Source organism: Psychrobacter sp. ASPA161_6 (genome assembly GCF_051970285.1).
Lineage (GTDB): Bacteria > Pseudomonadota > Gammaproteobacteria > Pseudomonadales > Moraxellaceae > Psychrobacter > Psychrobacter glaciei.
This window is the reverse complement of record NZ_JBEFNJ010000003.1, coordinates 1-57,671: the sequence shown is the minus strand read 5'-3', so window position 1 is coordinate 57,671 and position 57,671 is coordinate 1. Positions and strand designations below refer to the sequence as shown.

Genomic DNA, 57,671 nt, shown 5'->3' with positions numbered 1-57,671 from the left:
CGCTCATCATAAAAACCGGCAAATCAACGTAGATAGATAATGATTTGCCGAAACAGTAGGTTTGGGTATTTGGTATGAGCAATGTTGGTTACAGAGTGTTTGATTTAACAGAAGCTAAATCCGAAATCTTGAACTTTTGAGTGTCAATTAAGGGTCAGTGAGTAAAAGGTCTTACGTCTTTATAGCAGCCAGTCGATTGGTAACCATGACATGATGGTGAGCCAAATGTGATCACTCATATCAACGCGTGGCTCTGAATTATAAATCACTTTTTTACCATCTTCCATGGTATGCCATTGCAAAGCGCCGCTCTCCAGCAACTTGACTTCATAAGCTTGATTTAACAAATCATCGCTGAGTGCACCGTGCAGCTGGCTTGCCAGTTCCTCATCGTTAATAATGACACCCATTTCGGTATTGATATTGGCAGAGCGCGGATCGACATTGTATGAGCCAATAAAGACTTGATAGTCATCCACGGCAAAAGTTTTTGCATGTAAGCTGGTCGATGATTGACTACGTGCTCGCCACAGCTTATTTTCACGTTCTTCTTCAGCAGCCGTTGATTTTAGCTCGTATATTTTGACGCCTGAGCGAAGTAAGTTGGGTCGCCATTGACTATAGCCAGAGTGAACGGCAGTGACGTCCGTTGCATCAAATGAGTTGGTCAAAATCTTAATATCAACACCAGATTTGGCCAGCTTGACCAAGGTATCGACACCATCTTTAGTCGGCACGAAATAAGAAGAGATGATAGTCAGCTTTTTGGTTGGGCTACCGAGCAAAGTGCGTAGCTGATGTACCAAATTGGTGTCAGTAGGAACCGTTTTGCTCAGTTTACCGACATCATCACTCAAAAACTGCATATCTGTCCAACGAAAGGGTACCCGTTTATTGATCAGATCGCTGTCTATCGTAGAGTCTTTGATCGCCGCTTTATAGACCGTCAAACTGCTGCCTTCGTTATTGTCTTCGTCGAGACCGAGCTTATCCAATGCGGACAGAAAATCAGGTGTCACATCATCATCAAATTTTGCCAACGTTTCGATATCAAATGATAAAGGTGATGACCAGTAACTGGCAAAACTGTTGTCGATATCTGCGACGACTTTGCCAATAAGTAACACATCCAAATCCGCAAATTGACTGCTCTGATCATTACTCAGGTATTCGTTACCAATGTTACGACCACCAATGATGGTGATTTGCTTGTCAAAGGTCATGCTTTTATTATGCATACGCCGATTGATACGCGGCAATCCTGTGACAAAGTTCAAGGTTTGAAATTTACGATGCATCAACGGATTAATAATGCGCACCGCAATATTTGGGTGGCTGGCAAAACGTAATAAATGCTGATCGAACTTCGCGCTATTATTAAAGTCATCGAGCAACAAGCGCACGATAACGCCGCGTTCAGCTGCATCCCAGAGGTCTTTCAACAGTAGTTGACCGGCTTGGTCATTATGCCAAATATAATACTGTGCATCGATGTTACGTGTGGCCATATCTGTCAAGATACTGCGCGCGGCAAAGGCATTTGCCCCAGTCACTATCGGGTGATAGCCTGACAAATCAGGGTGAATATCGTTCTGTGCACTGATAGCGGACACCAAATCGATATTACTGGTTTCAGTCGCTGCAATTTGTTTAGGCTGTTGGTTGCTTTCTTGCTGATATAAAGCATTCACTCGCGCTGACAAGGCTTGGCTTTCAGGCAAATGTGGCTGTTCGGGCAAAATCTGACATCCACTCAGTCCTAAGGTCAACCCGAGTGTTAGGCTCAGCGATAAATTGCTTGGTTCTATATTTAGCATCGACATAACTGATTAACCCTAATAAGCCTTGATTTATTGAAAGTTTGCTGAGTATTTTCGTTTATTTTCAAATAATAGCGCTGATTATAATGCTTATAAAAATAACACTCGAGACAAAGCGTAGGACAAAGCCTAAATGGTCGCTAAGCTTAGCAGCTGTCGTCCTATCTGCCTATTATAAATACGTTATTTTTTAGTTTATGCACTTGACTAAGCTCGCGTTTTATTCTGATTATAGACTTGGTGGTTCTATCAAGACGTATTCAAAAATAATGTTCAGTAAGGCTCTGAAACCAGATGTTTGGAATAAGTTGACATGCTATGATAACGCTGACAAATGGCATCTATAATTAAAAACAAGCAGCCATTCTATTACTAATCGTTTTATTACCAACACATTTTACTACTAACACATTTTACTACTAACACATTTTACTACTAACACATTTTACTACTAACAAAAGTAACGGAAGATTTATGAGTCAGTCGCAAACGCAGAATGAGAGCAATGTAAGTAAGTTAGATCCAAACTGGCGTAACGACGCCCTAGATTTAGGGCTTGATTATGGCATGCAGACCATCGCTGTACGAGCAGGGCAACATCGCACGGATGAAGGTGAGCACTCAGAGGCTATCTTTACTACCAGCTCGTATGTTTATACCTCAGCGGCAGATGCCGCCGCTCATTTTAACGGAGATAAGACAGGCAATGTCTACTCGCGGCATACCAATCCAAGCGTTCGTACCTTTGAGCGTCGTTTGGCAGCGCTTGAAAATGGTGAGCGTGCAGTCGCAACAGCCTCTGGCATGGGTGCGATTTTGACCATGTGTTTGGCCTATCTAAAAGCTGGCGACCATTTGCTGGCTGCTAATCAGCTGTTTGGTTCATCCATCGGTCTATTCAATAATTATATGGCCAAGTTTGATGTTGAAGTCAGCTACGTTGATTGCTTTGATAATGACGCTTGGGCAAAAGCGGTTCAGCCGAATACCAAGGTTATTTATTGCGAAAGCCCTAGCAATCCATTGGCGCAGATTTGTGATATTGAGTATTTAAGTAAGCTGTGCAAAGCCAATGACATCTTATTGGTGGTAGATAATTGCTTTGCCACGCCAGCCTTGCAGCGTCCACTCGACTTGGGTGCTGATGTGGTCATTCACTCTGCGACCAAATATTTGGATGGTCAGGGTCGTGTATTGGGCGGTGCGCTGGTTGGTAGCGATGCGCTCATGCAAGAAGCGTTTACCGTGGTACGCTCAGGCGGTATTAGCATGAGTCCGTTTAATGCATGGGTGTTTACCAAAGGGCTTGAGACACTGAAATTGCGCATGCAAGCGCATTGTCAAAATGCCAATCAAGTGGCGGATTTCTTGGTCAATCATCCCAATGTTAGCACGGTGCATTTCTCAGGGTTGAGCGATCATCCGGCTCATGAACTGGCGACGCGTCAACATCATATGAAAGGTGGTTATGGTGCTATCATGGGTTTTGAAGTCAAGCCATCTGCTAGCCTTGATTCAAAAGCCGCTGCATGGCATGTGATAGACTCAACGCAAATGGTTTCTATTACTAATAATTTGGGCGATGCCAAAACCACGATTACCCATCCAGCGACGACTACCCACTTTCGCTTGACCGCTGAGGCGAGGGCAGAAGCAGGCGTCAAAGATGGTCTGATTCGTCTGTCTGTTGGTTTAGAAGATGTAGAAGATATCATTAAAGATTTGGCGCGTGGTTTAGACAGTTTGTAAAGATAACGGTATAATCACTGTTAACGCATAAAATTTACGTTATTAATAATTACTCATTACGATACGCATTATCATAAATAATAAAGAGGCAACTATGAACATCCAAGCATTAATGCAACAAGCACAAACGATGCAAAAGAAAGTCGAAGCAAACGTTGAAAATGCTAAAAAAGAGCTAGGCAATAAAGAAGTTCACGCAGAAGCGGGTAGTGGTCTGGTAAAAGTTACCATGACGGGTCGCCATGTGGTTAAGCGTTTGACCATTGATCCAAGTTTGCTTGAAGATGAGCCAGATATGATCGAAGACTTAATCGCTGCTGCTATCAATGACGCGGTGCGTCAAGCGGATGAGCTATACGAAGAAACCATGGCTGGCGCGACCTCAGGTATGGGTTTACCACCTGGTATGCAAGGTATGTTCTAATATCTATCCCAAAAATAAGCTAACTTTGTCAGGCTCGCTAAGCCTACTAAGGGTAGCGCTTGCACTCGTCTTCCTCGTTATCTCAAGTTTTTGGTATCGATATACGACTGGCTTTATATTTAGCTAATTATATGTTATCTGACTATGATCATATAGAAAATGGGGTTGTTATCGACACGATACGACCCCATTTTTATAACTACGGTTTATAAATTAAGTTAAATAAAGGAAGACGCTTTGCTGACAGCCAAATTTGATCAGCTGGTCAAACAGCTGCGTATTTTGCCGGGTGTGGGTCAAAAAAGTGCCCAACGTATGGCGCTGCATTTGCTTACCAAAAAGCGCCCACAAGGCATGGCACTCGCCCAAGCACTTGATGAGGCGATGCGTGATATCGTCGAATGCCAGCGTTGTCACAGCTTTAGTGATGAGGTCGTTTGTCCGCTGTGTCAAGATCCAAGGCGTGATGATGGCCTATTATGCGTGGTCGAAACGGCGGCAGATGTGATGGCTATCGAGCAAACGGCAGGTTATCGTGGACGCTACTTTGTTTTAGGTGGTCACTTATCACCGATTGATGGGATTAGTGCCGACGACTTAAACATCGATCAGCTAGTATGGCGGGTTAAGCAAGAGCCTGTTGAAGAGCTGATATTGGCAACGGGTACAACTGTCGAAGGGCAGACCACCGCACACTTTATCAGCGAAGCGGTCAGTCGTCATGTCAATAAAGTCACACGTTTGGCGCAAGGCGTACCTATGGGTGGCGAGCTGGAATACCTTGATAGTATGACCCTTGGACAAGCGATGCAAAATCGCTCTTTCTTATAGTATAGTTGATACTAAATAAAATGGGTACACGACATTATGATGCGTGACTGGCACAAACTTTTCTTGCTTGCTGTGCCTACGCAGACAGAGGCTACGAAAAATTTATACCAGTCACGCTGTCTCTTTTTTATATTGACCTGACTATATTATCTCTAGCAATTTTATAAGTTCTCTACAAAACCCAAATCTTGCCCATTTTATTTTATGAACTTGTTATAATTGCTTAATTGCCACTATTTTTCTCGTTTTTCTTTTATTAAAACGCAGTTTGGCGTTTTCTTTCCCCCTATTTATGCAGGTATCTGCCCGTGTCTAACCATGTTCCAACCGCTTCAAGCGCTGCCACCCAATCAAACCTTGCAGACAACGCTGCTGCTATTGACGACTCATCAAAGCAATCAGTTAATACTGAAATAGCGTCAGCAGCTGTGCCGCCTGAACCAAATATCGATGCATTATTGGATATTGCGGATGAAGTTGCCATCACGTGGGTGCGTGAGCAAGATGGTTTGGCTGAAGTCATCGATGCATTGGCGATTTGCGGACGAGTGGCATTAGATACCGAGTTTATCAAGCGCGATACTTATTACCCGCGATTGGCACTGGTACAGCTAAATACGGGCGATCACATCTATTTGCTAGATGCACCGCAGTTGCAACTGGGTGATTTTTGGCAAGCGCTCAGTGAAGTTGATGTGGCGATTTGGCATGCTTGTGGTGAAGATTTAGGGATTTTTTATCTATTGTCTGGTTGCCCGCCGTTGACCAATATTTTTGATACGCAAATTGCGTTGTCTTATTTGACGGGACAGTTGCAAATGGGCTATCAGCAGGCGCTTGATGATCAGTTAGATATGCATATCGATAAAGAACAAAGCCAATCAGATTGGCTACAGCGTCCGCTCTCAGATGAGCAAGAGCAATATGCGATTGATGATGTACGCTTCTTGCCAGCGCTTTACTTGAGCCTCGAATACGAGCTAAAAAAGCAAGGACTGTTTGAATATGTATGGGCGGATTGCCAGCTTTATGCCAGTGATTTGTACGATGCCCAGCACGTTGAAGATGAAGAGATGTACTTAACGATGGCTGATTATCGCTATAACTCGCAGCAAATGGCGATACTCAAAGGAGTGGCGACGTGGCGAGAAGAGCTAGCGCGTTCGACCAATCAGCCGCGTACTTTTGTGATTAAAAAACAAGCCGTACGTGAGATTATCACTGAAAAGCCAAGTAATATGCGAGAGCTTGCGCACAAAACCACGATGCACCGTAGCATGTTGCGACTGTATGGCGAAGAGTTGCTTAAGGTAATAAAAGAGGCAAAAAACCTGCATCCTGCTGAATATCCAGACTGTCTATTGCCGCCGTATCGCTCAAAAAATAAAGTGCTGTCAAAAGCCGTGCAACAAGCGATTGATGAGCAAGCAGAAGCTATTGGTGTACCTGCTAATGTATTGATGCGCAAAAAATGGCTAGGGCAGCTGTATGAAGTGATTGCGTTTGATAAAAACCTAAGCGAGTTACCAGAAGGCTTAAAAGGCTGGCGCAATGAGTGGGTGACGCAGACATTGATACCGGTGATTAACAAGCATAAAACCGAGTTGCAGCAGGGTATGGGTATCAATGTTTAAGTTTTTTATGCTCAAACTGTCCATGTTGTAAAAAACATATCACTTGTGTGGTGACACCTTTATCGACCAGCATCCCAGTATGCGAAACTGGTAAAACAATATGATCAGTGGCTGCCTCTATTTTAGTTTCTTCTATATATACTGTGCCATCGTGTAGCAGATGTTCTGCTGATGGCATATTGTCTGCTTTACGCAGTTTACGGTTATGATACTGTAAAAACAGCTGCCCCAATCCATACGGACGATTTCCCGCAATCACGCCCAAGGTAATATGTGCTGGTAATGGTGGGACTGTTCCATCTAAAGCATCGACATATGAGCGTCCTACTACAGCTGGGCTTAAGCGCCAGATATAATCTGCACAAACACTTCCTACATGCGGTGTCCCAAGCGTCACGCAGCGTCCAATCTGCCACTTGGGATATTCAGTAACGAAATCACGAATAATCAAACCACCCAAACTATGACCGACCAAATCTATCGGCTGATCAGGCTGATGATGCTTTTCTAGCCAAGTATTAAGGCCTGCGCTATTGGTCTTGATGCCATCACGCATACTGCGGTAGCTATATTGATGAGTGTCAAATCCTGCTGCTTGCAGGCGCTTTGCCAATGGTCGCATGATCCAAGCGGTTTGATGCAGACCATGAATCAGAATAACGCGGTTTTTTTGTTGCATAGTAAGATCCAAGTTATTGCTTCAAAAATTTACGGCTTCAAAGATTTAAGATAAATATTTTGTTATCGGTATAAGCCTTTATTTATCGCTTATCCATTAATAATGTTACCTGTTAATTTGATAGATAAAAAGTAAGCAAAATAAAAACCTCCAAATCAGCTACTGACTTGGAGGTTTGTTTTTCTATAAAAAGCTACTTATGATTTATCGAAGACTTCGATTACAGATAGTTTTCGATACTTGGGCACGAACACATCAGATTCTTATCACCATAAGCATCATCAATACGAGCAACGCTTGGCCAGAATTTATGAGCGCGTACATAAGGCAATGGGAATGCGGCAACATCACGGCTGTATGGATGCGTCCACTCGCTGCTGGTGATCATAGAAGCGGTGTGCGGTGCATTGACCAGTGGATTGTCTTCTAACGTCCAATTGTCTTCGCCTGCTTTGGCTTTCATCGCTTCAGCTTTGATAGATTTTAGTGCACTGATAAAACGATCTAACTCTTCTTTAGATTCAGACTCAGTTGGCTCAATCATCAACGTACCTGAAACTGGGAAGCTCATGGTTGGTGAATGGAAACCATAATCCATTAAGCGCTTGGCAATATCGCTTTCGCTGATACCAGTTTCATCCTTTAATGGACGAATATCGATGATACATTCGTGCGCGACGCGGCCGTTTTTACCAGCGTACAGAACAGGGTAGTGATCTTTTAGCTGAGCGGCGACGTAGTTGGCATTTAACAGCGCCAGTTCAGTGGCTTTAAGCAAACCATCACGGCCCATCATGGCAATATACATCCACGAGATTGGCAAGATGCTGGCTGAGCCATAAGGCGCTGCCGATACAGCTGAACAGTCTTTTTGCGCATTATGCACAGGGCTTAAGGTATGGTTGGCCATAAATGGTGCTAAATGTGCCTTCATACCGATAGGACCCATTCCAGGACCGCCGCCACCGTGTGGGATACAGAAGGTTTTGTGCAAGTTCATGTGTAATACATCTGCACCAACATCCGCAGGCTGCATCATGCCGACCTGCGCATTCATATTCGCGCCATCCATATAGACTTGGCCGCCATGCTTATGAATCAAATCACAAATATGACGGATGCCTTCTTCGAACACACCATGCGTCGACGGGTAGGTGATCATCAAGGCACCTAGGTGCTCGCTATGCTCTTCACATTTAGCGGTCAAATCTTCGATGTCGACGTTACCGTTTTCATCGGTTTTAACCACGACGACTTTCATACCCATCATCATGGCAGTCGCAGGATTGGTACCATGCGCTGACATTGGAATGAGACAAACATCACGATTGGTCTCGCCCAATGATTCATGATAGCGGCGAATCGCTAGCAGACCAGCATATTCACCTGACGCGCCAGAGTTTGGCTGCATCGATACATCGTCAAAACCAGTGATGGCTTTAAGTTGATCTTGCAGACTGTCAATCATCGCAATGTAGCCGGTGACTTGATCGCGCGGTGCAAAAGGATGCACATTAGCAAATTCAGGCCACGTAATCGGTAGCATTTCACTGGTTGCATTGAGTTTCATGGTACAGCTACCCAATGAAATCATACTGCGGTTCATCGCTAAATCTTTGTCTTCAAGCGACTTTAAATAGCGCAGCATCTCATGCTCGGTATGATGCGAGTTAAATACTGGATGGGTTAAGATGTCGTCGGTACGCAAATGCGCGCTATCAAGTGACAGGCTGGCAGTCTCAGGCAAGTCATGTGATTTACTAACGAAGAGCTGGGTCAACACCGTAAAGTCATGCTGGTCGCTGATTTCACTAAAAGCGACACCCAGTTTGTTATCATCTAGACGCCATAAGTTATAACCAACATTATCGGCATTTGCAAAAATTTGCGTCGCCAATTTTTCTGAACCGCAATCGACAACGACGGTATCAAAGAACTGATCATGTACTACGCTTAGACTGCTATCGTTGGCTTCTGTAATGACATTAGCAAACGCTGTGGCAAAAGCATGGATACGAGTGGCAATACGTTTTACGCCACCTGGACCATGATAAACCGCATACATACCAGCGAGGTTAGCCAGCAATACTTGTGAGGTACAGATGTTTGAGTTGGCTTTTTCGCGGCGGATATGCTGCTCGCGGGTTTGTAATGCCATACGTAGGGCGGTATTACCTTGCGAATCTTTTGAGACACCAATGATACGACCAGGTGCTGAGCGTTTGGCTTTATCAGAGAAAGCAAAGTAGGCGGCATGAGGACCACCAAAGCCCATTGGAATACCAAAGCGCTGGGTGCTACCCAAAGCGACGTCTGCGCCCATATCTGCTGGTGATTTTAATAGCACCAAGCTCATGATGTCGCTGACGACGCTCACGTACGTTTTATTTTTCTTAACCGCAGCGATAACGTCAGTTAAGTCTTTAACATCGCCTTCGACACCGACGTATTGGAATAGCGCACCAAAATAATCACCAGATTTGGCGGTTTCAAAATCACCAACGACGACTTCCCAACCAAAGTATTTTGCGCGAGTATTGATAACGTCTAACGTTTGTGGATAGACACGATCATCAACAAAAAACTGCGTTGATTTACTTTTGCTCACACGCTTAGACATCGCCATGGCTTCAGCGGCTGCCGTTGCTTCGTCAAGTAACGACGCGCCAGCCATTTCTAGACCCGTTAAATCGATACAAACTTGTTGGAAGTTAAGCAAAGCTTCTAGACGACCTTGGGCGATTTCAGCTTGGTAAGGCGTATAAGCCGTATACCAACCTGGATTTTCAAGGACATTACGCTGAATGACCGCAGGCATACGCACAGGCGAATAGCCTTGGCCGATGTAGCTTTTATTAACGGTGATATTATCTGCCATGGCGCGCAATTTAGCCAACGCTGCATGCTCACTCATTGCCAATGGCAAGTCTAAGTCTTTGTGCAAGCGTACGGGCTCAGGCACCGTATCATTGATAAAACTCGCCATGTCTTTATAACCAATTTTGCTGAGTAAATCAGCTTGTTTGGTCTCATTTGAGCCTAAATGACGATAGACAAATTCAGCTTCGTTGAATAAACCTTGAAAGGTATCAAACGTCGGGTTTTGAGAAATAGTCATGACAATCCTTGGTTAAGGGAGTAATAAAAGGGTTTATTTAAATAGAGTAATATGGCGATGCATTAAACGTAATGTACAAATTGCTTTTGATCAAAGCGGAACTGGCTGTTGTAAATGCCATTGTCGGCGCGTTCGCCAGCACCAATCATCATGATAATGTGCTGATCATTGCTTAAGCCTAACAAGCGCTTCATGGCAGGCTCGTCGAAGCCGCCCATCGGACAGCTATCAAAGCCGTGCGCGCGTAGTGCTAGCATAAGATTTTCGGCAGCAAGTGCGGTATTGTTGGTCGCCCAGTTTTTGGTGTCTTCAAAGGTATAGTAAGGCGATTTAATAGGCCCTTTTACCCGTCTGACGACTTGAGTTGCGCTCCATTTAGCCGCTGATACGACGTTTGCAGGTCCACGTAAAAAGTCCATGGCAACGACTTTGGTATAATAGTCTTTAACTTTCTTTGGTACTGGCGTCTCAGGATACTCACGTAAGATCTGCTGAGCGTGGTCGTGCCAAATGTCAGTACGGGCGACGACTGCGATCAAGCGCGCTGCTGTTTTTGCTGCGTTTTGATTCATGCAGTTTTTGACGGTACGTTTGCGTTTATCAGCATTGTCAATCACATAAAATTCCCACGGCTGTAGATTGCTTGAGTTCGGCGCTAGCATGGCCAAACGCAGACAATCCGCTAACACATCGTCAGGTATCGGCGTGTCAGTAAAACGACGGACTGAACGACGTGACTCGACCACCTCACGAAACGCTTGCAACTGCGGTGTGTGTTCGGGTGTGGCAATGTTGTCGTTGTTATCAGAGTTGGAAGTCATATTAGGATCCATGCTGGGGATTAAGTGATTAATTTGCTTATTACCGATGGCAGATTTTTTGTAGACCAAGTCAAATAGATAAGGCAAATACATTAACAAGCGTATGGGGTAATAACATTGAGTAACAATCTTTCATGGCAGTATGCGTATTTAGCACAGTTGCTGAATATTTTGAAATGATAAGTGCGTCTAAAATAAAGCGTACAGATACCAGTTAGTACCAGTATCTGTCATGTTTTTACGTCATATGACTATCGAATATAAATGACTATCGAATATAAGCTAAATATTGATTACAAAAGAAAGCTTGGACTATAGATCGTTTTCGTACTCATCAGCCGTCATTAGTGCTTCGTAGTCAGCGATGTTGTCAGGCTTCATTCTAAAGAACCAACCTTCGCCATATGGGTCAGAGTTGATGATTTCTGGATCTTCTTCTAGCGCTTCGTTAATCTCAACCACTTCACCTGAGATCGGGGCATAAACGTCAGAGGCGGCTTTTACCGACTCAACGACTGAGATTTCGTCATCAACGGCGATGATGTCACCCACGTCAGGAAGTTCAACAAACACCACGTCACCAAGCAAGTCTTGAGCATGGTCTGTGATACCGACAGTGATTGTACCGTCGTCTTCTAGACGTAGCCATTCGTGGCTGGCAATGTATTTTAGTTCTGCTGGGATATTACTCATGGTCTCTCTCCTAAGTGATAGAGGATGGTTAACAAAAAAAGTGAAAGCTAATAATAGAGTTTATAATGCCTATGAGTCAAACTGCTGCTTGCCATTACGGACAAACGGTAACTTGAGAACGCGTACATCAACGAACTTGCCTTTGCCGCGTAGATCGACCTGTACGTTATCATCGTCTGATACGCTGGCAGGAACACGGGCAATCGCAATCGAGTTTTTTAGACTAGGGGAGAATGTACCACTGGTGATAATGCCAGTCTGCTCATTGTCTGAGCCTTGATTGATGGTGACCGTCATGCCTTCACGTAACACACCGCGCGTCGTCAATAGGAGACCCACTTGCTTCATGGCTGTATTGTCGTCTTTTGACTGCTGGCGTTTGCTAACCAACGCTGCACGACCAACGAAGTCGCGCTCATCTTTTAGCGCGAGCGTCCAGCCCATATTACATTCGTAAGGGCTAATGGTTTCGTCCATATCGTGACCATAGAGGTTCATGCCCGCTTCCATACGCAAGGTATCACGAGCGCCAAGACCTGCTGGTTTTACACCATTGGCTTTTAATAGCTCAAAGAACGCTGGTGCATCATCGCCATTCATGATCACTTCGACACCGTCTTCACCAGTATAGCCAGTACGAGCGACGAACCAATCAGCGCCTTCGATATCAGTCAAGTCAGCACCGACGAAAGGTTTGAGTTCGGCTAAAGTATCTGCCCAGCTTGGTTTGGCTTGTGCCAGTTTTTCAATCGCATTAGGTCCTTGAACTGCCAACATAGCAAGCTCTGGACGCTCAGTGATGGTGATGTCAAAACCTTCTGCGACTTTATTGAACTGCGCCATATCTTTATCGCGAGTGGCGGCGTTTGAGACGATACGATATTCGGTTTCATCCGCATTCATTAGATAGACGATCAAATCATCGATAACGCTGCCTTGCTCGTTTAGCATGCCAGAATACAGTGCTTTACCAGCAGTCTTGAGTTTATTGACATCATTAGCGAGCAGTTTTTGTAGCCATGCCTTAGTGTCAGCGCCTTTGATATCTGCGACGACCATATGTGAGACATCAAACATACCAGCGTCAGTACGTACCGCTTCGTGCTCTTCGATTTGTGAACCATAGTGAATCGGCAATTCCCAACCAGAAAAATCCACTAACTTGCCTTCGCTATCAACGTGAGACTGGTAAAGGGGCGTGCGTTTAGGGGCTGAGGTATTGGTGTTTTGAGAGTCGGTCATAACAAATCCTTATGTGTACATTAGTCATACTCGGTAGAGTAATGAGCGATGCGCAGTATCATAGTAGCGAGAAGCAACGTTGCAGGGTGCAAGCATTGCAGCCAAGGGTAGCACAGAAAAAAAAGATAAAGCCGCCAGCCAAACAGACGCTGAACGTCAGTTTAAGCAAAAGCCCTATCTGTCCTGTAACCTGAGATTTTCAACACGAACCATCACTGTTAGTTTCTAAAGCATAAGCTTCAAAAAATCAAATGATGTCGCATTTTCTCCCCTTCGGTGGGTAAGACGTCGTCCGTCCTTACCGCTCTCCAGATTTGTTATGCCCTATGTTTGGATGTGCTACGCGATTGACGGCAGACAGCGAAACAGTCGTGACATGCGTTTTTCAGTCCTTTTACCTGAGCGATTGGCAGGGTGGATGCGCCTTCGGTGGTCGTGTAGCAATTATATACGTCGTATGACCAATGCGGTTTGATACGATATTTTTTATGTTATAACCATATATTATAGTATAACTATGCTCACAAACTCTCTCCTGAAAAACGCTTTTATTATGAAAGGTTCAGGGCGCTTTTACAAGTCATCAACGCCATTAAAATAGATAATTTCGGCAAAAGTGCCTGTTTGTGAGGATAATCAGGCATATCCGCGATAAACCGAGTACCTTTATTGCTGTTTTACCGTCTCAGTTTTAGAGCGGTTGCTTATATCAAAACGTAAAGCAACTACTGAAATTTGGCTAAATTATGCTAACCTACGCCTATAGTTTCTGACAGGTGGTTTTTATGCATTGTGATATTTATAAATTTTCTAAACATGACGGCATGTATGTCTATATTGCCCGCCCTGATTATCCTGATGACACTGACGAGATTAAGGACTGGCTGGGTGTGCTACCAAAAGACTTCCGCGCAAGCTTAGGTCGCAGTAAATTTGTGATGCATCTGGATTTGGCAACCACGCCAACGCTTGCACGTGTCGATAAAGAAGAGGTACTCGCAAAATTACAGTCGCAAGGGTATTTTGTACAAATGCCACCGCAAGACGTTATGCGCCGCCAAGCGGAATTACGTGCGCGCGAGGCACAAGACAACATTTACGATTGATACGTTTCTTTGAAAGGTTTTCTTGATAGCTATCTTTTTGATATGTTGAATAAAAGCCACTAAGAAAAAGTTTACGACACATTTGTGCTCATGCATTTTGATAGAAAGTCATGATAAACTAGCAGGCTATCAATGAGTGATGAATGGCAAGGTGAGTAGTTTTGTCTCCAAGGCTTCTTTCGATAATATATTCGATATTATGGTTCGTTGAAATAGCACACTGTCTATCATTAAGCGCAACAACGCGACGCACAATTATAAACGCAGGTAACTACACACGCATGGACTGGTTAAAAGGTATTATAAACAGCTTACCGCTGGAAGCCATTAGCGATATTCTCGGTGAGATTGCTATTTGGTGGGGACAGCTGGTAAAAGACGTGCCACCCGCAGACTTACCAATGTATGCGTATCTTGGTGGTGTCGTTATTGTGTTGGTATTGTGGTTGTTGGTCGCTCGTATGCTGCCGCGACCGTTGGGTGGTATGAGTTGGATGATGTTGTTTGCCGTGTTATTGGCACCTGGCACTGCCCTTAGCGACCCAAGTGTGATTGCACCGGCCAGTATTTCTGTGGTCTATGCGATTATGATGAAAGACACAGCTGGCGCGATTACCAACATGTTACCGATATTGGTTGTCTTGGTATCAGGCTTGTTTATTGGCTTTGTTTGGCAGCTTATTCGCGGTGCGTTTGAGTCAAGTCTAGACAAAGCGCGCAGTCGTACCGCAGAAGATACGCAAGCAACCATGCAGCTGACGACGGGCAGTTATTTGACAGAAAACGCGACTTTGATGGATCCGCCTACTGTCGCTGAGCAGTCTAATAAAACGCCTTTAGCGGCTAATCCTAAAGCAGATATTAGCTTAAAAAAAGACAGCAGCTTAGCTAAGCAACCCGATGCTGAAAAGCTTGATAAGCGGTAAAGTTATACCAGAAAAGTGACATCAGAAAACTGATATCAAAATTTTGCTAGAGGCGACCGGGTCTTTGCTTTAGGCTTATGATAAGTACAATCAAAGCCGCTATGAATAAAAGACACTGTTAATAGATAAAAGATATTATGAAAAGATGAAAAGATGAAAAGATATTATGAATAAAAAAAAGACACCATGCGTGTCTTTTTTTATGAAAAAACGTTTTATGACTGCGATGATAAATAGTCAAAAGGCGCTTCCTATATATATTGTTTATTAGCAATTGCGAACGCATGAGTATTTTGGCAATCAATCATGCTGTGCTAATCTAAATGATTATTTATTTGCCATCGATTGCTTTTAGGCTCTTGATAGCCTTAATCTATAACAATAACTGAGACTTGATTATGACCACGACTGATAAAACGAAGAAAAGCTTTACCGGTACGCAAAACTATATAGCCACTGACGATTTGCAGCTGGCGGTTAACGCAGCGATGACGTTACAAAAGCCGCTCCTGATTAAAGGTGAGCCGGGTACTGGTAAGACTCTACTGGCAGAAGAAGTGGCTGAGAGTTTGGGTATGCCGCTGATTACGTGGCATATCAAATCAACCACCAAGGCTGAGCAAGGTCTGTACGAGTACGATGCAGTCTCGCGCTTACGTGATTCGCAGTTGGGTGACGACAAGGTGTATGAGATTGGCAACTACATCAAGCCCGGTAAGCTATGGGAGGCCTTTACCAGTAAAGAGCGTAGTGTGCTATTGATTGATGAAATTGATAAAGCCGATATCGAGTTCCCAAATGACTTGCTACATGAGCTGGACAAAATGTCTTTTTATGTCTATGAGACAGGCGAGACCATTACCGCGGCACAGCGTCCAGTGGTTATCATCACCTCGAACAATGAAAAAGAGCTGCCCGATGCCTTTTTGCGTCGTTGTTTCTTCCATTATATTGACTTCCCAGAAGAAGAGACCATGCGTCAAATCATTGACGTGCATTTCCCTGATATCCAAGAAAAGCTGGTCAATGATGCGCTCGATATTTTTTATAAGCTGCGTAATGTTCAAGGGCTTAAAAAGCCGCCATCAACGTCTGAGTTGGTTGATTGGTTAACTTTGCTACTGGCTGATGATATGGCACAAGCAGAGTTGGAAGAAAACTTACGCGGTGAAAAATCTATTCCGCCGTTATATGGTGCGCTGCTCAAAAATGAAGCCGATGTGAGCTTGTTGCAACGCTTTGCTAACATGATGCGTCGTTAAGCAACAGACCACTTGTCATGATTAAAGCTCATGATTGAAGTTAATAAAACGGCTTCATTCGTCACCATATCAGCCAATAAGCGATGCGACTCTTATGTTTATCAAATTGTTCTATACCTTACGTACTTACGGTGTGCCAGTCAGTACGCGCGAGCTGCTTGATCTAAATGCTGCGCTAGATAAAGGGCTGATGATGCACCCGCATCCTGAAGATTCGGCATTGACTACCTTTGCCAGTCGCGAAGATATGTATCGGTTGATTCGATTGTGCATGGTCAAAGACGAGCGCCATTTTGATAAGTTTGATCGAGCAATGGCAGATTATTTCGAGGGTGTCGACAGTCTGGATATGGATGGGCTATTGTCTAAGCTCACAGACGTGCCCAAAGAGTGGCTCGATTTAAAGCTCGATCCAAAAAATCTGACCGAAGAGCAGCGCCGATTGCTGAAAAAATATGGCTCGTTAGAGGAGCTGATGAAAGCCTTGGAAGAGCGTCTCAAAGAGCAAAAAGAGCGTCATCAGGGTGGCAGTAAATGGGTTGGCACTGGCGGTACGTCACCATTTGGTGCCTATGGTGACCATCCAGAAGGGGTGCGTGTCGGCGGTGAGTCACGTAAGCGTAGCGCGGCTAAAGTCTGGGAGCAGCGTAAATATCGTAATCTCGATGACGACAGTCAGCTTGGCACCCGTCAAATTCAGATGGCACTACGAAACTTGCGCCAGTTTGCTCGTACTGGTAGCGCGGATGAGCTAGACATTCATGAGACTATCAAACGCACCTCCAAAAAAGGCGTGCTCGATATCCATATGCAAGCGGAGCGTCGCAATCGCGTCAAAGTATTGATGCTGTTTGATGTTGGCGGCAGTATGGATATTCATGTCGAAGCTCTGGAAAAGCTGTTTTCGGCGGCTAGAAATGAATTTAAAACCTTAGAGTTTTTTTACTTTCATAACTGTCTGTATGACTATGTCTGGAAGGATAATGATCGTCGCCACAGTGCGCCGATGCCAACGTATGAGCTGCTCAATAAATACGGTCGCGAGTATCGCGTTATCTTCGTCGGTGATGCTTCAATGTCGCCATATGAGCTGATGACAGTAGGCGGTAGCGTAGAGTATATGAATAATGAGGCGGGTATTGTTTGGCTAAAGCGGGTACTTGATCATTTTGATAAAGTAGCTTGGCTAAATCCTGAAGCGCCTTCTTATTGGCAATATACCCAAACCATCGTTGAGATCAAAAAATTAGTGGATCATAAGATGTATCCGATGACGTTACATGGCGTAGAAGAGATGACCAATTATCTGGCGCGGTAATTTTGGCGTTTGCACCAACTTGTAAAACCTGTTAATTCCCATATTTTTTTGATAAAAGCAGCCGTTATGACAACATAACGGCTGCTTTTTTGTCAAAGTAAATAGACTTTGTAGCAACATAGCGTTGGTATGCTAAGTAAAGTATGATAACATTCATTTTAAATGAATGTTATAGAGTTATTCTGATTGGCTAAGCTGAAAAGCTTGATGACGACTGTAAAAAGCTCCAATCATCATGGTCAGTTTGAGTGTTTTATTTTTCACATCTCCGTTTATCAATGTAGTTAATGACTAAGAGAAACAACATGGCCTCACCAAAAACGTTAGAAATCGTCACCGCAACTGTTCCCGTCCTTGAAGAGCATGGAACGGCAATCACCACGGTATTTTATAAAAACATGTTTGAAGAGCATCCCGAGCTGTTGGACATATTTAACGAAACCAATCAAAAATTGGGCCGTCAACAGACGGCTCTGGCGACGACAGTGTTAGCCGCTGCTAAGCACTTGGATAAATTGGCAACGTTATTGCCACAGGTTACCCAAATCAGTCACAAGCATCGCGCGTTACAAATTTTGCCCGAGCATTATCCCATCGTTGGTAAGCACTTAATCGGTGCAATCAAGGAAGTATTGGGAGAGGCTGCCAATGACGATATCATTGATGCTTGGACGGAAGCTTATGATGAGATTGCCTCAGTATTTATTCAGATTGAACATGGCATGTATGAAGAGGCGATGTGGCAGGATTTTGCGCCTTTTACAGTGACTAAAAAGATAGCAGCTGCTACGGATATTGCTGCTTTTACAGTTGTGCCAGTCAATGATAACGCCGACAGCAATCAAGATATTGACCTGAGCAAATTGACTTTAACCGCGGGTCAGTACATCACGGTGAAAACAGACCCAAAAGACAGTGACCATGTTGCCCTGCGTCATTACTCTTTGTATTCCGCTAGTACCGATGCAGGTATTCAGTTTGCGGTCAGACGCGACAATCGCAATGAGCATCATGGTTTGGTCTCTAACTATATGCACGACCAATTAGAAGTGGGTGACACGGTTTTATTATCGGCACCAGCAGGTGACTTTGCACTCAAGCAAGATTTGGTACAGCAAAATGAGATTCCGCTGGTATTGATGAGTGCTGGTGTTGGCGTGACCCCTGTGCTATCTATGTTAGAGGCACAAGTATTAGCCAATCCAAAACGTCCTATCATCTGGGTTTATGCTTGCCAAAATGAAGCGCATCATGCTTTTAATACCGAAGTAAACAAGCTATTAGAAAAGGCTGAGACTGTAGAAAAACATGTCTTCTATTTTGAGTCGGGACAACTATTAGATGAGGCATGGCTTGCTATATTGCCTGAGCCTGCTGATATTTATGTCTGTGGCTCAATGCCATTTATGGAAAGTATGATCGATGGGCTAGTGACGTTAGATCACGGTGTCGATAGTGTCCATTACGAACCGTTTGGTCCCAAGATGAGTCTGGGCGGTTAATCTTTAGCTGTTGTTAGTCGTTAACTGTTGCTAGTAATAAAAAAAGCACTTGGATGACAAAGTCGTCTCAAGTGCTTTTTATGCGACATACTATAGTCGATACTAAATAAAATGCATACAGCACACCATGCTGTATCTCTTTTATATTGACATAACTATATGAGGGCAGGCAGTTGATTAGGTATTAACTTTGAAATATAAAGGCAAATTAATCTTTACTTTCAACCAACGCTATCATTACACCCATCTCTTTTTTATCGTGCTTATCAATGCTGGGCGCATATAACGCTGACGCAATCCCACCATCTAAAAAGAGCGCGTTTGGACAGCTTAAGTCATCCTTAAACAACGATGCAAATTGATAAAACGTCACCGGCTCATCACTATTGACGAATTTTATGTGGCCGTCGTCACAAACCCCTGCGCCATTACGAATCTTGAGTGAGGTGCTATCAGGATTAAATTGCGGGTGTATCTCGTTATTGATAACCAGCATAGGACCTGATTGAGTGGCATACCTAGGCTCTGCCTCATCATTTTTAAGCTGCTCATTTAAAGCATTGCTTTCAGTGATTTGTACTTTACCAGCTTTATCCCACCACAGCACACCATTGGGCAGTAAATGAAAATTGCCGCCACCTTCTTTGGTGTTTAACGCGCGAATCTCTTTACCGTCGATGACAGTATAGCCAATCGGTGCATAATTTTCGTTATACATGCCCGCATTCATGGCAAAGGTAAGTGTTTGGTTGGCTGGCAAAGTCGCTAATAAATTGTCAAAGGTTAGTAGCGGCTGACTGCTATCGGAGGGCTGCCAAAACAGCTGTAGAGAAGAGTGTTCGCTATTTAACGCATCAGCATCAACACGACAGACGTTGTAAGTAAACGGTGAGTTTTGCGTCTGGCATGACCAAATTCCTGTATTACTTTCAGAATCTTGTTTGGTGATGGGCTGGCAAGCACTGACGCTTAACGTAATAAGCGCTGCTGTCATTAGAGTGTGTGGTAAGGTGAAAACGGAACTTGGCATCAATCATCTGTCTTTTTGGTAGAGAGTAAAATATAAACGCTCACGGATAGTGAAATACTCATCACTATTTTTCAATACTATTTTCAGTCATTGCTAGGTGGAAATTCACGAAAAGTATTGTTGACGTTGCCGATTAACTGCCCACCGCCACTGATACTCGCAAAGTTCCCAAGACTCTGTTCCGCTGATGTGGTGGTTTCTCTACCCTTATCTCGTGAGTCTTTATTATAAGCAATGAGGGCATCATCATTGGCTAAAAAGCTATCAGGGTTCGCCATTACCCACATCTGATTGAACACGTCCGCGCGGGCGCTACTATTGAGCAGAGCACCTCTATCAGTAAAATAAAAGAATTTCGATAATAGCTTTATCTGCCCGTCATCGAGGCGTCGAGCGATATGATAAGGTTGTAATTGGCTTGGGTGTTGCAAGCCAACTGCACCCACGATACTGGCAAGCGATTTTAGGGTGTTTTTATGGAAGCTTGCAACACGCTCAGCTTTGCTCGGTACATCCAACGCCTTTTGACGATATGGGTCTTGGGTGGCAACGCCAGTCGGGCAAGTGTTGGTATGACACGAGCGTGATTGAATACAGCCAACGGCAAACATAAAGCCGCGCGCTGAATTACACCAGTCTGCGCCCAACGCAATCATACGGGCAATATCGAAGCCAGAGACGATTTTACCGCTCACGCCAAGTTTGATTTTATCGCGAATGCCTGCACCGACCAAAGTATTGTGTACCAATAAAAACCCTTCGACCATTGGCATACCAACATTGTCCATAAACTCGACAGGGGCGGCACCCGTACCACCTTCTGCGCCATCGATAACGATAAAATCAGGATAATTGTCCGTCTCTATCATGGCTTTGACGATGGCCATAAACTGCCAAGGTTGGCCAATACATAGCTTAAAGCCAACCGGCTTGCCACTAGACAATTCACGCAGCTGCTGCCAAAAGGCGACTAATTCACGCGGTGTGCTAAATGCCGTATGCGAAGAGGGTGAAACGCAGTCTTGCCCCATCGGCACTTGACGGGTATCAGCGATTTCTTGAGTGATTTTGCTGGATGGTAAGACGCCACCTTTACCAGGCTTTGCGCCTTGAGATAGCTTAATCTCAATCATTTTCACTTGTGGATCGACGGCTTTTTCGGCAAAGGATTGCGGACTAAAATCACCGTTTTCATCGCGGCAACCAAAGTAACCCGTACCTAGCTCCCAAATCAAATCGCCACCAAACTTGCGATGATAAGGACTGATGGCACCTTCACCCGTGTCATGGGTAAAACCGCCTATCTTTGCGCCTTGATTAAGCGCCATGATAGCGTTTGCTGACAGACTACCGAAACTCATCGCCGAGATATTAAATACCGACATATCATGCGGCTGCTGACAACGCTCACCGCCTACCATAATGCGAAAGTCTTGGTTTTCTAAAGGCTGGCTAATGGCGGATTGCAAAAACCATTCTTTACCATGGGTGTAGAGATTGTCTAGTGTGCCAAAAGCATTGGTATCACTAACGTTCTTGGCACGTTGATAAACCAAGGCACGCTGCTGGCGTGAAAACGGTACTTGCTCTTTATCGTTTTCTAACAAATACTGACGAATCGCAGGACGGAAGTCTTCAAGTACGTAGCGGATATGCCCAGCCACTGGATAGTTTCTCAAGATGGCATGCTTTGACTGTATAACGTCATAAATCCCCAAACATACCCCAAACCCGCCAAGAATAATCAGCCACCAATTCATCAATAATAGCCCTGCTAAAAACAGCAAGGCAGCAGCGGCAAAAGTGCTGTAACGTAACAGCACACCGACTAAATAAGGCGAGTTGGTTTTGGGTTCAGGGTTTAGATTGGTACGAGATTGGGGCATAGCGAGGCTCAATAGTAATGGTTAAATATAGTATAGATAAGATGCTCAAATTTATCGTGTATATCATACGCCAATAATATCATGGCTTAATGATTATTGAGTAACGGTGTGCTAACGTTGGCTTTATTGAGTCAACCGCTTCGATTTATACGATTCTGGATATGTTTATAGGTTCTTACCCATCTCTCCTCAAAGGGACATTGAATTTCCTATATAATGTGAGCTATTTCGTTGTTGACGATCCATTCAATTTAGGCTTTTTTCTTAGTAAAAAAGGCTTCTTATCAGGTAAAACGGTGCTTTATGTTTAACGCTTCCTCGACTCGTTTAAATAAATACATCAGCGAAAGCGGCATTTGCTCTAGGCGCGACGCTGACCGCTTTATTGAGCAAGGTAATGTGTACGTCAATGGCAAGCGTGCTCAAGTAGGCGCGCAAGTGGTTGCTGGAGATGCGGTGAAAGTTAACGGGCAGCTCATCGAGCCACGAGAGGCAGATGATTTTGTGTTTATTGTCTTAAATAAGCCAGTGGGCATTGTGAGCACCACAGAAAGCTCTGAGAAAAATAACATTGTCGATTTTGTGAGACACAGTTTACGTATTTTCCCGATTGGACGTCTAGACAAAGATTCTCAAGGGTTAATCTTTTTGACCAATAATGGCGATCTGGTCAATAAGGTGCTACGTGCTGGTAATAACCATGAAAAAGAGTATCTGGTCACGGTCAATAAGCCGTTAACCGATAGTGTTATTGAGGGTTTGGCCGGTGGTGTGCCGATGCTTGGCAAAATGACGAAAAAATGCCCAGTGACTAAAGTAGCGCCCAATGTGTTTAACATCACGCTAGTGCAAGGTCTGAACCGTCAAATTCGCCGTATGTGTGAGCATTTTGGCTATGAAGTCGTCAAGCTTGAGCGTACACGGATTATGAATGTAAGTCTCAAGGGTACGCCCGTTGGAGACTGGCGAGATTTGACGCCAAAAGAGTTGTCTGTTTTACTTAAGTCTGTAGAAGATTCTTCTTCGCAAGATAGTAAGTCACCTAAGAAATCTCGTAATGCACCACGAAAAAACCCTCGTACTGATGACTCGTCAAAAGCAAAGTCGTCTTCAAAACCAGCGGGTGCAGCAAAGGGAAATAAAAAACACTCTAAGGATGATGCTAGAAAACCAGCGGGTTCTAAAGGTAGAGATGGGCGTCCTGCTGGTCGTGGTAAGCCGTCAGGGGGTAATGGTAAGTCTGGGGGCAATGGCAAACCTGCTACCAATGGCAGGCGTCCTTCAAAAGGCCGAGGGTCTAAGCGGTAGTAGTTTCGCGATCATAAGTTTTTGACGTGCGACTGCTTTATTCATGTTTTAAATGTCAGTAAGCTAAATAATTTCAACTTTGATCTTAACGGGATAATATTATGTTTAAAATAAAAGTAGAACGCATTGTCAAAAAACCGATTGATGAGGTGTTTGAAGCACTGAGTGACCATGCCAGTTATGGCTCATTTAAAGCAGTAGGTGTAGCTAAGTTGGTGAATGAAGGTGACGAGGAGCGCAATGGCGTTGGGGCTTTACGTAGCATTCAAACGGGACCTGTTAAGTTTTGGGAGCGAATTACGGCGTTTGAGCGTCCTACTCATATGGAATACCAAATCGAAAAAGCTAAACCTATAAAAATGCAACATGATAAAGGCGTCATTGATTTAAAAGACTTGGGTGATGGCACTACACACGTGACTTGGATATCTGAGGGTCGATTGACGGTACCATTGCCATTAATCGGTCGCCTATTTGACCGTCAAATGCAGAAACAAGGAACCATAGGGTTTAGTAGCATACTCAAATCTATAGAAAGCCGCTAATCTAGCGGCAATACTGGCTTTTTTGATATAACTATTTTGATATAACTATCTAGTGGTGGTTTATTTTATTTGAGCCATCACTGTTAGTTTTAATCCGATTTTTTCTTAGCAGCTTCAATCTCGTTAAAGCGCGCTAATTGCTCTGGTGTTGCTTTTTGTTGATACTTTTCTTTCCACTCAGCATAAGGCATACCATAAACAAGCTCGCGCGCATCCTCGTATTCGATTTCAATACCACGCTCCTCACCAGCCGCTTTATACCATTTGGATAAGCAGTTACGACAAAAGTCGGCAAGGTTCATTAGCTCAATATTTTGTACATCTTTACGCTCGTCTAAATGAGCTAGTAAGCGACGAAATGCCGCGGCTTCTAATTCGATGTTTGATTCTAATTTTGCCATAAAATTTTTCCTAATTGTAATTGAGTCATCTCAAAACTGAAATGATACTAACGATATAAATATTGCGCAACCTATGTCGTTCTATATTAAAAAAGTCTATCAGTAAACTTGGCAAACTTATTATAGTAAGGTTTATCGACTTAAAGCCTTTTAATCATGATATTAAATCACGCTTCATTCCTATCTGCTCTTTGGTCGATCGTGAGCTAAGTTTCTTCTTTGAATTCATGAATATTTTTTTACCAGTCACGCATCATAATGTCATGTATCCATTTTACGTAGTATCAGCTATATCATCACTTCTAGAGAATCGTCGTTAAATGATTTGACTGTTATCATTTTAGCTGTTAATTTTAAGTAGCGTTTTGAATGTTAAGCAGTTTTAATTTAAAGTGCTTATGTCTTTTAAGGCAGATTAATTAAGTCTTAATATCAATCAAATGTCAAAAAAATAATCGCTATCAAAAGGAATTGATAATGAAATTAGCACCTTTTTTTTCGATAGGTGCACTAGCAGCTATTAGCCTTTTTGGTTGTTTTGGCCAATCTGATAACAGTAGCGAAGTTGCCTCAAATCAAGAAGTTACCGTTCTACGTTTCTCCCATTTTTATCCCGCCACTGCTGATGTTAATAAAGAAATCTTTGAGCCATGGGCCAAAAAAATTGGAGAAGATTCTAATGGTCGTCTTAAGGTTGAGGTATATCCATCGGCAACACTCAGTAAAGCAGATACCGCTTATGAATCCACAGTAAAGGGAACGATTGACATCGGTTCTCAAGTACAGGGTTATACTAGTGGCCGCTTTCCACTGACCCAGATTGCAGAGCTTCCCGGTTTGTCTAATTCATCAACACAGACAGGTTGTATGCTGCAAACCCTTTATGAAAATGGCACTATATCTAGCGAATATGAAGATTCACATCTCCTTTTTATGTTCGCTACCGGCCCTGGTACATTACATAGTGCTGATAAGCTTATTCGAACTCCAGAAGATATGAAAGGGATGCGTATCCGCAGGCCATCTGCTGTAGCAGGTGATATTATCGAAAGTATGGGTGCCTCTCCTGTGGGTTTACCTGCCAATGATATATATACGTCTCTACAGCGCGGTGTGGTTGATGGATTAAGCTTTCCATGGGAGGCGATCACAACTTTCAAGCTTGATGAGTTAACCAAATATCATACCAATATCCCATTTTATAGTTCTGCTCTGATGATGACTATGAATAAAGATAAATATGAAAGTTTGCCTGATGATTTAAAAAAGGTCATTGATGATAACTCAGGCATGGCTCTTACTAAGAAAGTTGGTGAGATGTGGGATAGAACTGATTTATTAGGTTTGCAAGCTGCTAAAGATAGAGGTGATGAGATCATTGATATTCCAGATCCACTTAATGATCCAGATTGGAAAGGACCTCTGCTAAAAGGAACACAAAAATACTTAGACGATGTAAGCGCATTAGGACTCGATGCTGAAAGTGTCTATGAAAAAGCAAAAGCTGCTAGTGTGGCCTGTAAGGTCTAATTATTTTTTAATATTAGGGCGTGTCATCAAATCTCCTATAAAGCCCAAAAATTAGACAAAAAAAAGCCTCACTACCTATATTAAGGAGTGAGGCTTTTAGTGCTTTTTCAAGCCATATTTGGAGCGGGAAAAGAGATTCGAACTCTCGACCCCAACCTTGGCAAGGTTATGCTCTACCACTGAGCTATTCCCGCTAATTATCAATTAACTATCGTCAGTTGATGATGGCGTATTATACGCAGTTTTTTTGATGTGTCAACACCCATGACGAAAAAAACCAAAGTTAGTAAAATAGGCGTGTCTTCTAGCCATAAATGTATGTTATAACAGTTTATTATAATATGTATTCCAAAAGCTTTGCATTACATAAATAAGCTGGGATGCACTTTATAATTTAACCTCAATTACATTCACAGTTATCAATACTTATAAAGATAAGTCATAGGGATATACAATGAGTCAACACTATACCATCGCCGATTATTTGTTTGATCGTGTCGCAGAAGCAGGCGCATCTGAGATATTTGGCGTACCTGGTGATTTTAACCTAACTTTTTTAGACAATGTTCTCGCATCTGATAAGCTGCGCTGGGTAGGTAATACTAATGAGCTAAATGCCGGCTATGCTGCTGATGGTTATGCACGCGAGCGTGGGTTTGCCGCGATGGTAACTACTTTTGGTGTGGGCGAGTTATCAGCGATTAACGCGACGGCAGGCTCTTTTGCTGAGTACGCGCCTGTATTGCATATCGTAGGAGCACCAAGTACCGCTCTACAAGACTCAAAGCGCCGTATTCATCATTCGCTTGGTGATGGCGTATTCAATCATTTTATTAAAATGGTCGAGCCAGTGACCGTGGCACGGGCGCAAATTACCCCAGAAAACGCCGCCTCAGAGATTGACCGTGTCATTCGTTTGGTGCTAAAAAAGCATCGCCCCGGCTATCTGTTACTATCGCCTGATGTTGCGCGTCAGCCTATCTATCCACCAACCACCAAGCTGATTGACAGCCAAGAAGATATCACCAGTCAAGCGGCACTGGCAGATTTCAAACAAGCCTTGACGGAGTTTTTGCCAAACAAAACCATGATGCTTATGGCAGATTTGATGGTGCATCGTTTAGGGCTGCAAAATCAGCTCAAAGCACTGATTGCTGATACAGATATTCCTTATACCACACTGTCTTGGGGCAAAACGCTGCTTGATGAAAACAGTGATCGCTGGGCAGGAACTTATGCAGGTGTTGCTTCGCGTCCTGTGGTCAAAGATGCGGTGGAAAACTGTGAATGCCTGATCAAAGTAGGGGTGCAGTATACCGATACGACTACCGCAGGATTCAGCCAAGATATCAATGAGGATGTGGTCGTAGACTTGCATTATGAACGGGCTTCTATCAGCGGTCAAAACTTTGCACCGATTGCGCTAAAAGATGCGCTGCAAGCGTTACATAAAGTGATGACCTCTGGCATCAATATCGTACCAAAATCTTTCTGTGAGCCGGTCAACCCTCATGAACAAAATGGCAAGGATGATGAGGCTATCCGCCAAGACGATCTGTGGCATATCATCGCTGCGCGCTTAGATCATAATAATTTGGTTTTTTCTGAACAAGGGACAGCCTATTTTGGTATCAGTGATGTGCGTCTGCCAGAAGGGGTGACCTCTTATGGGCAACCGATGTGGGGATCAATTGGCTACACATTGCCAGCCAGCTTAGGTGCTGCTATTGCCTCGCCAAACAAGCGTGGTGTTCTATTAATCGGTGATGGCTCAGCATTATTGACTATTCAAGAACTGGCGGTCATGATTCAGGAGCGTATCAATCCAGTCATCGTCTTAATTAACAACGATGGCTATACCGTGGAGCGTGCGATTCATGGCGAAAACCAATACTACAATGATATTCCTAAATGTGATTGGCAGATCATGCCACAAGCCTTTGGTGCCAACAAAGAGAACAGTCTCATACTCAAAGTAGAAACGGCAGGTGAGCTAAAATCTGCCCTCGACAAGGCCGCTGCTACCACGGATAAATTAGTGATGATCGAGGTGATCGCGGATAAGCATGATATCCCGCCATTACTTGCAGATATCAGTGCCGCGCTGAAGCCAAAAAATGATTAATTAGTTCGCAAATAGCATCAACAATTATCAGTCATCGCCCCATTTAGCACTATTGCTAGGTGGGGTTTTTTTGAGCCTTTTTATGGTGTAAGTCAATTAAGCTGTTGTTCCTCTTATATCGCTTTGCAGACTTTAGTATCATGGTGGATTGGGCTATGTTCAGCCCTTAGCATTCAACAGGAGATGATCCCGTCGTGATTTGGTTAAAAATGCTTATTGGCGCTTTAATGGTACTGGCAATTCAATTATTTGCGCAAACTCGATTTTTTTATTTGGCGGCACTTGCGCCACTTTTCCCCACTTTTACATTAATCAGTCACTTCATCGTCGGTACTGAGCGTAGTCCTGCTGATTTAAGGGTTGCATTGATATTTAGTATGCTTGGTGTCATTCCGCACCTTATTTATACCTTTGTGGTGTTCTTTAGCATCAGCTATATCAGTTTATATAAGGCTTTACTGCTCGGCGTTGTCGCTTGGACAATAGCGGCGGCAATTTTAGTACTTACTTGGCAATACATTCAGGCTTAGTCAGTATTGGAAAGAGCATCTAAGATAGTATCCCAAACAGTTTCAACTGTATTTATAGGACTGAGGACATGTCATCAAACTCACTTGTATCATCATGACTAAAATGAGAGCAAGTATTGGTAAAAATCTTTATAGATAGTTTTTGTAGAAATGATAGTAGATGTTATTCTTAATGATATTTTTAATATTCAGATGTGGCGTCTACTGGTAAAGATAAAAGATTAAATTGTAATATTTTCGCACCAACTTAATTCATCACCATTGATAAAAATAGGGCTTAAAAAAGATGGATACCTTAAATATCCTATACCTCGTAGGTGCATTGTTAATTTTTGCCAGTATCATGGCCAGTACGTTATCCGCGCGTTTGGGCGTTCCATTATTGCTGTTGTTTTTGATGGTAGGGATGTTGGCAGGCGAGCAGGGTATTTTAGGTATTGAGTTTTCTCAATATGGTATTGCCAATTTCGTTGGGCAAGCAGCCTTAGCCTGTATCTTGTTAGATGGTGGTTTGCGCACCTCTTTTAAGTCGTTTCGGGTTGGTCTTAAGCCTGCCGTTACACTCGCTACTTGGGGTGTCCTCGCTACTGTCATGATACTGGGCGTTTTCGTGACTTGGCTACTCGATGTCGATTGGCGCTTTGGGCTATTGATGGCAGCCATCGTTGGCTCAACCGATGCGGCAGCGGTATTTTCACTATTACGTAATGGCGGTGTCAAGCTCAATGATCGCGTCCAAGCCACACTCGAATTAGAGTCTGGTGCCAACGATCCCTTGGCTATTTTATTGGTGACGGGTCTTATCGCTTTAAATGTTGATCCAGCGGGACAGACAGTATTTGGCTTTTTGATATTACTGTTCCAGCAGTTGAGCTTTGGGCTAGGGATGGGCTTGCTATTCGGTTATTTGCTGTCTCGATTATTGCCCAAGATACATTTAGCAGAAGGCATGTATGCTATTTTGATACTATCTGCTGGCTTGTCCGTCTTTGCCGCGACCAATCTAATTGGCGGTAGTGGATTTTTAGCGGTTTATCTCACGGGTGTGATGATTGGCAATCACAAGGTACGCTCCACCGAGCATGTGATGCGAGTGATGGACAGCTTTGCTTGGTTATCACAAGCGGTGCTTTTCGTAGTGTTAGGACTATTGGTCACCCCATCAAACGTCATCAATCTCTGGCATTATTCAGTCGCGATTGCCGCCTTTATGATCTTCGTTGCCCGTCCTATCGCCGTCTATACCAGCGTTAAGCCTTTTAAGTTTAAAGACAGAGAGATAGGCTTTATCTCTTGGGTTGGCTTGCGCGGGGCAGTACCTATTACCCTTGCGATATTGCCTGTTATGGCAGGGATAGATAACGCCTTTATGCTGTTTGATATTGCCTTTGGGGTCGTGGTTTTGTCCTTGATTTTGCAAGGTACAACCATTCCTATCATGGCCAATTTGTTTAAGGTGCGGATTCCGACCAATGATGATCCAAAAGAGGAGCATGAGGTTTGGGTATCGGATAAGGCAAGTATTACTTTGTATGAATTCGAAGTTCAATCAGGGGCATTTGCGATTGGTCGTCATCCGATGGATATCTCTAAACGCATTAGCTCTGATGAGATTAGTGTGTTTGCGCTGGTACGTAGGCAGAGAATCGTGGTCGTTGACGAAGACACGAAGCTGAAATTTGGTGACGGTGTCTGGTACGCCATGCGCGGCGATCATGCCAGAAAAATCGCTAAAATTTTCAATGATACGACATTGGATCGTAAAGCCATCGATGATTTTTATGGCGACTGGCTACTATCACCTAGCGTAAAGCTTGGAGATTTACCCTTCTTTACGGCTATGATGCAATCTGAATCACTGGTAGACAGCCTACAGTCTGATCCTAATGACAGCCCAAAAAGCATGTGGGAACAAACGGTCGCTGAATATGTGACAGGAAATCTAGGTACAGCACTGGTCTCAGGAGATACCGTCGCTATTAATGATAAGTGGTCATTGGTCATCAAAGAAATGGATGATAAAGGCAAGCTAAGAACCATTGGCTTAAAGCGTCAGGAGCAACCAATCTAATCAATCCACTATAAAAGCGTTACAGCGTTAACCTCGCTTGAGGTATTAAGTATACCTCTACACTCGGCGCCTTGTACCACTTTTAAATTGAACCGACTATAGCGATATAGCCATTTATCGTTGCTGGTGATGAGCCATGATTTAAACTGGCTTATATTAGCTGGCTCGTATTAGGCCACGCCTTATTCATTTACAGCTTTGGCGAGCTTTTTGATAATAGACGCATCATTTGACTTAAAAAATCAGCGACCTGTTTGTGCAAGTTTTCTCGGTAAGCCCAATGATGCTTGACCTCATAACTGGCCTCGGTGGGCAGTAGTATTTTCATCAGTCCCATCTCTTCATAACGCTTGGCTAAGTCATTGGGCAGGTAACCAACATGATGACCTGCCAAAATCAGCTGCGCGGTCGCCTCCATATGGTAAGTGGTGGCACTCAAGGTTTTTGGGCGCACATGATTGATACTCAAATCAGTAATATAGCCTCGTTTTATCCATGGATAGTTTTGTTCCAAATCCTCAAAGGTTAGCCCTTCTGACTCATAAAACAATCGATGCTCGCGTCCACAGCAAACTACCTGTTTCTCAATAAATGCTGGCTGGAACGTTAATAGTGGTGGAAAACTGCCAAAATATCCCACACCAATATCACTCTCGTTGCTTAGCAGCTTCTCTAACATGCTTTCAGGGCTTTGCACATCGATAGAAAAGTGGATAAGGGGATTGTCACGATAGCTAGCAGCCAAGCATTGGCGCAAGGCATCATAAAAAAACGTCGGCATCTGATCAATAAGACAAAGTCGAATATGACCGCCATGCACGGAGTCTAATTGACGAATATAATGCAGTTGATGTTGAAAGCTGGCAACCGCTTCGGTAAAACTCAAGCAAGCTTCATATACTGCTGCGCCATCTTCTGTCAGCTTAAAACCCGCGCGTCCACGATGACAAAGCGTCATACCCAAGCGGTCTTCTAAATGGGTCAAATGACCACTAATGACAGAGGTCGTCACATTCAAGCGCGACTGGGCGGCTGTCACGCCCTGACACTCTACAATCGCCATAAAGCTACGCAAGGTTTTGATGTCTATTTTTATCAATTCATCTAGCATCAGTAATTATTCCTCAGCACTTGTGATGTTTATCAAAATGAATTTTCTATTCATCACTTTTTTAGCATAAAATTTATATCAAACTTCTGATAATAACGGTTAAATCTAACTTACTACGAAAAACCAGAAGTTTACTTCTAAATTTTACCATGGTTTGTATTCAATTATTTAGGTATTGTCAGAGTCATATAAAAAGTGACATATAACAAATTGGCTATACCGACACACTAAAACAAGGATGTGATTTATGAAATTCAATCAACCATTAAGCGGCAACGACATGCCAAGATTTGGCGGCTTTGCTTCTATGATGCGCCTGCCGACTCAGGCTGATGCAGAAGGATTAGATGTGGCTTTCGTTGGTGTACCTTTGGACATCGGTGCATCAAACCGTAGTGGTGCTAGATTGGGACCAAGACAGATACGCGATGAATCACGCATGATTCGTCCTTATAATGTCGCTACTCGCGCTGCGCCTTTTGAATCCTTACAAGTTGCTGATATTGGCGATGTACCTATCAATACATTCAACCTGCTAAAAAGCGTTGATATCATCGAAAAATTCTATACAGAAAAAGTCGTCAAACATGGCGCGATTCCACTAACGTTGGGCGGCGATCATACCATTGCCTTGCCTATTTTGCGTGCGCTTGCCAAAAAACATGGCCCTGTCGGTATGGTACATATCGATGCGCATGCAGATATCAATGATGATATGTTTGGCGAAAAAATTGCTCATGGCACCCCATTTCGCCGTGCTGTCGAAGAAAACTTAATCGATGGTAACCGTGTAGTACAAATCGGTCTGCGTGGTACTGGTTATAGTGCCGAAGAGTTTGACTGGTCAACCCAGCAAGGCTTTCGCGTTGTACCTGCTGAGGAATGCTGGTACAAGTCGCTAACACCGCTCATGGCAGAAGTGCGTGAAAAGCTAGGCGATGGACCTGTCTATTTAAGTTTCGATATCGATGGTATTGATCCAGCGTTTGCACCGGGTACGGGTACTGCTGAAATCGGTGGTCTGACTTCAACTCAAGCCATAGAAATCATTCGCGGTATGCGTGGACTGGAAGTAGTCGGTGGCGATTTGGTAGAAGTGTCACCGCCGTATGACCCATTCGGTAACACCTCAGTACTGGCAGCGAACTTATTGTTTGAGATGCTATGTATCCTACCGGGTGTGCGCTATGACGATAAGGTCAAAGCTGTTTACTAATAGCTGTGTCTCATCATAATAATCATAAAAGAATGGATAATTAACAATCTCTTATTAGCTAAATTTGGCGTATAGGGTAGCTATCCCAATACGGTATATGAGCGGATAACGGCATCGTCACCAGTGTATTTGAGTTGCTGGTATTAATATAATTTGGTTAAGGAAGACCGCAATGAGCAAACCCTCTTCATTTTTTGGTCAAGATACGCTCTCTCCAAATGAGGCTGGACACAGTTTAGGTTCGATTGGTACGTTTGCGCTGTGGTTTGGTGCCAATATAGTCGTCACGACTATTTTAACTGGGATGCTGTTGGTACCTGATTTGCGGTTTACTACTGCTATAACGACGGTACTGATCGGCTCATTGATCGGTGCCATTCCGTTACTCTTAGTTGGTCTAATGGGTCAGCGCACTGGTTTACCATCGATGGCGCTCACACGTAGAGCTTATGGGCCATTGGGTAGTCAGTTAATTTCATTGGTAAACATGGGCGTGCTCATCGCGTGGAGTTGTATTCAGGCTTTGCTCGCTGGCATGAGCCTTAACTATGCCGTTGAAGCCACAACAGGCTATAGCAATCTGCCACTATTTGTCATTCTGTGTGAGACAGTCGTGGTGTTGATTGTATTACGTGGTCACCTTGGTATTGAGCTTGTCGAACGCTGGGCAGCATTAGCAATGGCAGGTCTTACCGTCGTGGTGCTCTATCAGTTAAATCAGCACTATGATGTTTCTACACTATTTGAGATGCCAGTTGAGTCGCGTAATGGTATTACGTTAGGTATCGCTTTTGATATTGTCATCGCCACTGCGTTTTCTTGGATGTCTTCGGCAGCCGATTACAATCGCAATTGCAAGACCTCAAAAATTGCAGTATGGGGTACTTATTTTGGTTATATCGTGGCTGCTATCGTTGCGATGGGTTTGGGTGCGACAATTTCAGGGCTTTCTATCCTAAATGGCATGGAGCAGACTTACGATCCGACTCGTTTGCTTGCTGAATTTGGTTTTGGTTTACCAGCTGCACTGGTTATTTTCTTCTCAGTCATGACAACCAATGTGATGGCAGTCTATAGCGCAACACTATCATGCATGAACATAGCGCCTAACATGAGCTTTTGGAAACCTGCACTTATCATTGGCTTAGTCACTATTTTTGGTGCACTGATTCCTAGTATTTTAGATCAGTTCCAAAACTTCTTGTTAATCGTTGGTGCATTGTTCATCCCAGCATTCTCAGTCATGATTGTTGATTATTACCTTGTGGGTCAAGAAGGTTATACGGCAAAACTGCTTGATTCTACTAAACAATTGGGCCGTCCTACGGCAAAGATTGCTATCGCGGCTTATTTAATTGGTGCTGCTCTTGCAGCTTACTGGACTTTGATCTCTCCTCCTTCTTTTGGTGCCTCGTTACCTGTCTTTATCATCACTGGCGGACTTTACTGGTTAGGTGCTACTTTATTTACTCGTTCTAGTGATGCCATCACTTCTGCTCAAAAGGAGCCTTCATTATGAGATTGATGATTGCTCAAACAAATCCTTTATGGGCTGAACCTGCTGCTAACTTAAAAGCATTGGAGTCATTATGTCGCCTAGCAGCAGAAGCCAAAGTAGACTTATTGGCACTGCCAGAGCTGGCATTCACAGGCTACAACATCTTTGAGCGGCTTGATAGCCTAGCGGAACCTGCTGATGGCTTAATCGTGACCGAAGTAGCCAAGCTTGCTGATAAATATAATTTGCACTTGCTATTTGGCTTTGCTGAGCAGGGTGCTGATGGTGAGTTTAGCAACTCTGCCTTATTGTTAGATGATAACGGTCAGCACCTTGCCACTTATCATAAGCGGCATTTGTGGGGCCGCGAAAATGAGTTCTTTGTTGCAGGTAAGCAATCTTGTGTGGTTGATACTCGATTCGGAAAATTAGGATTGATGATTTGCTATGACAATGAGTTTCCAGAAGTGGCAAGAGAGCTGGCACAAGCAGGGGCGGAAATCATACTGTCACCGACGGCAAATATGTTGCCAAATGCAGAGCGGCAGGTGCTACAAATACGCGCTCGAGCAATGGACAATCAATGCTTTGTCGCTTGTATTAACCGATCAGGTGTAGAACAAACGCTTCATTACTGTGGAAATAGTATCGTCGCTGGTCCGGATGGTGAGGTGCTCGGCCGACTTGGCTTAGCGGCTGGCACCTTGATAGTAGATATTGATCTCGCTTGCATTGATGAGAGTCGCACGCATCAAGACTATCTTAAAGACCTGCGTGTTCTTAAAGACAATCATGCCTTTAATGGAGCGGACTTATGAGTGAGCAATCATTACCGCGTATCAAACCAGAAAACTGGTATCGAACAACCACACTCAGCGATGGTATTACGCTCATCGATGAGCCGTGGATCAAGCCGTTTTTTCGCTGTAATCTATGGCACGTACGGGGTAGCGAACGCGACTTATTAGTCGATTTTGGATTAGGGGCTGTACCATTGCGCCGCCACGTTGCTTTGCTTGCTGATCGCGATATCGTTGGTGTTGCCAGTCATACTCATTTTGATCATATTGGCGCGGCAAGTGAATTTGACTGCTGTCACGTGCATTCTGCTGAAGCCCATATTCTCGCTGAGCCAGACAATGCTCGCACCTTAGCAGATATGTTTGTCAACGATGAGATGTTTGATGCACTGCCTCCTGAGCCTTATGCTCATTGCGGCTATAGAATTGCTGCACCAGCGAAAATAATGCAACTTGAAGACGGTGACATGATTGATTTGGGCAATCGTCAATTTGAAGTGATTCATACACCCGGTCACTCCCCAGGTGGTATTGCCTTGTGGGAATCAGCTAGCGAGACTCTGATTTCTGGTGATCTTATTTATGACGGCCCATTGATCGAAGATACATGGCATAGCAATATGTCTGATTATGCTAAGAGTATGCGCCGCCTAAATGCACTGCCTGTACGTGTTGTACACGGTGGTCATTTTCCCAGTTTTTCAGGCAAACGCTTAAATATCATGATTGATGATTGGTTACGGCACCATAAATTGTGATTTGTAGCATTTAATAACTATTTAAAACAAACAGCTAGCCAATATAAAAAGCTTAACTTAATACTTATTACATTCTTTAGGATAACTGACCCATGACCCAATTGACGCAAACGTCTTCTTCATTACCTGCAACCCCATCTCTAACATGCGGTGAGCTGTTGGTACAGTGGTTAGAATACTATGGCGTAGAGACCGTATTTGGCATACCCGGTGTGCACACGGTCGAGCTATATCGTGGTCTGCCAAACACCAATATCCGCCATGTGACGCCGCGTCACGAGCAAGGCGCTGGGTTTATGGCTGACGGCTATTACCGCGCTTCGGGCAAGATTGGCGTTTGCTTTATCATCACCGGCCCTGGCATGACCAATATTATGACTGCCATGGCACAAGCATTGGCGGATTCTATACCGATGCTGGTGATCTCTAGTGTCAATAAAGTGGCAGATACGGGCAGCGGTGAAGGGCACTTGCATGAATTGCATGATCAGCAAGGTATGGTCAGCAAGGTGGCACTCACGAGCAAAACCATCTGGAAGCCTGAGTCGCTACCCAAGGTCATCGCAGAAGCTTTTGCCTTATTCAATGGTGCACGTCCGGGGCCAGTGCATATCCAGCTGCCAATCGATGTGATCACCGCCGATGCCAGCCATGTCGCCAAGCCACCTGATTTAACGCCTTACTTGAATAGTCCGGAAACCAGCCAAACTGATGCGAATAGCTCAACGCTGCCTCGAGTAATAAGACCGCTGCCCAATCCTGCACAGCTTGACTTAATTATCGAGTCTCTCAAAACCGCAAAAAATCCAGTGTTACTTTATGGTGGTGGTTGCGTTGATGTCGATAGTTCGGCACAGAAACTGGCAGAGCTGATCGATGCGCCGACATTTTTGACCATCAACGCCAAAGGTCTGCTACCACCCGCTCATCCGTTGAGCTTAGGCAGCAATCAATCATTAGCAGCAGGTCGAGCCGTTATCACCGAGGCTGACTTGGTATTGGCGATTGGTACTGAGCTTGGTGAGACTGATTATGATGTGTTTTTTAATGGCGAGTTTAAAATCAACGGTAAGCTGATTCGTATCGACTGCGATGCTCAGCAATTGCAGCGTCCTTTTAGAGCGGATATCGCCGTATTATCCGATGCGCAAATGGCTATAAGTGGCCTTTGCACACGTCTAGAAAACCAAGCGTTAAATCATAAAGCAGTGTCACGAGTCGCCGAGGCAAAACAGGCATTGTTAGCAGATATGACGCCAGATTTTGCTGGTCAAAATGCGCTACTTCAGCTGATTCGAGATGAAGTAAAAGACGTCATTTTTGTTGGAGATTCAACGCAGCCTGTCTATAGTGGCAATCTTGGTTTTGAAGCACTGGCAACCCGAAAATGGTTTAACTCGTCGACTGGGTTTGGCACGCTAGGTTACGGTTTGCCTGCCGCGATAGGTGCCATTATTGGCTCAAACCTTCCCGTCATTAGTCTTATTGGCGATGGTGGTATTCAATTTACCATTGCAGAACTCATCTGCGCTGCCGAGCTTGAGCTACCATTGATAGTCCTGCTGTGGAACAACCAAGGCTATGGTGAGATTCGTCGTTATATGGAAGAGGGTGGTCTACCACTGATTGGGGTCAATATTAAGACGCCTAATTTTGAGCCATTAGCAGCAGGATTTGGTGCAGGTTATCGCAGAATTACCGATAAGCAGCAACTGCTAGACGCCTTGCAAAAGGACATCAACGGCAAGCAGCCTTTCATTTATGAAGTTGATGAAGCCGATGATTTTCTGACTGAGATAGGCAAGGACTTTATCTGTTTCAGCTGATGATAATGACTTAACTGTGACTTAACGGTACTAAAGGCTGGTCACTCAAGGAAAAATGTCTGCAATGCTAAATTCTAACCACTCGTCTAATAGTTGGAATGCGTCGCAGGCGAGTTTGTTAGCAGACTTAGCAGCCGTTGCTGGCGCGCCCAATGTATTGACCAAGCCGAGTCAGCAGCAGTCGTATACACAAGGGGCGATTGCTGCCATCACAGATGCTATCTTGGCAGTGGTGACCCCACATTCTCTTGTGGCACTATGGCGCGTCATTAACCTCTGTGCAGCAGCTGATGTGATCGTTATCGCTCAGGCTGCTAACACAGGGTTGACCGGAGGCTCCACGCCGTATGGGCAGTATGATCGACCAGTCATCATTATTTCTACGCAACTATTGGGCGGTGTTCATCTCCTCAATGACGCCGCAGAGCTTGTTGCCTTGCCAGCGGCGACCCTTCAGCAATTAGAATACAAGCTTGCACCTTTGGGGCGTGAGCCGCATTCAGTGCTGGGCTCTAGTTGTGTTGGTGCTTCGGTGATTGGTGGTATTTGCAACAGCTCTGGCGGTATGTTGGTGCAGCGTGGTCCGGCGTATACCGAGATGTCGCTATTTGCCAAACGTAATGCTATAGGTGAGTTTGAATTAATCAATCACTTAGGCATTGATTTAGGTGTAGATCCAGAAGAGATGCTTGGAAACCTACAAACTGGCACGTTCAATAAAAATCCACATAGTGCCAACAGTAAGTCCTGTACAAACCAGCATTATCAACACAAAGTGCGTGATTGCGAGGCAGACACACCTGCCAGATTTAACAATGACCCTAATGGATTGTATGAAGCCTCTGGTTCAGCAGGCAAAGTCATCGTCTTTGCGGTTCGAGTCGCAACATTTGCCAAACCAGCGAAAGAGCAGACGTTTTATATTTCGACCAATGACGCTGATACCTTGACCACACTCAGGCAGCAGTGGTTAAAAAGCGAGCTGAACCTGCCTGTTTTGGCAGAATACATGCACAAAAATTATAACGATATAACCATGCGCTATGGCCGCGATACTTGTTTAAGTATGCGCAAACTGCCAGCCAGTAAGATAGGCGCGTTGTATCGGTTACAAGCCAAGATTGGCTATTATTTGGATAAATGGCGACTGCCTCAGACTTTACCAGATCGGGTGCTACAAATGGTATCGACCTTTATGCCGCCATCATTGCCAGACTCTTTGGCTGAGCAGGCACGCTCCTATCGTTATCATTTAATCATCAAAGTCGCGAATGACAGTGACAGTGATAGTGACGATTATAATGATAATCACAGTGCTAAGGCTAGTAATCAGCATATTGCCGCCGCTCAAGCATTTCTACAGTCCCATATGCAGCATCATCAAGGCGTCGTACATCTTTGTACAGCAGAAGAATCCCAAGCATTATTGGTGTTTCGCAGTGCGGCAACCGCTGCCATTTTTCGTTATCACAATCTTAACCACACAAAGTTTGGCGTGCTATTAGCGACTGATATTGCCTTACCAAGAAATGCCGTAGATTGGGATGAGGTGCTACCTACTGACTTGCAAAAGCAGGTAAGTAAAACCTTTTATCTGGGGCATTTTTTCTGTCATGTCATGCACCAAGACTATCTGTTATACCCTGAAGTGGATGCAAAAAAATTCAAGGATGAGCTATTGGCGTTTTATGATCGACGTCGTATAGAGTACCCTGCTGAGCACAACGTGGGACATGTCTATACCGCAAAATCTGCACTACATAATTTTTATAAAAAACTAGATCCGACCAATTCGCTAAACCCAGGCATTGGTCAGACAGCAAAATGGAAAAATTGGCGGTCGTCGCCTATCATGGAGGAATTAAATGACGAGTCATATCAGTAAGTCACAGCAGCCAGTCTTAGGTAATAATGCTGTCGATCCAAAAACACCACAGGGCGAGCAATGGCGAGCGTCATTGTGGAAATTTCTCTTATTTTCAGCCCTTGGTATCGCGCTATTTATCATTCCCTTTCAATGGGATGGCAAGGTTACTATTTTATTGGGCGTATTGACCGATGCACTACAAGGCTGGATAGGCGGTTATGTGGCTTACGTGGCACTGGCGATCGTTACCATCTCTTTTGTTGGCGCACTCGCGGTCAAGCTGTTACGACCGACCTTGCACGAAGACTCTATGATAAAGAAGCTCTTCGATGTTGAGTGGCTGTGGTTTGGTGCCCGTTTTTTAGGCGCAGTATTTATCTGGATGATCTTTTTACAAGTAGGCCCCGAGTTTATTATTAACCGTAATACCGGCGGCGTTATTTTTGAAGATTTGATTCCGATTTTGATTCCTTTATTTTTCTTCGCTATCTTATCCTTGCCGTTCTTAACAGATTTTGGTTTGATGGAGTTTTTGGGAACGTTAGCCAGCAAAGTCTTTATCAAACTATTTAAACTACCCGGACGCTCAGCGGTAGATGCGATGTCTTCTTGGTTTGGCGCGGCCTCTATCGGCTTGCTAGTGACCATGCAAGAGTATGACAAAAGTTATTATAGCCAGCGTGAAGCGGCGGTTATTGCCACAACTTTTTCGGTCACCTCAATCGCTTTTACTTATGTCGTAGCGAAAACAATTGGCGTAGACAACAACTTTGTCTTCTTTTATCTGACCATCGCGTTGACTGGTTTTATAGCAGCCATTATCATGCCACGCATCCCGCCATTATCACTAAAGGCGGACACCTATCATTCTGGCAAATGTATGCTAGATGAAGAGATTCCTACTCAGTATAGTATGCCGCAGTGGGCGCTAAATCGTGCTGTGACGCGTGCGTATTCTATGCCAAGTCTGGCAAGTGTGTTCAAACACAGCCTAAAGAATTTATTTGATATTTACTTTGGTCTGATTCCTGTTATTTTTGCTATCGGCACCATTGGTCTAGGGCTGGCAGAGTACACGCCAGTATTTAACTGGATATCTGCGCCTCTCGTGCCTTTGCTTGAATTGCTACAAATTCCAGAAGCGGCAGAAGCGGCGCCTGCCATGATTATGGGCTTTGCTGATATGTACTTACCAGCGTTGGTCGGTAAGAGTATTGAGAGTGAAATGACACGATTCATCGTTGGGGCATGCTCTATTACGCAGATTATTTATATGTCTGAAGTGGGTGCGCTGATTTTGAAATCAAACATTAAGCTTAATGTTCTAGAGCTATTCATGATTTTCATCCTCCGTACTTTGATTAGCCTAGTGATTATTACCTCAGTAGCGCATCTCCTGTATTAATCAGAAGACCCCGTGACAAAGGTAGGATAGGGTAAACGACAGTGATTTTTGGCGGGTGATTGATGATAGTGGCTGCGCAGGTAGGCAGTAGCGTCAATCACCCGTAATCATTATCAATAAATACGCTACGAATAAACAATGAGAGAGGATATACCATCATGGAAACGACAAATGCTACTGATATAACCAGACAAATTGCAAAAGAGACAATGCAAAATGAAGTGGTATTAAATGCGGCCTATATCAATGGTAAATGGATTGCCATCGAAGCATCATTGGTTGATAGCGAAGACACTGATATGCAGAATCTATATGACCCAAACACTGGTGAGGTGTTAGCAACGACACGCTTATGTACCAGTGCCCATGTAGAAACAGCGGTCAATGCTGCCTCTGACGCCTATGCAAATTGGTCGCAAACCCCAGTAAGCGTGCGTGCGCATTATTTGCATGCGATTGCTGACGCTATGGAGCAGCAATTTGAAAAATTAGTGGGGCTGTCTGTTTTAAACAATGGTAAGCCCATCGAAGAGGCAAAAATAGACGTCGGTGATGCTATCGCTTGTTATCGCTATTATGCCAACCTGATAACAGATCAAGAAACGTGGTCGGAAGTATCCACGAATGAAGCAGGCATTCGTCTGCTAAAGACTTTTGCGCCCGTTGGCGTGTGCGCATTGATTGTACCTTGGAATTTTCCAATGGTGACGACCTCTTGGAAGTTGGCGCCAGCGCTAGCAGCAGGCTGTACAGTGGTATTAAAGCCTTCTGAAGTGACCTTATTGCCAGAATTGATGCTGGGCAATATATTGTCTGGTATCGAGCTGCCAAAAGGCGTGGTTAATATTTTGCCTGGTGCTGCCGAAGTTGGTGCTGCCATGACCAGTCATCCGCTGATTGATAAAGTCTCTTTTACTGGTAGTAATGTGGTGGGTGAAAAGGTAATGACCCAAGCGGCAAAGAGCATCAAAGACATCAGTCTTGAGCTTGGTGGCAAGTCTGCTATTGTGGTGCGCGCGGATGCCGATATCGATTACGCTTGTGACCTTATCATTGGCGGTGTATTTACCAATGCTGGTCAAATATGTTCAGCGACCTCTAGATTGCTTGTTCATGAAGATATCGCACCGACTTTATTTGAAGCGTTGAAAGTGAAAACCGCAAGCCTGCAAGTTGGTGATGGTTTTGATACAGGCACTCAGATGGGTCCAATGGTCAGCGAGCAGCAGCTTAAGCAAGTAAAAAAATACTGTGATATTGCGACTGCCGAAAACCTTACTTGCCTGACTGGTGGAGAAATATCAGCTAGTCAAGGGTATTTTGCCGCGCCCACTGTTTATATCGATGTTCCTGTAACCAGCCAATTGTGGCTCGAAGAAGTGTTCGGACCAGTATTGGTTAGCAAAACCTTTAAAGACGATGCAGAAGCCATTCGTTTGGCCAACGACAGCAAATATGCGTTGGCAGCGACCATTGTCAGTACTGATGAAACGGTCGCATTGGCGATGGCATTACAGATTGAAGCGGGTCATGTTTGGATCAACGAACAACAAATCGTGCTGCCTGAGTCAGGGTGGGGCGGCTTTAAGCAAAGCGGCATCGGCCGTGAGTTAGGTGGGGGCGGTCTGTCCGCTTACCAAAAAAGTAAGCATGTATTGTTATCTGACTAAATATTTGAATGTTCAACAGACCCTAATATTTTAAGCTTATCGATTACCCATTAAAAAACCCCTTTAAATCTTAAAATTTAAAGGGGTTTTTATTTGATTAACTTTGGATAATGAACAACAGTAGTACGATTGAGTTTTCAATTTTTGCCACGTTAATGGGTCATCTACTTTAGCTGATGTAAATATTACTTTCGATATTATTCTTCATATGAAGCAACCGAGGGGCAATGTCTTCTTCTAGTTTAGTACGACTAAGAACAAAACTTGGTGCGCCGCAATTAAAAGTCAGTAAGCCCTCAGTCGGGTGCATGATGGCGGTAGCGACAGCGTTGACGTCTTTTTGCCATTCACTAATCGAGAAGCAATACCCATAGTCGTCATAATCTCTAAAGGCTTTATCCAGTCCGCGTCTAATCTTTAACCAATCATCTTTATACTTACTGCGAATAGCATCAAGGATAAATTCTTGCTCAGCAGCAGGCATACTGGCTAAGCATGCGCGTCCCATCGAACTCAAATGAATGGGGAGGTATGAGCCGACATTACGTCGCATGGTCGTCGTGCCAGACCCTTGCACGACGTTTAGATACACCATTCTCAGGCGGTCACGGGTTGCCATAGCGACCGCACTATTGGCATAATCTGCCAGTTCTTCCATATAGGGGGTGACTAAATTGTTGATAGAGATATTCGCCATCATCGTATAGCCAAACCCTAACACACCGGCAGAAAGCTGATATTTACTACTATTGGTCGATTGCTTTAGATATCCTAACTTGACTAAGGTATAAGTCAGCCGCGTGATCGTCCCTTTAGGCAGGCCAGTCAATTGACTCAAGTCTTGATTACCCAAATAGGGACGCTGCGGGGTAAAACAACGCAGCAGCTCTAAGCCGCGTGCCAAAGCGGTAATAAACTGCCTATCGTTTTTATCTCTCATGTCACTAATCGGCTCTAACAGCTCAATGTGTGTTGATTTATTAGAGTCTTCATCATCAAGGATATTAGTTGTCATATAAGATTTATTGCTCTCAATTACGTTAATTTAAATAGCATAAAATTCACTACTTTTAGGGCGTGTCTTCAATTCACTCGATAGTCCTCTAAATGGGCTAAAAATGGCTAAATCTTGCCAAACATCGTCAAATAGCTGGTTAATATCCCGATATTATCTGCACTATTTTTCTTGTTTGACGGCAATTTATCTCATTTTTATCACCATTTTTGAAATGAAGACACGCCCTAGTACCTTATAAGCCAATAGTCGTACGCTGATATAGTCATTCCACTATAAAAGTATTACAGCGTTAACCTCGCTTGAAGTATCAAATATACATCTACACTCGGTTGCCTTGTACTACTTTTAAATTGAATCGACTATAGTAATTTGTTGCTTTTAATAACATTCTATTAATGTACATTGAAACTATTAACATAGCTATTATAAATATAAGGGATTTCGCTATGCGGAATATATGTATTTAATAGTATCACGCCTTTTGTGGATCATATTGCTGCTCTTTGATGAACAACGTTGGAATAAGGCCGCATAAGAAATACGCGCCTGCCATAAGCAACAAACCTGCACCAATAGAGTTTTGCATGGCCATATAACCAATGGCAACCGGTGCAATAACTGAGCCCAGTCGTCCGATATTGAACGCACCGCCAATAGCCGTACCTCGAATAGCGGTAGGAAAGCTTTCCGTCAAGTAGGTGGCATTAATAGCATAAGGGATGCCATATAAGAAACCAAAGGTTATCATCAACCAACCGATGTTTTCTGGGGTATGCATATAGACTAACACTGGAATGAATAGCGCTGTGCCCATAGTACCGAAGGCAAATACTATTTTGCGACCAATTCTATCAGCCACTAAACCTGCCACGACTTTAGCAAACATCATCGTCAAGTAAGTACCCGCCATATATAGTGCCATCTCCTTAAACTTGATACCCAGTTCAGTTTCTAGGTAAGACGGTAGCCAGTTGCTTACGCCGAAATAGCCAAATAGTAATAGCCCTGAACTCATTGACCATAAAATGAACATAATGCGATGTTTGGGGTTTTCAAATATGGCTTTATAAGGGTTTTCAGGTTTTGTGAGTGAGTTTTTCGCGCCGCTAAGTTTGAGGGCACGAGCCTCTTTCCAAGACTGTGGTTCAGGGATAAGAAAATACATCGATATCGAGAGAATGATAGGTAGGAACGTTAAGAGATATAAGGTGCGCCAACCATAGACGGGAATAATCCAAGCTGAAATGCTCGTGATCACTAAAGACCCTAATGTAAAACCTGTCATCAATGCTGCGAGTACCGTCGTTCGATGTTTGGTAGGTACCATTTCAGACATCAGGGTGTTAGTGGCAATATATAAACTACCAAGACCCAAACAAGCGGTGAACCGTAATGCTATAAACTGCTCGTAGCTCTGCACAAAGCCACTAAAACCAGATAGCACGGAGAAGAGCGCTGTCGCAATCACGATAACACGTACTCGGCCAAAACGATCACAGGCCCAACCACCGAAAAATCCACCGATGGCCATGCCAAATAATGACCAACTGCCCAAAGCGCCAGCTTGTATGTTGGTCAATCCAAACTCTAGCTTGAGACTTGACAGAGTAAAGGCGAGAATCCCAATATCAGCCCCATCACATAACAGTACTAGAAAACAAAAAAAGAATGCCAATTTCCAAGGTTGCTTTTGGGTAGAGTCTGAGCTTGGATTTGACGTTATAGCGGCACTTTTCACAATTTATATCCTTATTGTTGTGAGAAAGAAATTTTATAGTAATAGCGACATAAGTCAGGTATCTGCGTCCTAGCAAATACCTCGATACGTTTTAATAGTGTAAATATCTTTTATTATTCAAATAAATAGCACTCAAATAAATGACAACTACTCACTAACTTCTTTAATCATATTGCGGGCAATGATGATCTGCTGGATTTGGGTCGTGCCTTCATACAAACGATATAAGCGCACATCACGATAAAAGCGCTCAATGCCATAATCGGCAATATAGCCAGCCCCGCCGTGGATTTGTACGGCTCTATCAGCAACACGGCCACACATTTCGGTGGCAAACATCTTGGCACATGAAGACTCGGTAACGACATCTTTGCCGTCATCGCGCAGGCGTGAAGCATCTAGTACCATCGATTTGGCCGCATAAATCTCTGCTTTTGAATCAGCAAGCATCGCTTGAATCAGCTGAAAATTGGCAATGGGTTGACCAAACTGCTTACGCTCAACGGCATAGCGTAGCGCGTCATCTAACATGCGAGTGGCTGCGCCTGTACTCGCTGCAGCGATATGTAAGCGACCTTTATCAAGTACTTTCATGGCGGTTTTAAAACCTACGCCTTCTACACCACCGATCAACGCATCAGCAGGTACGACGCAATTGTCAAAGATCACGTCACAGGTATGCGCGCCTTTTTGGCCCATTTTTTTGTCGATTTTACCAAGCGTAATACCAGGGGTGTCACTCTCAACGATGAATGCTGAAATACCGCCAGACCTTTTGTTTTCAGGGTCAGTGCGTGCCATCACGGTAAATATACCGGCTTGAGGGGCATTGGTGATATAACGCTTGGTGCCGTTTAGTACGTAAGTATCGCCGTCTTTGATTGCAGTGGTTCGCAGCGATGCCGCATCGGAGCCTGACTCAGGTTCGGTCAAACAAAATGAGCCGATGATTTCACCACTGGCGAGCCTTGGTAGATATTTTTGTTTTTGCGCTTCAGTACCATCGATGACAAGGCCAGAGGAACCAATACCGTTGTTAGTACCTATTAATGAGCGAAAAGCAGGTGAGGTGCGCCCTAACTCAAATGCCAATGTGACCTCTTCTTCCATCGTAACGCCAAGCCCGCCGTACTCCTCGGGAATGGTCAGTCCAAATAGACCCAACTCACGCATTTGACTAATAATCTCTTCTGGCAGACGGTCATTTTCTGCAACCCAGTCTTCTTTTGGTATTAGTTGGTTATTCACAAATTGACGAATGGTTTGGACGATATGGTCGAGTACTTCCTTATCTCTAATCATGTGATTCTTCCTTGTTTAGATGACGTCTAATATTGATTGATGAGAGCTTCATAATTAATTTGAATAAACAGCATAATCGATAATTTATTGGATTACAATACTTTTGGTTTAAAAAACCGCAATGCGGTATTTATAAAATATTTGAAGTGTTATTGACCCATTTATTTATCAATTTAACTGACTTTTACTCTTCACAAAAGAAAATAAACAGTATATATTGGTACTGAATATCGCTATGCGGTATTAATAATTATAATTGCTAGTGTGTTTTAAGGGTAGCAGTAGTTTACCTAAGGACATTACTTAAAAGGACAGCATCATGGAAGAGCAAATCATCATTTGTGAAACGTTAAACAATGGCGTGAGTTTGATAACACTCAATCGTCCCAAAGTTCGCAATGCTTTAAACACTGAGCTACGCGAAAAAATGGCAGAGATTTTTGTCAAACTAAACGATGACCCAAAGACCAAAGCTATCGTGCTGACGGGTGGTGACAAAGTGTTCGCCGCTGGCGCTGATATTAATGATTTTTTAACCGCAAAAACGGTTGATGTGTATCTCCGTCATAGCGAACGTTATTGGGATGCTATCACCAATTGTCGCAAGCCGATTATTGCAGCGGTCAATGGCTATGCGCTTGGCGGCGGCTGTGAACTTGCTATGCATGCCGACATCATCGTCGCTGGCAAGTCTGCTAAGTTTGGACAACCAGAAATAAAAATCGGACTGATGCCCGGAGCAGGGGGCACGCAGCGTTTGTTTCGCGTGATTGGCAAGCATAAAGCCATGAAGTTGATACTAACAGGCGACATGATCAACGCTGATGCAGCGGATCAAATGGGGCTGGTCTCTGAAGTGGTCGAAGATGAGGCGACTATCAATCGTGCCATCGAGATTGCTGAACAACTCGCAGGTTATTCGCCTATTGCTTTAACCCAAATTAAAGAAGTCGCCAATCTTGGGGTGGATATGCCGCTACAAGCTGCCTTAGCTTTGGAGCGTAAAGCCTTTCAGATTTTATTTGATACCGAAGATCAAAAAGAAGGCGCGAAAGCCTTTTTGGAAAAACGTGACGCGAACTATAAAGGTCAGTAGCTTGTCAAAGCATAGACTTCTCAAAGCATAGAAAGAAACAGCACATATACTTTGAAAACGAGACTATTCGATAAGAGCATATAACTTAACAAGACCATATAAAGGATTATTATGACTGTTAAATCATTGGCCATTATTGGCACCGGTATTATGGGTATGGGTATTGCCCAAATCGCCGCCCAAGCAGGCATTCAAGTGCTGTTATTTGATGCCAAAGCAGGCGCTGCTGAGCAGGGACGTCAATCGCTTCAAGCTATGTTACAGAAACTAGCGGCTAAAGGTAAGTTTACTGATGAGCAGCTACAGTCTACTTTATCGAATCTAACCGTGATTGAAGATATAGCCAAAATTGCCGATGTTGATGTCGTTATTGAAGCAATCATTGAAAATTTAGACATAAAAAAACAGCTGTTTAAGCAACTAGAAAGCATTGTCCCTGCCGAGACGATTTTGGCCACCAACACCTCATCGCTAGCGGTGACGGCGATAGCCTCCGATTGTGAGCACCCAGAGCGCGTGGCAGGATTTCACTTCTTTAATCCAGTACCCTTAATGAAAATCGTTGAGGTTATTCCGGGCATTTCTACCAAACTTGCAGTAGTAGAAACGCTTACAACTCTAGCCAAACGCATGGGACATTTAGGAGTCGTCGCAAAAGATACCCCAGGATTTATTGTCAATCATGGTGGCAGAGCTTTTGGTACAGAGGCCTTAAAGATATTAGGCGAGGGCGTTGCAAGTTTCGAGGATATCGACCGTATTTTACGTGAAGGCGCTGGCTTTCGCATGGGGCCATTCGAGCTGCTTGATCTTACTGGTATCGATGTCTCTCATCCGGTTATGGAGTCGATTTACAATCAATATTACTTTGAGCCTCGCTATCGTCCGCATCCCTTGACCCGTCAAATGCTGATAGGAAAAAAGCTTGGTCGTAAAGTTGGTGAAGGCTTCTACCAGTACACAGACGGTCAAAAAGTGACATCAAATACAAATCAACAGTCATCGTTTGAAGCATCAGTTTCTAGAGATAGGTTTTCTCAAAAAGGGGCTGATGCTGATACCTCAAACCTCTCCGTTTGGATTGGCGCAGATTTAACAGAAGATAAACAACAGCTGATTGACCATTTAAAGGCTAGTGGTATTACTATCGACGATAATGATCAGCCAAATTCTGACAGTTTGATATTGCTGGCAATTTATGGCGAAGATACCACCAACGCTGCTATTCGCTATCAAGTCAATCCTAAACAAGCGGTCGCCATTGATATGCTGACTGACTTGTCCAAGCATCGTACTCTCATGCCAAGTATCGTCACAGAGGATAATTTTGTGGCGCAAGCTTATGCGCTATTTGGTAGAAATAATAAGCTCGGTAAAAGCTCAGATGAGGACTCAGATGTTGCTGTCGATGCCACGCTAATTGCCGAAAGTACTGGTTTCGTGGCGCAGCGAGTCGTTGCGATGGTGATTAATTTAGGTTGTGATATTGCGATGCAAGGCATTGCCACACCAAAGGATATCGACAATGCCGTCAAGCTTGGATTGGGTTATCCATACGGTCCTATCTCATGGGGGGACGAGCTTGGTGCCGAGCGTATTTTACTTATCTTAGAGCGTATCTATGGGTTAACAGGTGATCCGCGTTACCGTCCAAGCCCATGGTTGCAGCGCCGCGCCAAGCTAGGCATCTCATTGTTTACTCAGCAGAGCAATTGTCAACGCTAAGAGCTAGACCAATTTAATAAACCCTATATTTCAATAAAAGAAACTCTCAAAACACAACAAGGAACAGTTATGTTAAACGCCTATATTTATGACGGATTAAGAAGCCCTTTTGGTCGCCATGGAGGCGCACTAGCCACCGTACGTCCTGATGACATGATCGCTACAGTGATGAAGAATTTGATCGAAAAGCACCAACTGCCTAACGATATTTTTGACGAAGTGCTAATCGGTAACACCAACCAAGCGGGTGAAGACTCGCGCAACATCGCTCGTAATGCTGCATTGCTAGCAGGACTAGATGTAAAAACCCCCGGTCAAACCGTTAACCGTTTATGTGCCTCAGGGTTATCTACTGTCATTGATGCCGCTCGTAGTATCACTTGTAATGAGGGGGATATATTTTTAGCAGGTGGCGTTGAGTCAATGACCCGCGCGCCCTTCGTGTTTGCTAAGACCGAAACGCCTTTTAGTCGTGAATTTAAAGTATTTGATACGACCATTGGCAGCCGTTTCCCGAATCCTCTTTTGACCAAAGAATTTGGTAGCGACAGCATGCCGCAAACGGGTGATAACGTCGCTCGCAAATATGGTATCACTCGCGAGCAAGCAGACAAATTCGCAGCAGCCTCACAAGCTAAATATCAAACCGCCAAACAAGCGGGATTCTTTGACGATGAAATAACGCCAATTATGGTATCGCAAGGTAGAAAACTACCAGAAAAATCGATAACAGAAGATGAGCATCCTCGCGCCACATCTACTGTAGAAGCACTGCAAAAGCTTAAACCTTTAAATAGTGAAGGTGTGGTCACAGCAGGTAATGCATCAGGTATCAATGATGGTGCAGCTGCGCTCATTATTGGCTCAAAGCAAGCAGAAGAAAAGTTAGGCTTTAAGCCTATTGCAAAGATTCTCTCATCTGGTGCCATGGGCGTAGAGCCAAATATTATGGGCGTAGGACCTGTTGAGGCCATCAAACTGGCATTAAAACGTGCTGACTTGACCCTTGATGATATGTCCATCATTGAGATTAATGAAGCATTTGCCTCACAAGTACTAGGCTGTTTAAAAGGTCTAGAAATTGACTTTGATGACAAGCGTGTCAACCCCAATGGCGGTGCGATTGCTGTCGGGCATCCGCTGGGTGCATCAGGGGCAAGACTTGCATTAAGTACGGCACGAGAGCTACAGCGTACAGGCGAAAAATATGCTGTGGTCAGCTTGTGCATTGGCATTGGGCAAGGGCTTGCCATGGTAATAGAACGAGTTTAACTCTTTCGTTAATCCACTATAAAAGAGTGACAGCGTTAACCTCGCTTGCCTTGCCCTTCTTTTAAATTGAATCAACTATATGCCCTCGCCATACTATTTTATTATCAAGGACGACAATAATGACTTCTATACTTAACCAACATGAGGATTACCAACAAGCTCAAGAAGCGTATGGTTTTCCTTTGATTATCAAGCAGCTGCTAAACCGTGCAAAAATTGCTTCTACGGATCAAACCATTAGTTATGCCGATAAGGTCACTTATACCTATGCTGAATTTTTTAAGCGCGTTAATCGCTTGGCAAACGTACTTAAAAACATGGGTTTGCAAGCAGGTGATGTGGTTGCTGTTATGGATTGGGACAGTCATCGTTACCTTGAAGCGTATTTTGCCGTGCCGATGTCTGGCATGATTTTGCAAACGGTCAATGTGCGTTTAGCTGAAGATAAAGTGCTGTATACCATTAATCATGCTAAGCCAAAAGCACTATTACTAAATGCCGAATTTGAGCCAATGGCTAAAAACTATCGTCATGAAGCCCCTTCTATCGAGAAAATTGTTTGGCTCGATGATACTGGCTTTGATGATGCTGAGTATGACGAAGACGATATAAAGAATGATACAAAAACTGAGCAAGCTAGCATGCCAGATTATGTCGAAGGTGAGTATGAAGCAATGCTAGCAGAGGCAAGTGATGCGTTTGATTTTCCGGATTTCGATGAAAATACTATCGCTACCACATTTTATACCAGTGGCACGACGGGCGATCCAAAGGGAGTTTTCTTTACCCATCGACAGATTGTATTGCAGACGTTGGCAAGTACGTTAGCATCCGCGCTAAATGCCGAAGGTCAAGGCGCGCGCTACAATGATGTATACATGCCAATGACGCCATTATTCCATGTGCATGCTTGGTGCTGGCCGTATGGGGCAACCATGATAGGGCTTAAGCAAGTGTATCCGGGGCGCTATCTAGCTCCCACGTTAGTGGACTTAATCGAGCAGCACAAAGTCACGCTTTCACATGGCGTTCCAGCAATTTTGCAGATGCTATTAAAAGAGATGGCAGCACGAGGACGTAAGTTTGAGGGTCTGAAGTTGTTACTCGGTGGCTCAAAGTTGAATGAAGGTTTGGCTAAAGCAGCCATTGAAAGCGGTATTGAGTTTATGTCGGGATTTGGGATGTCAGAGTCTTGTCCCGTGTTATCGAGAGCGGTGTTCGACGATAAAACGGATTCGATGGAAATGAAGGATCAGCTCAATTATCGTTGTTTATCTGGCTCACCAATTATGCTCGTCTCAATGGAAATCTGGGATGAAAACGGCAAAGCTTTACCAATGGATGGTGAATCGACAGGGGAGCTTGTAATTCGAGCGCCTTGGCTGACCCAGAGTTATTTTAAAAACCCAGATGCTGGCAATGAGTTATGGCGCGGTGGCTGGATGCATACCCAAGATATTGCCTGTATTACCTCTGACGGCACGCTAAGCATTACGGATCGGCTTAAGGATGTGATTAAGTCTGGTGGTGAGTGGGTATCTTCGCTTGAGGTCGAGACTATTTTATCCTTCCATCCCAGTGTCGCTGATGTTGCCGTCATTGGCGTGCCACATGAAAGATGGGGCGAATGTCCTTTAGCGTTAGTGGTTTTAAAACCTGAATATATCGATACCAAAGCGGATGATATTTTAGCCTTAGGTCATCAAGCGGTAGAGAAAGGCCATTTACCAAAGTATGGCGTGCCAAGCGAAATCAAGTTTTTAGCAGAAATGCCAAGAACCAGTGTGGGTAAGCTCGATAAGAAAAGAATGCGGATAATGTGCGCAGAAAAACTCATTTAATCCAAAAATTCCATCGATGACTGCAAAAGATAATTGCAAAAAAATCATCTGAGCTTACTGAAAATTTCAACGTATGTGTCAATAGCACGTATGTTCACTGGCATGACGAGACGAAAAAACTATGAAAGCTTTAGCTATATTACCGGAAATCCAAGAGGTGCTGGATAAAGACAAAAATCATCCCATGCATGGCTTCGCGGTTATCTACTCTCAACAAGTAGCGTGGGGCGATATGGATGCTTTTGGTCACGTCAATAATGTGGTCTATTACACTTATGCCCAAAACGCTCGTATTTACTACAACAGTCAATTAAATCTATTTAATGAAAACACTTTTTCCGTCATGGCAGCATCATCCTGTCAATACTTCAAACCCGTGACTCACCCCGATACCTTATGGATTGGAGTTCGAGTCAAGAAAATTGGCAATGCCAGCTTGATTCATGAATATATCTATTATAGTACGGTGTTGAATACCATCGTTGCTAAGGGTGAGTCCGTGCTGGTATATCTTGATAAAACCAGTGGAAAAAAGAAAAACATCGATGACACCAAAAAAGCCGCGATTATTGCTTTTGAAAGTTTTAACTAGGGCGTGTCATCATTTAGATTGTGAGGCTTAAAATGAGAAAAATTGCAGCCAAACAAGGAATAAATTGCCGCAAATATGAACATATTGACAAGATTGCTGACGATGTTTGGCAAAATTTAGCCATTTTAAGACCACTAAATGTATCAATGTGCTAATTGATGACACGCCCTAAATTAGAATGCATAGGTTTTATACAAGGAGATAGTGCTGGTATTTATAAGGTTAAAAAGCACGGTAGCAGCAGAGATTTTAATGAATTTAAATTAACTTAAATGGATTTTCAAACAACACAAGGAATGTGTAGGTTATGCTTTATATCAAAAAGTTGTCTTTTGGTTTGGCTGTTCTTGGAGCATGCGTACAGGCACAAGCGATAGATCTTGTCACCAATGGAGATACCACTTTAAGTATCGGTGGTTATGTTAAAGCGGAAGGCATATTTTATTCTCCCGATGAAGGGGAGTCTGAGTTCAAAGGAAGTGGACGACAATCTCGGATTAATGTTAAAACCACAAAGAATGTAGAAGATAAAAAATTAACGGGTTTTATTGAAGGTGATTTTTATGGCAATGCCGCAAACGGTGGTTCAGACTTGCGGCTCCGCCATGCTTATGTTCAGGTCGATGATTTGACCGTCGGTAAGACGTGGAATGGTCAGTTCTTAGCGGTCTATCCACTTTTGACTGATCAGCTTGACTTTCGGGGCACGGGATTGGGTACTATCTCTGGTGGCGGCGCTGATATTCGTCCAGATTTGACGGTGCATTACACTCATAAAGGGTTTCGTTTTACCGCTCAAGACCCTGTTTATGATGAAGCTAATCTGCCTGATATGGTTGTTAGCTATAAGAATAATATATCTGATCTTAGCTATAACGTGGCGGTCACTGCTCGTGAGGCCAAAAATGGAGACGATTCGGATGTAGGCGTCGGTTTCTCTTTGGCAGGTAAACTAAAACTGGGCAATGACTCGCTACATGCGAGCGTATATAACGGTAAAGGGATGGGCGTCTATTCTACCGTCTGTGTTGGAAGAGCCCTTGGCACGACGGGCGATTTAGATTGCGATGCGGAAGACGGTAAGCTTGTCTCGCAAACGGGCTACACGGTCGGTTACAGGCACAAGTTTACAGAGAAACTGATGAGCAACATGCGCTATGGTGAAATTATGGTGGATGATGAAGCAGATACTTCTGTAAATGTAAAAAGTGTCAACCTTGTCTATGAGTATCTACCAGATCTAGACATTGGTATTGAGTGGAGAGATCGTAGCGACAAAACGCTATCACAGGTAAAAAAAGGTCAGCAAGTTGAAGTAATGGCCAAATATAACTTCTAAATTATAGTCAGTGAAAAGTAATATGGATATATCACGCACTGATAATATTAATATTACTTGCTTGCTGTGCAGACAGAGGCTACAAAAAATTGATATCAGCAGTATCGTCGCGTTTTTGGGGTATTTTGACTGTAATATGTTGAGAGATAATAAGTAAACCAACATCTGCCTTGGTGCTTTAAAACCCAAACCCTTCTGAATTTCAATGCGAGCACAGCTTTCATCTTATGTAGAGACAAAGCCGTGCCTCGCTTCATCCTTCCTTATTTAATATCTCTTGTTCTTCTTCAGCTATTTTTAATTGGCGTTTGAGTTGCTTGATTCCTTCAAGAGCTGCCACAACTCCAGTATAATAGGGTTCTGTGGCGACAATATTGCTTCGATTGGTTTTGTTCTGCCAATTGGCTAGCTTTTGCATCGCTTTTCCTAATTGCTGAGCAGTTGCAATCGAATTAGCATTATTATCTGCTATCTTTTGCCCGATTCTACTTTGAATTCCGTATTATCGCTCTGTATTTTCTTGGTCATGATACACTTATCGTCGAGTGGTTGGTTGACCAAATTTACTGCCATAATTTTTTCAGCATCGCTCAATAAATGTAAATAATGACTGCGAATTTAATGAATAAGTAAAATATTTAACCCATTAATTTTTTCACTCATACGCCTCTAACAAGAAGATTTTATTATGCAAACCAAACGTCCGTTATATATTCCCTTTGCAGGCCCTGCATTATTAGAAACCCCTTTACTAAATAAGGGTAGCGCTTTTTCATCAGAAGAGCGCGATAGCTTTAATTTAACAGGCCTACTGCCTCATAACATTGAGACGATTGAAGAGCAGTCATTACGCGCTTATCATCAACTGCGTTCATTCACTAATGATATGGATAAGCATATTTACTTGCGTAACATCCAAGATACTAATGAAACCTTATTTCATCATTTGATTGAGCAGCACATTGAAGAGGTCATGCCGCTCATATATACCCCAACCGTTGGCCAAGCATGTGAAAAATTCTCTCAGATTTATCGCCGCAAACGTGGTTTGTTTGTCTCTTATCCTGAGCGTCACAAAATCGATGACATGCTGCAAAATGCCACCAAACAAAACGTCAAGGTAATCGTTGTCACCGATGGTGAACGTATATTAGGCCTAGGCGATCAAGGCATTGGCGGTATGGGTATTCCCATTGGTAAATTGTCGTTATATACGGCTTGTGGTGGTATCAGTCCCGCTTATTGCCTACCGATCTTATTGGATGTGGGCACCAATAATCAGCAGTTGCTTGACGACCCTATGTACATGGGCTGGAGAAATCCACGCATCTCAGGTGACGAATATAATGAGTTTGTAGACTTATTTATTCAAGCCGTTAAACGTCGTTGGCCTGAGGCATTATTACAGTTTGAAGATTTTGCCCAAGAGAATGCGACACCATTATTGAATAAATATCGTGACCAATTATGCTGTTTTAATGATGACATTCAGGGCACTGCTGCTGTTTCAGTCGGTACCTTGATTGCAGCATGCTTGAATAAAGGTCAAAAGCTTAGCCAACAGAATATCGCGTTTTTAGGTGCAGGATCTGCTGGCTGCGGTATTGCTGAGCATATCATTCGCCAAATGCAGCGTGAAGGATTGACTGAAGAGCAAGCTCGCAGCCAAGTATTTATGGTGGACCGTTATGGCTTGCTTACTGATGGCATGACAGAGCTACAAAAATTCCAAGAACCGTTAGTACAAAAAGAATCGGCTATTGCAAGTTGGGATAAAAGTAAAAAACTTGGTTTGGCGCAAGTGGTGAAGCAAGCAAAAATAACGGTATTATTTGGCGTCAGTGGACAAAAAGGTCTGTTCACCCAAGAGGTGATCGAAGCTTTATGTGTAAATACTGAGCATCCTATTGTCTTACCGCTTTCAAACCCAACATCTCGTGTTGAAGCGACACCGCAAGAAGTAACAAACTGGAGTCGTGGTAAGGCAATCGTGGCAACCGGAAGTCCTTTTCCTCATACTACTTTTGAAGGACAGACTTTCGAAGTGTCGCAGTGTAATAACAGCTATATTTTCCCCGGTATTGGTCTAGGTGTTTTAGCATCACGTGCGACGGGCATCAGCGATAATATGCTAATGGCGGCAAGCCAAGCACTTGCCGATATATCAATGGAGTATGAAAAAGCACCAGGTGCAATATTACCGCCCATTAGAGTCATTAGAGAGATCAGTGAAAAAATAGCCTATGCAGTCGCACGACAAGCGATTGAAGATAAATTGGCACTACCTGTCACGGCAGAGAACTTAGAACGTCAATTAAAAGCCAATTTTTGGTTGCCTAAATACCGCAACTATCGCCGTACCTCTTTCTAATCTTATAAAGTACACACAAAAAGCCAAATGTTACCGTTAGAGGTAGCATTTGGCTTTTCTGTTATAGGGTGTCATGAATATATTATATCGTTTAAAACCCATAGAAAAAGGCTTGCCGCATCGCTGCGAACAAGCCTGATTTCTTTTTGCACTATAAATTTGGTGGGCCCAGTAGGACTTGAACCTACGACCAAAGGATTATGAGTCCTTGTTTTTACAACAACAATACACAATATATAGCGATAAATAGCTGTAATTTCCGGTTGTAAGTCAGTTGATATAAGGGTTTAGATTGTAATATAAACATATCTGTCAACAAGTAGATATATCTATCAATAAATTCAGAGTATCAGAATAGTATCAAAAAATTAATAACTTAAATGGTTAAAGAACCTATCATTCATAAAACCTATCTTTCTAGGTTCAACAATAAAGGACAAGTCTTTCATTGAAAGTAATAAAAAAGTCAGTAAATTATTAGGATTTTTTTCTATAGTTTAAGTTAAAGATGTAATCTAATCCAAATAAAGCCGATGCAATACTTATAACAATCTTATTCAATGAAATAAATGATGACTTATTCAATAGATTGTCGCAAATAAGTAATTTCCGGTATAATGGACAAAATTCATGCTAGAAATTAGAAGGTAGTCGCTAATGGACACAATTCATGCT

At 43.6% G+C, this 57,671-nt stretch carries 44 protein-coding genes, 1 tRNA gene and 2 riboswitches; of the genes, 30 read left to right on the top strand and 15 right to left on the bottom strand.

The features are described 5' to 3' along the window. Nucleotides 1-179: 179 nt before the first annotated feature. Nucleotides 180-1,823, bottom strand: a complete 1,644-nt coding sequence (locus tag ACTQ9T_RS09450; RefSeq protein ID WP_240215881.1) for a phospholipase D family protein — start codon at nt 1,821-1,823, stop codon at nt 180-182. 471 nt (nt 1,824-2,294) lie between these two features. Here ACTQ9T_RS09450 and ACTQ9T_RS09445 point away from each other — a divergent pair, with 471 nt between their 5' ends. The 4 genes from ACTQ9T_RS09445 to ACTQ9T_RS09430 all read left to right on the top strand — a co-directional run bounded on the left by ACTQ9T_RS09445 (nt 2,295) and on the right by ACTQ9T_RS09430 (nt 6,458). Beyond that, nucleotides 2,295-3,569: an O-succinylhomoserine sulfhydrylase gene (locus ACTQ9T_RS09445; protein WP_440464899.1), complete on the top strand. Its 1,275-nt coding sequence runs from the start codon at nt 2,295-2,297 to the stop codon at nt 3,567-3,569. A 94-nt stretch (nt 3,570-3,663) separates the two neighbouring features. After that, nucleotides 3,664-3,993: a YbaB/EbfC family nucleoid-associated protein gene (locus ACTQ9T_RS09440; protein WP_189584573.1), complete on the top strand. Its 330-nt coding sequence runs from the start codon at nt 3,664-3,666 to the stop codon at nt 3,991-3,993. A gap of 237 nt (nt 3,994-4,230) precedes the next feature. Further along, nucleotides 4,231-4,824, top strand: a complete 594-nt coding sequence (recR, locus tag ACTQ9T_RS09435; protein WP_010199654.1) for a recombination mediator RecR — start codon at nt 4,231-4,233, stop codon at nt 4,822-4,824. Nucleotides 4,825-5,132: 308 nt separating this feature from the next. Further along, a complete protein-coding gene (locus ACTQ9T_RS09430) occupies nt 5,133-6,458 on the top strand; it encodes a ribonuclease D (RefSeq protein WP_440464898.1) in 1,326 nt (441 codons plus the stop codon). On the opposite strand, the gene ACTQ9T_RS09425 is transcribed toward ACTQ9T_RS09430, so the two are convergent. From ACTQ9T_RS09425 to gcvT, 5 genes are all read right to left on the bottom strand, one after another. Beyond that, entirely contained in the window at nt 6,448-7,137 is a 690-nt protein-coding gene (locus ACTQ9T_RS09425; RefSeq protein WP_440464897.1) for an esterase/lipase family protein, read from the bottom strand. The two genes, ACTQ9T_RS09430 and ACTQ9T_RS09425, sit on opposite strands and share 11 nt — an antisense overlap. 220 nt (nt 7,138-7,357) lie before the next feature. Continuing rightward, nucleotides 7,358-10,255: an aminomethyl-transferring glycine dehydrogenase gene (gcvP, locus tag ACTQ9T_RS09420; RefSeq protein ID WP_440464896.1), complete on the bottom strand. Its 2,898-nt coding sequence runs from the start codon at nt 10,253-10,255 to the stop codon at nt 7,358-7,360. Between the two features lie 62 nt (nt 10,256-10,317). Next, nucleotides 10,318-11,076 (bottom strand): nitroreductase family protein, encoded by a 759-nt coding sequence (locus ACTQ9T_RS09415; RefSeq protein WP_189584601.1) that lies wholly within the window; start codon nt 11,074-11,076, stop codon nt 10,318-10,320. A gap of 312 nt (nt 11,077-11,388) precedes the next feature. After that, nucleotides 11,389-11,769, bottom strand: coding sequence for a glycine cleavage system protein GcvH (gene gcvH / locus ACTQ9T_RS09410; protein ID WP_010199661.1), 381 nt, complete (start codon nt 11,767-11,769; stop codon nt 11,389-11,391). Between the two features lie 69 nt (nt 11,770-11,838). Beyond that, nucleotides 11,839-13,011: a glycine cleavage system aminomethyltransferase GcvT gene (gcvT, locus tag ACTQ9T_RS09405; RefSeq protein WP_440464895.1), complete on the bottom strand. Its 1,173-nt coding sequence runs from the start codon at nt 13,009-13,011 to the stop codon at nt 11,839-11,841. A 168-nt stretch (nt 13,012-13,179) separates the two neighbouring features. Next, nucleotides 13,180-13,333: riboswitch (glycine riboswitch) on the bottom strand. Nucleotides 13,334-13,387: 54 nt separating this feature from the next. Continuing rightward, nucleotides 13,388-13,559, bottom strand: a riboswitch (glycine riboswitch). Between the two features lie 237 nt (nt 13,560-13,796). Between gcvT and ACTQ9T_RS09400 the strand changes: the two genes are divergently transcribed. From ACTQ9T_RS09400 to ACTQ9T_RS09380, 5 genes are all read left to right on the top strand, one after another. After that, nucleotides 13,797-14,117, top strand: a complete 321-nt coding sequence (locus ACTQ9T_RS09400; protein WP_010199666.1) for a YcgL domain-containing protein — start codon at nt 13,797-13,799, stop codon at nt 14,115-14,117. A gap of 281 nt (nt 14,118-14,398) precedes the next feature. After that, nucleotides 14,399-15,043 (top strand): hypothetical protein, encoded by a 645-nt coding sequence (locus ACTQ9T_RS09395; RefSeq protein WP_440464894.1) that lies wholly within the window; start codon nt 14,399-14,401, stop codon nt 15,041-15,043. Nucleotides 15,044-15,441: 398 nt separating this feature from the next. Beyond that, a complete protein-coding gene (locus ACTQ9T_RS09390; RefSeq protein ID WP_087813734.1) occupies nt 15,442-16,305 on the top strand; it encodes an AAA family ATPase in 864 nt (287 codons plus the stop codon). 94 nt (nt 16,306-16,399) lie between these two features. Next, a complete protein-coding gene (locus ACTQ9T_RS09385; protein ID WP_440464893.1) occupies nt 16,400-17,623 on the top strand; it encodes a vWA domain-containing protein in 1,224 nt (407 codons plus the stop codon). Between the two features lie 305 nt (nt 17,624-17,928). Further along, nucleotides 17,929-19,125, top strand: coding sequence for a globin domain-containing protein (locus ACTQ9T_RS09380; RefSeq protein WP_440464892.1), 1,197 nt, complete (start codon nt 17,929-17,931; stop codon nt 19,123-19,125). A 208-nt stretch (nt 19,126-19,333) separates the two neighbouring features. Here ACTQ9T_RS09380 and ACTQ9T_RS09375 read toward each other — a convergent pair whose 3' ends face one another. After that, nucleotides 19,334-20,155: a phosphodiester glycosidase family protein gene (locus tag ACTQ9T_RS09375; protein WP_440464891.1), complete on the bottom strand. Its 822-nt coding sequence runs from the start codon at nt 20,153-20,155 to the stop codon at nt 19,334-19,336. 83 nt (nt 20,156-20,238) lie between these two features. After that, nucleotides 20,239-22,041 carry an FMN-binding glutamate synthase family protein gene (locus tag ACTQ9T_RS09370; protein ID WP_440464890.1) on the bottom strand — a complete coding sequence of 601 codons (1,803 nt, stop codon included), beginning with the start codon at nt 22,039-22,041 and terminating at the stop codon, nt 20,239-20,241. A gap of 303 nt (nt 22,042-22,344) precedes the next feature. Between ACTQ9T_RS09370 and rluF the strand changes: the two genes are divergently transcribed. Both rluF and ACTQ9T_RS09360 read left to right on the top strand, forming a co-directional pair. After that, nucleotides 22,345-23,349, top strand: coding sequence for a 23S rRNA pseudouridine(2604) synthase RluF (gene rluF, locus ACTQ9T_RS09365; protein WP_440464889.1), 1,005 nt, complete (start codon nt 22,345-22,347; stop codon nt 23,347-23,349). Nucleotides 23,350-23,450: 101 nt separating this feature from the next. Further along, entirely contained in the window at nt 23,451-23,894 is a 444-nt protein-coding gene (locus ACTQ9T_RS09360) for an SRPBCC family protein (protein ID WP_440464888.1), read from the top strand. An 89-nt stretch (nt 23,895-23,983) separates the two neighbouring features. On the opposite strand, the gene ACTQ9T_RS09355 is transcribed toward ACTQ9T_RS09360, so the two are convergent. Next, nucleotides 23,984-24,295 carry a DUF1244 domain-containing protein gene (locus tag ACTQ9T_RS09355; protein ID WP_010199695.1) on the bottom strand — a complete coding sequence of 104 codons (312 nt, stop codon included), beginning with the start codon at nt 24,293-24,295 and terminating at the stop codon, nt 23,984-23,986. Between the two features lie 477 nt (nt 24,296-24,772). Between ACTQ9T_RS09355 and ACTQ9T_RS09350 the strand changes: the two genes are divergently transcribed. After that, a complete protein-coding gene (locus ACTQ9T_RS09350; RefSeq protein WP_010199697.1) occupies nt 24,773-25,825 on the top strand; it encodes a TRAP transporter substrate-binding protein in 1,053 nt (350 codons plus the stop codon). 119 nt (nt 25,826-25,944) lie between these two features. Here ACTQ9T_RS09350 and ACTQ9T_RS09345 read toward each other — a convergent pair. Beyond that, nucleotides 25,945-26,019 (bottom strand) — tRNA-Gly (locus ACTQ9T_RS09345). A 260-nt stretch (nt 26,020-26,279) separates the two neighbouring features. Between ACTQ9T_RS09345 and ACTQ9T_RS09340 the strand changes: the two genes are divergently transcribed. The 3 genes from ACTQ9T_RS09340 to ACTQ9T_RS09330 all read left to right on the top strand — a co-directional run bounded on the left by ACTQ9T_RS09340 (nt 26,280) and on the right by ACTQ9T_RS09330 (nt 30,551). Further along, entirely contained in the window at nt 26,280-27,950 is a 1,671-nt protein-coding gene (locus ACTQ9T_RS09340; RefSeq protein ID WP_440464887.1) for an alpha-keto acid decarboxylase family protein, read from the top strand. 209 nt (nt 27,951-28,159) lie between these two features. Beyond that, nucleotides 28,160-28,480, top strand: a complete 321-nt coding sequence (locus ACTQ9T_RS09335) for a GlpM family protein (RefSeq protein ID WP_041753434.1) — start codon at nt 28,160-28,162, stop codon at nt 28,478-28,480. Between the two features lie 286 nt (nt 28,481-28,766). Further along, complete coding sequence (locus tag ACTQ9T_RS09330; RefSeq protein WP_440464886.1) at nt 28,767-30,551, top strand: potassium/proton antiporter; 1,785 nt, start codon at nt 28,767-28,769, stop codon at nt 30,549-30,551. Nucleotides 30,552-30,741: 190 nt separating this feature from the next. Here the strand turns inward: ACTQ9T_RS09330 and ACTQ9T_RS09325 are convergent, their stop codons facing one another. After that, nucleotides 30,742-31,662, bottom strand: a complete 921-nt coding sequence (locus ACTQ9T_RS09325) for a LysR family transcriptional regulator (protein ID WP_010199705.1) — start codon at nt 31,660-31,662, stop codon at nt 30,742-30,744. Nucleotides 31,663-31,909: 247 nt separating this feature from the next. On the opposite strand from ACTQ9T_RS09325, the gene speB reads away from it, so the two are divergent. From speB to ACTQ9T_RS09285, 8 genes are all read left to right on the top strand, one after another. Further along, entirely contained in the window at nt 31,910-32,878 is a 969-nt protein-coding gene (gene speB / locus ACTQ9T_RS09320) for an agmatinase (RefSeq protein ID WP_010199708.1), read from the top strand. A gap of 172 nt (nt 32,879-33,050) precedes the next feature. After that, complete coding sequence (locus tag ACTQ9T_RS09315; protein WP_440464885.1) at nt 33,051-34,397, top strand: purine-cytosine permease family protein; 1,347 nt, start codon at nt 33,051-33,053, stop codon at nt 34,395-34,397. Next, the gene (locus ACTQ9T_RS09310; protein WP_440464884.1) at nt 34,394-35,194 is read left to right on the top strand and encodes a carbon-nitrogen hydrolase family protein; all 801 of its coding nucleotides are present in this window, start codon (nt 34,394-34,396) and stop codon (nt 35,192-35,194) included. Before ACTQ9T_RS09315 ends, ACTQ9T_RS09310 begins: the two co-directional genes overlap by 4 nt. Then, nucleotides 35,191-35,934 (top strand): MBL fold metallo-hydrolase, encoded by a 744-nt coding sequence (locus tag ACTQ9T_RS09305; RefSeq protein WP_440464883.1) that lies wholly within the window; start codon nt 35,191-35,193, stop codon nt 35,932-35,934. Before ACTQ9T_RS09310 ends, ACTQ9T_RS09305 begins: the two co-directional genes overlap by 4 nt. A 92-nt stretch (nt 35,935-36,026) precedes the next feature. Beyond that, nucleotides 36,027-37,760 (top strand): 5-guanidino-2-oxopentanoate decarboxylase, encoded by a 1,734-nt coding sequence (locus ACTQ9T_RS09300; protein ID WP_440464882.1) that lies wholly within the window; start codon nt 36,027-36,029, stop codon nt 37,758-37,760. Nucleotides 37,761-37,824: 64 nt separating this feature from the next. Then, nucleotides 37,825-39,645, top strand: a complete 1,821-nt coding sequence (gene dld, locus ACTQ9T_RS09295) for a D-lactate dehydrogenase (RefSeq protein WP_440464881.1) — start codon at nt 37,825-37,827, stop codon at nt 39,643-39,645. Continuing rightward, nucleotides 39,626-41,032 carry a YjiH family protein gene (locus tag ACTQ9T_RS09290; protein ID WP_010199713.1) on the top strand — a complete coding sequence of 469 codons (1,407 nt, stop codon included), beginning with the start codon at nt 39,626-39,628 and terminating at the stop codon, nt 41,030-41,032. Before dld ends, ACTQ9T_RS09290 begins: the two co-directional genes overlap by 20 nt. A gap of 158 nt (nt 41,033-41,190) precedes the next feature. Continuing rightward, nucleotides 41,191-42,702, top strand: coding sequence for an aldehyde dehydrogenase family protein (locus tag ACTQ9T_RS09285; protein ID WP_440464880.1), 1,512 nt, complete (start codon nt 41,191-41,193; stop codon nt 42,700-42,702). 169 nt (nt 42,703-42,871) lie between these two features. On the opposite strand, the gene ACTQ9T_RS09280 is transcribed toward ACTQ9T_RS09285, so the two are convergent. The 3 genes from ACTQ9T_RS09280 to ACTQ9T_RS09270 form a co-directional block, all read right to left on the bottom strand. Further along, nucleotides 42,872-43,717, bottom strand: a complete 846-nt coding sequence (locus ACTQ9T_RS09280; RefSeq protein ID WP_010199717.1) for an IclR family transcriptional regulator — start codon at nt 43,715-43,717, stop codon at nt 42,872-42,874. Nucleotides 43,718-44,192: 475 nt separating this feature from the next. Then, on the bottom strand, nt 44,193-45,458 hold the full coding sequence (locus ACTQ9T_RS09275; RefSeq protein WP_189584682.1) for an MFS transporter: 1,266 nt from the start codon (nt 45,456-45,458) through the stop codon (nt 44,193-44,195). Nucleotides 45,459-45,605: 147 nt separating this feature from the next. Then, on the bottom strand, nt 45,606-46,760 hold the full coding sequence (locus ACTQ9T_RS09270) for an acyl-CoA dehydrogenase family protein (protein WP_101212061.1): 1,155 nt from the start codon (nt 46,758-46,760) through the stop codon (nt 45,606-45,608). Nucleotides 46,761-47,079: 319 nt separating this feature from the next. Here ACTQ9T_RS09270 and ACTQ9T_RS09265 point away from each other — a divergent pair, with 319 nt between their 5' ends. The 6 genes from ACTQ9T_RS09265 to ACTQ9T_RS09240 all read left to right on the top strand — a co-directional run bounded on the left by ACTQ9T_RS09265 (nt 47,080) and on the right by ACTQ9T_RS09240 (nt 54,625). Then, a complete protein-coding gene (locus tag ACTQ9T_RS09265; RefSeq protein WP_440464879.1) occupies nt 47,080-47,856 on the top strand; it encodes an enoyl-CoA hydratase in 777 nt (258 codons plus the stop codon). A 111-nt stretch (nt 47,857-47,967) separates the two neighbouring features. Then, nucleotides 47,968-49,581, top strand: a complete 1,614-nt coding sequence (locus ACTQ9T_RS09260; RefSeq protein WP_440464878.1) for a 3-hydroxyacyl-CoA dehydrogenase — start codon at nt 47,968-47,970, stop codon at nt 49,579-49,581. Between the two features lie 69 nt (nt 49,582-49,650). Beyond that, nucleotides 49,651-50,853: a 3-oxoadipyl-CoA thiolase gene (locus ACTQ9T_RS09255; RefSeq protein WP_440464877.1), complete on the top strand. Its 1,203-nt coding sequence runs from the start codon at nt 49,651-49,653 to the stop codon at nt 50,851-50,853. 119 nt (nt 50,854-50,972) lie between these two features. Next, nucleotides 50,973-52,694, top strand: a complete 1,722-nt coding sequence (locus ACTQ9T_RS09250; RefSeq protein ID WP_440464876.1) for a long-chain-fatty-acid--CoA ligase — start codon at nt 50,973-50,975, stop codon at nt 52,692-52,694. 121 nt (nt 52,695-52,815) lie between these two features. Then, the gene (locus ACTQ9T_RS09245; protein WP_440464875.1) at nt 52,816-53,286 is read left to right on the top strand and encodes an acyl-CoA thioesterase; all 471 of its coding nucleotides are present in this window, start codon (nt 52,816-52,818) and stop codon (nt 53,284-53,286) included. Between the two features lie 307 nt (nt 53,287-53,593). Continuing rightward, the gene (locus ACTQ9T_RS09240) at nt 53,594-54,625 is read left to right on the top strand and encodes a hypothetical protein (protein WP_440464874.1); all 1,032 of its coding nucleotides are present in this window, start codon (nt 53,594-53,596) and stop codon (nt 54,623-54,625) included. Nucleotides 54,626-54,878: 253 nt separating this feature from the next. Here ACTQ9T_RS09240 and ACTQ9T_RS09235 read toward each other — a convergent pair whose 3' ends face one another. Beyond that, nucleotides 54,879-55,043 (bottom strand): hypothetical protein, encoded by a 165-nt coding sequence (locus ACTQ9T_RS09235; RefSeq protein ID WP_440464873.1) that lies wholly within the window; start codon nt 55,041-55,043, stop codon nt 54,879-54,881. 270 nt (nt 55,044-55,313) lie between these two features. On the opposite strand from ACTQ9T_RS09235, the gene ACTQ9T_RS09230 reads away from it, so the two are divergent. Beyond that, nucleotides 55,314-56,996 carry an NAD-dependent malic enzyme gene (locus ACTQ9T_RS09230; RefSeq protein WP_440464872.1) on the top strand — a complete coding sequence of 561 codons (1,683 nt, stop codon included), beginning with the start codon at nt 55,314-55,316 and terminating at the stop codon, nt 56,994-56,996. Nucleotides 56,997-57,671: the final 675 nt, after the last annotated feature.

What these genes read in the sequence shown, in the direction of transcription:
- ACTQ9T_RS09450 (WP_240215881.1), bottom strand. Translation starts at nt 1,823, where the DNA reads ATGTCGATGCTAAATATAGAACCAAGCAATTTATCGCTGAGCCTAACA.
- ACTQ9T_RS09445 (WP_440464899.1), top strand. Translation starts at nt 2,295, where the DNA reads ATGAGTCAGTCGCAAACGCAGAATGAGAGCAATGTAAGTAAGTTAGAT.
- ACTQ9T_RS09440 (WP_189584573.1), top strand. Translation starts at nt 3,664, where the DNA reads ATGAACATCCAAGCATTAATGCAACAAGCACAAACGATGCAAAAGAAA.
- ACTQ9T_RS09425 (WP_440464897.1), bottom strand. Translation starts at nt 7,137, where the DNA reads ATGCAACAAAAAAACCGCGTTATTCTGATTCATGGTCTGCATCAAACC.
- gcvP (WP_440464896.1), bottom strand. Translation starts at nt 10,255, where the DNA reads ATGACTATTTCTCAAAACCCGACGTTTGATACCTTTCAAGGTTTATTC.
- ACTQ9T_RS09415 (WP_189584601.1), bottom strand. Translation starts at nt 11,076, where the DNA reads ATGACTTCCAACTCTGATAACAACGACAACATTGCCACACCCGAACAC.
- gcvH (WP_010199661.1), bottom strand. Translation starts at nt 11,769, where the DNA reads ATGAGTAATATCCCAGCAGAACTAAAATACATTGCCAGCCACGAATGG.
- gcvT (WP_440464895.1), bottom strand. Translation starts at nt 13,011, where the DNA reads ATGACCGACTCTCAAAACACCAATACCTCAGCCCCTAAACGCACGCCC.
- ACTQ9T_RS09400 (WP_010199666.1), top strand. Translation starts at nt 13,797, where the DNA reads ATGCATTGTGATATTTATAAATTTTCTAAACATGACGGCATGTATGTC.
- ACTQ9T_RS09395 (WP_440464894.1), top strand. Translation starts at nt 14,399, where the DNA reads ATGGACTGGTTAAAAGGTATTATAAACAGCTTACCGCTGGAAGCCATT.
- ACTQ9T_RS09390 (WP_087813734.1), top strand. Translation starts at nt 15,442, where the DNA reads ATGACCACGACTGATAAAACGAAGAAAAGCTTTACCGGTACGCAAAAC.
- ACTQ9T_RS09385 (WP_440464893.1), top strand. Translation starts at nt 16,400, where the DNA reads ATGTTTATCAAATTGTTCTATACCTTACGTACTTACGGTGTGCCAGTC.
- ACTQ9T_RS09380 (WP_440464892.1), top strand. Translation starts at nt 17,929, where the DNA reads ATGGCCTCACCAAAAACGTTAGAAATCGTCACCGCAACTGTTCCCGTC.
- ACTQ9T_RS09375 (WP_440464891.1), bottom strand. Translation starts at nt 20,155, where the DNA reads ATGCCAAGTTCCGTTTTCACCTTACCACACACTCTAATGACAGCAGCG.
- ACTQ9T_RS09370 (WP_440464890.1), bottom strand. Translation starts at nt 22,041, where the DNA reads ATGCCCCAATCTCGTACCAATCTAAACCCTGAACCCAAAACCAACTCG.
- rluF (WP_440464889.1), top strand. Translation starts at nt 22,345, where the DNA reads ATGTTTAACGCTTCCTCGACTCGTTTAAATAAATACATCAGCGAAAGC.
- ACTQ9T_RS09360 (WP_440464888.1), top strand. Translation starts at nt 23,451, where the DNA reads ATGTTTAAAATAAAAGTAGAACGCATTGTCAAAAAACCGATTGATGAG.
- ACTQ9T_RS09355 (WP_010199695.1), bottom strand. Translation starts at nt 24,295, where the DNA reads ATGGCAAAATTAGAATCAAACATCGAATTAGAAGCCGCGGCATTTCGT.
- ACTQ9T_RS09350 (WP_010199697.1), top strand. Translation starts at nt 24,773, where the DNA reads ATGAAATTAGCACCTTTTTTTTCGATAGGTGCACTAGCAGCTATTAGC.
- ACTQ9T_RS09340 (WP_440464887.1), top strand. Translation starts at nt 26,280, where the DNA reads ATGAGTCAACACTATACCATCGCCGATTATTTGTTTGATCGTGTCGCA.
- ACTQ9T_RS09335 (WP_041753434.1), top strand. Translation starts at nt 28,160, where the DNA reads ATGCTTATTGGCGCTTTAATGGTACTGGCAATTCAATTATTTGCGCAA.
- ACTQ9T_RS09330 (WP_440464886.1), top strand. Translation starts at nt 28,767, where the DNA reads ATGGATACCTTAAATATCCTATACCTCGTAGGTGCATTGTTAATTTTT.
- ACTQ9T_RS09325 (WP_010199705.1), bottom strand. Translation starts at nt 31,662, where the DNA reads ATGCTAGATGAATTGATAAAAATAGACATCAAAACCTTGCGTAGCTTT.
- speB (WP_010199708.1), top strand. Translation starts at nt 31,910, where the DNA reads ATGAAATTCAATCAACCATTAAGCGGCAACGACATGCCAAGATTTGGC.
- ACTQ9T_RS09315 (WP_440464885.1), top strand. Translation starts at nt 33,051, where the DNA reads ATGAGCAAACCCTCTTCATTTTTTGGTCAAGATACGCTCTCTCCAAAT.
- ACTQ9T_RS09310 (WP_440464884.1), top strand. Translation starts at nt 34,394, where the DNA reads ATGAGATTGATGATTGCTCAAACAAATCCTTTATGGGCTGAACCTGCT.
- ACTQ9T_RS09305 (WP_440464883.1), top strand. Translation starts at nt 35,191, where the DNA reads ATGAGTGAGCAATCATTACCGCGTATCAAACCAGAAAACTGGTATCGA.
- ACTQ9T_RS09300 (WP_440464882.1), top strand. Translation starts at nt 36,027, where the DNA reads ATGACCCAATTGACGCAAACGTCTTCTTCATTACCTGCAACCCCATCT.
- dld (WP_440464881.1), top strand. Translation starts at nt 37,825, where the DNA reads ATGCTAAATTCTAACCACTCGTCTAATAGTTGGAATGCGTCGCAGGCG.
- ACTQ9T_RS09290 (WP_010199713.1), top strand. Translation starts at nt 39,626, where the DNA reads ATGACGAGTCATATCAGTAAGTCACAGCAGCCAGTCTTAGGTAATAAT.
- ACTQ9T_RS09285 (WP_440464880.1), top strand. Translation starts at nt 41,191, where the DNA reads ATGGAAACGACAAATGCTACTGATATAACCAGACAAATTGCAAAAGAG.
- ACTQ9T_RS09280 (WP_010199717.1), bottom strand. Translation starts at nt 43,717, where the DNA reads ATGACAACTAATATCCTTGATGATGAAGACTCTAATAAATCAACACAC.
- ACTQ9T_RS09270 (WP_101212061.1), bottom strand. Translation starts at nt 46,760, where the DNA reads ATGATTAGAGATAAGGAAGTACTCGACCATATCGTCCAAACCATTCGT.
- ACTQ9T_RS09265 (WP_440464879.1), top strand. Translation starts at nt 47,080, where the DNA reads ATGGAAGAGCAAATCATCATTTGTGAAACGTTAAACAATGGCGTGAGT.
- ACTQ9T_RS09260 (WP_440464878.1), top strand. Translation starts at nt 47,968, where the DNA reads ATGACTGTTAAATCATTGGCCATTATTGGCACCGGTATTATGGGTATG.
- ACTQ9T_RS09255 (WP_440464877.1), top strand. Translation starts at nt 49,651, where the DNA reads ATGTTAAACGCCTATATTTATGACGGATTAAGAAGCCCTTTTGGTCGC.
- ACTQ9T_RS09250 (WP_440464876.1), top strand. Translation starts at nt 50,973, where the DNA reads ATGACTTCTATACTTAACCAACATGAGGATTACCAACAAGCTCAAGAA.
- ACTQ9T_RS09245 (WP_440464875.1), top strand. Translation starts at nt 52,816, where the DNA reads ATGAAAGCTTTAGCTATATTACCGGAAATCCAAGAGGTGCTGGATAAA.
- ACTQ9T_RS09240 (WP_440464874.1), top strand. Translation starts at nt 53,594, where the DNA reads ATGCTTTATATCAAAAAGTTGTCTTTTGGTTTGGCTGTTCTTGGAGCA.
- ACTQ9T_RS09235 (WP_440464873.1), bottom strand. Translation starts at nt 55,043, where the DNA reads ATGCAAAAGCTAGCCAATTGGCAGAACAAAACCAATCGAAGCAATATT.
- ACTQ9T_RS09230 (WP_440464872.1), top strand. Translation starts at nt 55,314, where the DNA reads ATGCAAACCAAACGTCCGTTATATATTCCCTTTGCAGGCCCTGCATTA.